Here is a 55,329-nt window from a genome sequence, read left to right as displayed (position 1 = left end):
AAGCGGGCATCGCCGGCGAAATGACACCGTAGCCCAGCGCGACCATGACATTCGCCCAGCTGAGGATCCAAACTTCGCGTGGCAACCGCGCCGAACGCGACGCGCGCTCCCCCGAGCGGGTAAAGCGGAGGGAAATGGTCACCCAATGACTTTATTCACCACTTCGCGCGCGGCTTCTTGCACCTCCGCCAAGTGTTCCGGGCCGTTGAAAGACTCGGCATAAATTTTGTACACGTCCTCGGTCCCCGACGGCCGCGCGGCAAACCACGCGTTCGCGGTCGTCACCTTCAATCCGCCCAGCGCGGCGCCATTGCCGGGCGCGGCGGTGAGTTTCGCGGTGATCGGCTCGCCGGCCAGCTCGGTGGCGGTGACCTGCTCGGCCGACAACTTGGCCAGGCGGGCCTTTCGCTCGCGGTCGGCGGGCGCATCGACGCGAGCGTAGAACGGCGTGCCGTATTCGGCGGTCAGCTCCTGGTAGCGCCGGGACGGACTCAGACCGGTGACGGCCAGGATCTCCGAAGCCAGCAGCGCGAGGATGATGCCGTCCTTGTCCGTGGTCCACACCGAGCCGTCGCGCCGCAAGAACGACGCCCCGGCCGACTCCTCGCCGCCGAATCCGATGGCGCCGCCGATCAAACCGTCGACGAACCATTTGAAGCCGACGGGCACCTCGACGAGCTTGCGGCCGATGCCGGCAACCACCCGGTCGATGATCGACGAACTGACCGCGGTCTTGCCCACGGCGATGCCGTCCGGCCACGACGGCCGGTGCGTGTAGAGGTAGTCGATGGCCACCGCCAGGTAGTGGTTGGGGTTGAGCAGCCCCCCGTCGGGCGTGACGATGCCGTGGCGGTCCGAGTCGGCGTCGTTGCCGGTGGCGATCTGATAAAGGTCCCGGTTGGCGATCAGGGAAGCCATCGCGTCGGGCGAACTGCAGTCCATCCGGATCTTGCCGTCGTGGTCGAGCGTCATGAACCGCCAGGTCGCGTCGACCAGCGGGTTAACCACCGTCAGGTCCAGACCGTGCCGCTGGGCGATCTCACCCCAGTAGTCCACGCTCGCTCCGCCCAGGGGGTCGGCGCCGATCCGGACCCCAGCCGCTCGGATCGCGTCGATGTCCACCACGTTGGGCAGGTCGTCGACGTAGTTGCCCAGGTAGTCGTGGCGCTGGACGGTCTGCAGCGCCCGGGCCAGCGGCACCCGCTTCACCCCCGCGCCGTCGCGCAGAATCTCGTTGGCGCGCTTGGCGATTGCGTTCGTGGCCTCGGTGTCCGCCGGGCCGCCGTTGGGCGGGTTGTACTTGAAGCCGCCGTCCGGCGGCGGATTGTGCGACGGTGTGACGACGATGCCGTCGGCCAGCGCTTCGGTGCGGCCCCGGTTGTAGCCGAGGATGGCGTGGCTGACCGCCGGCGTCGGGGTGTAGCGGTCGCGGGAGTCGATCACCGCGACGACGTCGTTGGCGGCCAGCACCTCCAGCGCCGACACCCACGCCGGCTCGGAGAGGCCGTGCGTGTCACGGCCGATGAACAACGGCCCCGTGGTGCCCTGCGCAGCGCGGTATCCGACGATGGCCTGGGTGATGGCCAGGATGTGGGCCTCGTTGAACGCCCCGTTCAGTGCCGAACCGCGGTGACCCGACGTGCCGAACACCACCTGCTGGGCGACGTCCTCGGGATCGGGCTGAATCGAGTAGTAGGCCGTCACCAGATGAGGCAGGTCGACGAGGTCTTCGGGGTGGGCCGGCTGACCGGCGCGGGGGTGGGCCATGGTTGTCAATTCTGCCCGTAATCAACTGTTCCGACTCCCCAGGCACGTTCCCGACTTCTCAGCTACTTCCTCGGTTCACCCACTGGCCAATCTCCCCCTAGGCTGCTAACGACCGGGCGCACACCGAAGGGATCACGCGTGGCACAGGATTATCGGGAACTGGGAGCGATCTTTGTGGGCGGGAGCCTCGGAACGCTCAGCCGCGTGGCGCTGGACACCGCTATCGTGCGCGACCCGCATCACTGGCCCTGGCCGACGTTCATCGTCAACATCGTGGGCGCGTTCCTGGTGGGCTACTTCACCACCCGATTGCTGGAGCGCCTGCCGCTGTCGAGTTATCGGCGCCCGCTGCTGGGCACCGGATTGTGTGGTGGTTTCACCACGTTCTCGTCGATGCAGGTCGAGACGCTGAGGATGATCGAGCATGGCCATTGGGTGTTGGCCACGAGCTACACCGTCATCAGCGTCGCGGTCGGCCTGCTGGCGGTGCACCTGTCCACCAAGCTGGTTCGGCGGGTCAGGGTGCGCGGATGACGGCTTCCATAGTCACCACGGCCCTCGTCTGGAGCGGTGTCGTTATCCTCGGGGGGCTCGGGTCGGTGCTGCGGTTCACGGTCGACCGTGCGGTGGGTCGCCGGATAGCCCGGTCTTTTCCGTTCGGCACGCTGACCGTAAACGTCAGCGGTGCAGCGCTTCTCGGCTTTCTCGGTGGCCTTGCGCTGAGCAAAGGCGCCGCGTTGCTGGCCGGCACCTCATTCGTCGGCTCCTACACCACATTCTCCACCTGGATGTTGGAGACCCAGCGACTCGGCGAGGAGCGACAGGTCCGCGTGGCGGTCGCCAACCTGATCGTCAGCGTCATGCTCGGTGTAGCCGCGGCGCTTCTCGGACAACAGATCGCCGAACACCTCTGAATCAATTACCGGGAACGTCGCCCGGCGTGCGGGGCAGCACGTACAGCGCCATCCGCCGATTCGTCATGTCGTGCTCGCCGAGGAAGACGCAGCCGCCCCGCTCGCAGAACGTGCGCGCCAGGACGTTGCGGTGGTCGGGATCGAACATGATGCGCCGGCATTGCGGATCAAGGCCCAGGATGCTGCCCACCAGATAGGGCAGCAGGTAACTCACGTGCCCCCGCTTGATGTAGTCCAGATCGGCCACCGCGACATGCAACCCCAGATCGTGGGGATCATGTTCGTATCGAGTAGCGATGGAATCCTTTGCCGCCCGGTATAATTCGATGTAGGCGCGGTCTGTTCCATAGAGCGTGGCGATAAATGGGCGGGAGAAAGTACCCTTGAGTTGCGCCCGCAGATAACGGTGCCAGCGCGCCACCGGCCAGGCGGACTCCCACGCCTCGACCAAGTGCGGCCGGCTCATCCACTCGGCGATCATCTCCGCGTCCGCTTCCGGGTCGGCCAGACGCAACCCGTACGGGTCGGGCAACGCGGGGATCGGCGGCGGTGGGACTGCGCGAATCTCGTCGGAGATGTCATTCAATTCCCGCGGCAGGATCGGATCGGCCTCACTCACGCGAGTGCCGCCTCCATCCACCGCTCGGCCAGCGCCGCAACCCATTCGGCCGCCGCCTCGGGCCGGTCGGGGGGTGATTCGACGAGAACCAGTTCGTCGATACCCAAGTCGGTGAGGGCGCCGACGTCAGCAACGCTCGGATCGCGCAGTGCGACCGACAGCCGCAGCTGGGCACGATCGCGACCCGAGTTGGCGCATAGCCGCTCCAGCTCGGCGACCCGGCCCCGCACGGCCTCCAGCCCGTCGATGTTGAACCCGTACCAGCCGTCGCCCCAGGCCGCCGCGCGGCCCAGTGCCGAATCGCTATTGCCCCCAAGCACGATCGGGATACGACGATCCCGTGCCGGCTTGGGGTTGACCCGGATGGAGTCGAAGCGGACGAAGTCGCCATCGAACGAAGCGACGTCATCGCGCCACACCGTGCGCATCGCGGCCGCGTATTCGGCGGTGCGCGCACCGCGGCGACCGAAGGGCACTGAGAGCGCGGCGAATTCCTCCCGGGACCACCCGACGCCGACACCCAGCGTCAGCCGCCCACCGCTGAGTCGATCCAGGCTGGCGGCCTGCTTGGCCACCACCACCGGATTGTGTTCGGGCAGCAGGAGCACGCCGGTCGCCAGCCCGATCCGGGACGAGGCGGCTGCGGCGAAGCTCAGGGCGATCATCGGGTCAAGCCAATCCGCTTGCGCGGGAACGGCAATGACGCCGTCGTCGGAGTAGGGATAGCGCGAAGCGGGTCGGTCGACCATCACGACGTGTTCGCCCACCCACAGCGTGGCGAAGCCGCAATCATCGGCGGTCGACGCGACGGCATCGATCACCGCGCGGTCGGCGCCGGCACCGATCCCCAGCGCATGCAATCCCAGCCGCATCGCACGATCGTCTCACGGCGTTCAGCGGCTTTTCAGCAACTCCGCAAGGACGGCCGCCTGGCTGATCTCCACGTCGCGAGTCGCGGTGACCAGGGTGACGGCACCGTGCCCGGCCAGTTCGCGGAGTTCGTCCAGCGCGGGGCTGTTCCGCAGCTCGGCCTTATAGCGTTTGGCGAACTCGCCGAACCGTTCGGAGCGGTGTTGATACCACTCCCGGAGTTCCTTCGACGGGGCGACTTCCTTGCACCAGGTCCCCACTCTCGGGTCGTCCTTGCGTACTCCCCGCGGCCAGACGCGGTCGACCAGCACCCGCGGGCCCTCGTCAGCGGTGACGTCGTCGTACACCCGCGCCACCTTGATCCTGCTCTTGGCGCTCATATCGCCAGCGTAGGCGCTTGTCGGTCCGCCGTCGTAGTATTCGAACCTATGTTCGAAGAACTGGCGAACGTCGACCCTGCGGCCGGCGAACCGGCGCTGATCGAGCGCATCGCCGAGCTGGAGACGATCAAGTGCGCGGCCGCCGCGGGCCAGGCCCGGGCCACGGCCGCGCTGGACGCCGCGCGCCGAGCCGGCGAGGCAGCCGCGGGGGTGCCCGCCGCGCGGCGCGGGCGCGGCGTGGCCGGCGAGGTCGCCCTGGCCCGGCGCGACGCACCCGCCCGGGGCGGCCGTCATCTGGGCTTCGCCAAAGCGCTGGTGAACGAGATGCCGCACACGCTGGCGGCGCTGGAATGCGGGGTCCTGTCGGAGTGGCGAGCGACGTTGATCGTGCGCGAGAGCGCCTGCCTGGACGTGGAAGACCGTCGCGCTCTGGACGCGGAGCTGTGCGCCGAGCCGGCCGGCCTGAACGGCATGGGGGACGCGCGAGTTGCGGCCGCGGCCAGAGCGATCGCCTACCGGCTGGATCCGCATGCCGTCGTCGAGCGGGCGGCCAGGGCCGAGAGCGACCGCACGGTCACCATTCGGCCGGCACCGGACACCATGGCGTACCTCACCGCGTTGTTGCCCGTGGCGCAAGGCGTTTCGGTGTACGCGGCGCTGCGCCGCGAAGCGGACACCCGCGGCGACGGGCGCTCACGCGGGCAGGTGATGGCCGACACCCTGGTCGAACGGGTCACCGGCCGTAGCGCCGCGGCCCCCAGCCCCATCGCGGTCAACCTGGTGCTGTCCGACGAGACGCTGCTCGGCGGTCACAACGGGCCGGCCGATCTCGATGGCTACGGGCCCATCCCCGCGGCGGTCGCGCGCGCCATGGTCCGCAGCGCTGTCACCGACCGACGTTCGCGCGCGACCCTGCGCAGGCTGTACGCGCATCCGCGGTCCGGGGCGCTGGTGGCCGTGGAGTCACGGGCGCGCATCTTTCCCCGCGGGCTGGCCGCATTCATCGGACTACGCGATCAGCGTTGCCGCACCCCGTACTGCGACGCCCCGATCAGGCAGCGCGACCACGCGCGACCGTGGGCCGACGGCGGCCCGACCACCGCGGACAACGGTCTGGGGCTGTGCGAGCACTGCAACTACGTCAAGGAGAACGCGGGATGGCGAGTGAGCACCGCGGTCGACGAAAAGCACACTCACACGGCGCTATTCAGGACGCCAACCGGCAAGACCTACCGGTCGACGGCACCGCCGCGCGCCCCCGCGATCACCGTCAGCGAGCTGGAGACCCGGATCGGGGTCTGTCTCGCGCGACACGCGGCCTAGGTCTCCTGGCCGGTGAGGCGCTCGACATCGATGACTTCGCCGCGGTTGATGCTGACCCAGTCACGCCCGTCCAGGTAGGGACGCAGGCTTCGGCCGATGAGCTCGACATCGGCGGGCGATTTGGGCCGCTGCAGCTCGTAGACGTGGTGCAGCTCGGCCATGCCGGTGACGACATTCCACAGCGTCAACGCCTGGGGACCGGTGGGCGGGTCCACCAAGACCGGTCCGAACAGGCACTGCCCCGCCAAGAACAAGGTGGGCACCCCATAGCCGCCGGCATCGACGACCCGTTGATGATCCTGGCGTATCTCGTCGTGAGTGGTCGGGTCGTCCAGCGCCGCGTCGAAAACCGACGTGTCCACGCCGATGTCGCTCAGCAAGCGGCGGGCAACTACCGGGTCGTGCGGTTTGCCGCCCAGCGTGTGCAGTTCGTGGCCGATGGCGCCGTACCACCGATCCAGCAGCGCCATGTCCATTCGGCGCAGCAGCGCCCCGATCCGCATCAACGACCATCCATAGGACCAGTCCCGCTCCCACGGGTGCTTCTGGCCCTCGGACCGGTTGACCTCTTCGAGGCTGAAGAAGCGCCAGTCGACGGTGATGCCGAGTTGCTCGCGCACGTCGCGAATCCACACCGACGTCTGGTAGGCGAACGGGCACATCGGGTCGAAATGGAAATCCACCGCAACGCTCATGCTGGACCCGCTTCGCCGCTCAGTAGTGATAGGTGTCCGACGGCGCGGGCGAATGATCGCGTTCTTCGTCGTCGAAGTCCGACGGTTCGATGCCGTAGGCGCGAGCCAGCTCGAGAATCTTGGTGGCCCGGGCGATGCGCGGCAGGTCGGAACCGTTACGAATCTCTCCCCCGTCACGTTCGAACTCGGCGAAAAACTCCTTCGCCCAGGATATTTCGTCGTGCGATGGCGACAGGCCCTCGTTCACCACCCCGCACTGGTCGGGTGTCAGGCAGATCTTGCCCGTCATCCCGAACTCCACGGACACGGCCGTGGCCTCGATCAGCTTCAACGCGTTCGAGCCGATCGTGGGCCCGTCGATGGCGCTGGGCAGGCTGGCCGCCTTGGCGGCGATCGTGAACCGCGACCGGGCGTAGGCCAGCGTGCCCGGGTCGTCCCCGAAACCGGTGTCGCGGCGGAAGTCTCCGATGCCGAAGGCCAGCCGGAAGGTGCCCTTGGCCGCGGCGATTTCGGTGATGCGCTCGAGCCCGCGGGCCGTTTCCACCAGCGCCACGATCGGCACGTTGGGCAGCCGTTGCGCTGTCTCGGTGACGTGGTCCACCGATTCCACCATCGCCAGCATCACCCCGCCGACCGGCGTTTCCGCCAGCGCCGCGAGGTCGTCCGCCCACCACGGCGTGCCGAAGCCGTTGACGCGCACCCAGTCGGTGTTGCCGGCGCCCAGCCAACTCACCACGTTGTCGCGGGCGGCGTGCTTGTCCTTGGGTGCGACGGCGTCCTCGATGTCGAGAACGACGATGTCAGCCCGGGAGTGCACCGCGGACTGGAACCGGTCGCCGTGCGCGCCGTTGACCAACAGCCAGCTCCGGGCCAAAACGGGATCGATGCGGTAGCCGATGGTGTCGTCGGGCTCCGTCGCGGTGGTCTCGACCTGGTCGTACATTTCGCTGATCTGTCGTCTTTTCGTGGTTATCGGTGGTGGGCGTGCCCCATAACCGTAGCGATATCCGGCAACGGGCGGTCGGGCATGCCCCCATCGGGGGTTCAGCCTTCCGAAACGGCGCGGCCGCCCGGATCGAGACGGGAAGCCTCGTCCGGGCGGCCTTGCTGTCGAGCCCGCGGTTCGACTAGTTGATGCCGACGACCTCCTGCGCGATGGCGGCAACGCGCGTTTGGGCGGCCGACACGACCCGCTGGCGGTTCTTGTTGGCCTCCTCGTAGGCGATGATCGTCCGCACGTCGCTCGGGTTCGCGAGGTCCTTGATCTCGGCGACGGCCTCGTTGACGTTGAGCTCGTCATAGTTGGCGATCGGCAGCTCGTCGGCGTCGAGGACCCCCACGGAGGCGCGGGCCGCATGCAGGGCGTTGGCGGTCTGCCGGGCCCCCTCGTTGCGGGTCACCCGCTCGGCGGCTTCGAGGGCGGCGTTCCGGGACGCGGCGAGCGCCCGGGTCGCCACGTCACCCGCGTGCGCGCCCCTGCTGACCAGTTCGTTGAACGTCGGGCGGGCGGAGCGCAGCGCGTCCGCGGCGCGGTCGACCCCTCGGACCGACCACTCCATGGGCAGGTTGACCAGTTTCACCGCGGTACCGGCCGCCGCCTGCAACGGTGTGCGACGCAGCGCGGCCGGGCCGCCGAGCGCATCCTCGGCAAGCACGGTCGTCAGCCAGTCGACGGTCGCCGAGTGAGCGGTGATCAGCCGCGTGGCCAGGCTTTCGACCTCGCGCAGCTCGGCGGCCACCGCCAGCGCCTTGAGGTAGCGGGCGCGGTCGAGCAGTTGGTCCTCGAGCGCCAGGTCGCCCAGCAGGGCCTCGTCGAACGGTTGCGCCTGTTCGGTGAGCGCCTTGACGGCCGCCGCGGCACGGCCCAGGAAGGGGCCGACGATGTCGGGGACGCCGCCCAGCTCGCGGATCGCCTTCTCGATCGCCTCGGAGCGCTCGCGCGCGTTCGAGGCGTTTTGTGTCAGTTCACGCTCGACGGCCTCGGTACGCGCCTGCGCGATGCGGGTTTCGGCAACCTGGATCTCGGTGTTGGTCAGCTGGTGCAGGGCGCGCAACTGCGCCAATACCGTCGTCTTGTCCGATGAAGTCATTGAAAGACTCGCCTCCTGCGTTGATTGTCTGGATCGGCACGAAAGCGCCTTCGGGTCGGCTACCCGTTTGGGGGGGAGCGGATAACATCGGCGCCCGGCGTGTGACCCAGATCGCTTTCTGGCGCACAACACCCTCGGTGCTGCCGCGAAACACCCTGCGGTGCAAGGCGGCAGTGCGGGCGGACACCGGCACCCCGCCCGCGTCGTTTAGCCGCTTGTACAGGGGGTACGCCTCGACGAACCGCACACAAGCCCACGGTGCGAGCTAACCAATTCCCGAACACTGGAGGTATCGCGATGGCCGACATGATGGTGCAATCGCCCGACGAGGTCGTCGCTTTCCTGAAGGCGCAACACAACCTCATCGAGGACATGTTCGACGAAGTCCTGCACGCCTCCGACCCGCTGGCCCGGGAGAAGCCGTTCGTCGAATTGCGTCAATTGCTGGCCGTCCACGAGACGGCCGAGGAAATGGTGGTGCATCCGCGGGTGCGCCGCGAGACCGACGACGGGGATACCATCGTCGACGCCCGGCTCGAGGAAGAGCACGAAGCCAAGGAGCTGCTGTCGCAGATCGAGGACCTCGACATCGCCTCGCAGCAGTTCGTCGACGCCGTCACCAAGCTGCGCGACGCCGTGCTCGAGCACGCGCGGCACGAGGAGGAAGACGAGTTCCCCGTGCTGCTCCGGGAGGTCGACGAGGGCGATCTCAAGCGCATGGGTGCCGCGGTGCGAGCGGCCGAGGCGATCGCGCCGACCCGCCCGCATCCGGGCGTCGAATCGGCGAAGCTCAATTTCGCCCTGGGCCCGTTCGCGTCGATGCTCGACCGCGCCCGCGACGTGATCAAGCAGGCCATCGGCGTCGGCTAGGCCGGCGACCCCGAACTTTCCGTAGGCTCGACGAGGTGAGTGTCGCTCCGGATATGACGGTTGCTCTGCAAGACCGGTTCTTCCGCGAGCTGCCGGAGATGGCCGTGCGCTGGCAGGCGGAGGCTCCGGCCGAGCTGACGCTACTCGCGTTCAACGAGGCGCTTGCGGCGGAACTCGGCCTGGACGCCGACTGGCTGCGGAACGCCGACGGGCTGCGCTTCCTGGTGGGCGACTTGGTGCCCAGCACCGCCGTTCCGGTGGCGCAGGCCTACGCGGGCCATCAGTTCGGCGGCTTCGTCCCGCGGCTGGGCGACGGGCGGGCCCTGCTGCTCGGCGAGCTCGTCGACGCCGGCGGCGGTCTGCGCGACATCCACCTCAAGGGCTCCGGGCCGACGCCGTTCGCGCGCGGCGGCGACGGGCTGGCGGCGGTGGGTCCCATGCTGCGCGAGTACATCGTCAGCGAAGCGATGCACGCGCTTTCAGTGCCGACGACGCGGTCGCTGGCCGTCGTGGGCACCGGCCGCCCGGTGCTGCGCGAGGCGGAACTGCCCGGGGCGGTGCTGACCCGCGTGGCCAGCAGCCATCTGCGGGTGGGCAGCTTCCAGTACGCCGCGTCCGCCGGCGACATCGAATTGCTGCGCCGACTCGCCGACCACGCGATCGCCCGCCACCATCCCAGCGCCGCACAGGCCGAACGCCCCTACCTCGCGCTGTTCGAAGGCGTGGTCGCCGCGCAGGCGTCGCTCATCGCCCGCTGGATGCTGATCGGATTCGTGCACGGGGTGATGAACACCGACAACATGACGATCTCCGGCGAGACGATCGACTACGGACCGTGCGCCTTCATGGAGGCCTACGACCCCGACACGGTCTTCAGTTCGATCGACTTCTGGGGGCGCTACGCCTACGGCAACCAGCCTCTGGTCGCGGGCTGGAACCTCGCCCGTTTCGCCGAGACCCTGCTGCCGCTGCTCGCCGAGGACGTCGAGGAGGCCGTCGCGCTTGCCGAGGCATCGTTCGGTGTTTTCCAGCGCGAGTACGACGCCGTGTGGTCGTCCGGCATGCGCGCCAAACTCGGTTTGCCCGCCGACATCGAAGCCCGAGACTGCACGGCGCTGGCCGACGAATTGCTTGCCCTGCTGAAGGACAGCCACGTCGACTACACCTCGTTCTTCCGCCACCTCGGCCGAGCGGCCCGTGGCGATGCCGAACCCGCGCGCGGATTGTTCATCGACCTCGCCGGGTTCGACGCCTGGCTGTCGCGCTGGCAGGGCCTGCGCCCCGACGCCGACGTCATGGGCCGGGCCAACCCGGTCTACATTCCGCGCAACCACCTGGTCGAGGAGGCCCTGGCCGCCGCGACGGCCGGCGAGCTGGGACCCGTCGAACGGCTCCTCGCCGCGGTGACGGCGCCGTTCGACGAGCGGCCGGGCCTGGACCGCTATGCCAGCCCGGCCCCGGAGGACTTCGGCAAGTACCAAACATTCTGCGGCACTTAGCCTTACGCGAGCTTTGCGGCTTCGGCCCAGAGCCCGGCCGGACTGTGTGAATGCTCAGCGAGGAACAGCGACTCCAAGCCACGCTGCTCGAGCGCCCGCCCCAGCTCCACCGGATTGATGCCCTCGTCCGTCACCGGCCCGGGTGGTACGCCGCGCCGCGCCCCACAGCCCGACCCCGATGCCGACGACGGCGCCACCGAGCCCGACGATGCGCTGCGAGGGCTTCAGCTGGTCGTGGACGCTGATGCCACCGAGCAGGTCGGCCGCGTCCGCACCGCCGGACGCCAGGAACCAGCCGCGGGTGTTCTTGCCGCGCAGTGCCGCCGCCGCGAGCATGCCGCCGATCAACGCGTCGCGATATCCCATGGAGCGCAACAACAGTCGCGCTGTCGGTGGCGGGTCGCCCGGGTCTCCCCAGAATCGGTTCGCACTCAACGGGTCCACGAGGAACCAGACGCCGGAAGTGAATCGGATGCTGCCCGCCACGAGAGCGGCCCGGTCGATCGACATGGTCTGCCAGCCTAGGAGCAACCCGCGCTCTCGCGCGCCGGTTTGCCCCAAGGGGCGGTCACGGCGCCGGGCACGCGTGCGCGATCGGTATGGCGGCCGGCCACAACGCGGTGGTCAGGCCGAAGGCGACGGCGTCGGCACCCGCGGGCAGCACGGCTTCCACCCGGGCCTGGATTCGCCGGGTCTCGTCACCGTGCAGCACGGTCCACCCGAAACCGACGCACAGATAGGGAATCGCCAGCCACAGCGCCAATTCGATCAGCGCGCCCACCCGGACCCGATGGCGCAGGGTGCGGCGCAGTAGATCCATGACCGCACACTCGCACACGGCCGTCGTCACCGCAAAAGTGCAGCGGCCTTCACTCCAGCGCGGGGTCGGGCAGCCCGCATAGCTTGCACAAGGCGGCAAGCCCTTCGGGTGTGCCGGGCCAGTGCTTGGCGAGCGCGTCGGGTCCCGCCGTGCGGCTGACCCAGCGCAGCACCAGGCCGACGATGATCACGTCGTCGGCGAATCCGATGACCGGGATCGCATCGGGAATCAGGTCGATGGGCGACACGACAAAGCCGATCAGCGCGACCAACGCGATCCGGATCCGGCGCGGCAGTTCGCGGTCGGCGGCGAGGCGCTTCAACAGCCGGAGCACGTCGGGCAGCAAGCGCACCAGGTCCTGCATGTTGGCCTTGGGTTTCATCAGCCAGAAGGTGATCGCGAGGATCACCCAGATCACCGCAAACGCGCACATGAGGCCGATCGGAATCATCCACCAGTCAGACCACATCGTTCGATCTTCCTGGACGCACCCGGTGCCTTACGCGGCACCCGGCGCGGGCCACGGAAACATGGGCCACATGCCCGTCGGCGGCAACGTCGGACCCGGCGGCGGCTCGGTGGTCGGTTCCCCCAGGTGCTGGGGGCAATAGGCGGCGACCGCGCTGACCGTGAACTTGGTTGCGTCGTCCACCGAGAATCCCGGGTTGCTCGCCGACATGCTTTGGATCACGTCGGCCTGCGAGTGGCCCTCGTCCATCAGCTGGCAGGCCTTCTTCGCGACCCCGATCGCGACGGGCCCGCTCTTATAGGGCACCCCCGCCTGATTGAGCGCCGCCAGGAAACTCCCATCGGGGCCCGAGCCGTTGCCAGCGGGATCGGCCTGCGCCGGGGCGGCCACGCCGATGAGGGCGGCGAAGCTCGCCAGCACGAGAAGTATCCGCACCGCTTCATCCTGGTACAGGAAGTCGGTGTTGTCCTGTTGGCCGCGTCGCCCGCGATTCGGTGTGGGTCGAGGGGAACTCGGCTTACTGTGGGTGCGGGATGAAGGACGCGTGCCAATGAACATCGACGACGAGCCCGTCACGACGCTGGAAGACCTGCGGGGCGACCTGGCGCAGCGGTACCGGCGGACGCGCAGCGGCGGGCAGTCGGTGGACACCGCCGTCGTCGACGCGGACATGGCGGCCCTCGACCGCGACGGGTACGTCGTCTGGGAGAACCTGCTCACCGCCGAGCAATGCCGCGAGATCCGCGAGGTGGTGCGCCCGTGGCTCGCCCACACGGGACGCAACTCCTTCGAGGGCCGGCGCACCCAGCGCGTCTACAGCCTGCTGAGCCGGACGCGGCTCTGCGACGGGCTCGTCGACAACCCCCGCGTGCTCGCGGTGCTCGATCGGCTGCTGATGCCCAACTACCTGCTTTCGGCGTTGCAGGCCATCAACATTCAGCCCGGCGAGGCCGCGCAGCTGGCGCATCACGACGACGGGTTCTACCCCGTTCCGCGGCCGCGAGAACCGTTGGCGGCGGCCACGATCTGGGCCATCGACGACTTCACCGCCGACAACGGCGCCACGGTGCTCTACCCGGGCAGCCACCGGTGGGGCAAGCGCCGGCCGGGCCCGGACGATGCGGCCCTGCCCGTGGTGATGCCCGCCGGGTCGTGCGTCTTCTTCGTCGGCACGCTGTGGCACGGCGGGGGCGCCAACAGCACCGACCGCGACCGCCTCGCCGTCACCGCCCAGTACTGCCAGCCGTGGCTGCGGCCGATGGAAGCGTTCACGCTGTCGATCTCGCGCGACATCGCCCGGACGGTGTCCGACGACATTCGCCGCATGCTGGGCTACAGCATCCACCCGCCTTTTGTCGGCGCGGTCGACGGTCTGCACCCGCTGCGACTGCTGGAGACCGCGCAGGACTCGTAGGGCCCACTCCCGGGTGAGGATGGCTCGCGCGCCGGATGACTTTGCACCTCGATCGCCTGGCTGCGACTCAAGGCCGGCGACGTTAACTGCGCGCCCGGGCCGGTCCACGGACACGGCGCGGACCCGCTGGTGTGTGACGCACCGCACATCTATGCTGGTGGTGTATCGCGGGTCACAACCCTAGGAGCTCTCATGGCGGCAACCCACAGCTCGGGCAAACCCGTCGTTGTCGTACGACGTTCCGGCGGGGCGATCCATCCGCACCGGACATTGCTGGCCGTGGCCATCGTCGTGGCCCTGATCGCCGCGATCACGGCCACCGTCGTCGCCGCATCGACGGGACACACCACCACCGCGCTCATCATCGCCGTCGCGGCGGGCGCGTGGTTCTCCGCCGCCCTCTGCTGCTAGCGGCCTGCTAGCTGGCGACAGCGCCGGGGCAGTACTTGATCCGGCCCAGGTCGACCCACATGTTGGCGGTCTTGGCGGCCTGCTGCGGGTTCAGCCCGGTCACGCTCTGATTGTTGGCTTGTTGCATCGCACCGACGATCTGGGCGCGTGACCAGCCCTGTGCCATGGCCCTGCACATCGTCTGTTCGGTTTGCATCTCGTAGAAGGGCCAATCCGGCGGAAAGCCGATCGGGTCGGCATGGGCCACAGCGAGTGTGGGCGGCAGCGAGGCCGAAGCAACGAACGCGATCACGAACGACACGGCGGTGAACAGCCTTCTCGTGACGGACAGGGGTGCGAGCGACAGTTGCACGGACACTTCTCCTCGATTCAGCGCCTCGATGACCCGGAGGCTCGGCAAACGACAGCCCCCGCTCGTCAATCGTAGGGCTTGGGCGCTCCTTGCGTGGCCCCCTCCGAGGAGGTCGGTAGTGGGCGACGTTTCCGCTGTGCGCCGTGCGGTGCGGGGAAGCAATGGCCCACGCGACCCACTCGGTGCCTTTGGTCCTTCGGCTTACATCTCTTCGGCCCTGACACTGGCGCCCGCCCCGGGCGATCCTTCGCGGTGAGCACACGGCAGACGGAGCGAGCTGAGATGTGGCAACCACCACCTGGCGCGATCTTGGTGGGCGTTGACGGCTCCGCCGCGGCGCTGGGCGCCGTCCGCTGGGCGGCGCGGGATGCGGCGCTGCGGAAGGCGCCGCTGACCCTCGTCCATGTCGTCGACGCCGTCTTACCGGAGTGGTTCGAGGTCGCCGCGCCGGCGGGATTCAGCCAATGGCAGCAACACCGGGCACGCGAGGTCATCTCCGCGGCGGTCAAGGTGGCCGAGGCGAACACCGGTGACTGCGATCCGGTGCGGATCGATGGCAAGGTGTTGCATTCGGCCACCGTCCCGACGCTCGTCGGCCTCTCGCAAGCGGCGGACATGGTCGTCGTCGGCCACCGCGGAAACGGCGGCGCCTTGGCCGGCAGCTTCCTGGGCTCGGTGAGCTCGAAGTTGGTTTACCACGCGCATTGCCCCATCGCCGTGATCCGCGAAAAAGAGATGACCGGCGATGGCGCGCGGGCCCCGGTCCTGGTCGGCATCGACGGCTCACCGGCATCGGAAACGGCCACCGTCCTCGCGTTCGAGGAAGCCTCCCGGCGTGGTGTCGGCCTGACGGCCTTGCACGCCTGGACCGATCCGCGGGTTGCCGGCTCCAAGGCGTTGTTCCAAGACGCCAAATGGGACGCTCAGCTATCGCAGGAGGAGGCGGTGCTCGCGGAGCGGCTGGCGGGTTGGCACGAACGCTATCCCGACGTGGCGATCGATCGCAGGATCGAGATCGGCGACCCGGCGCGTTGGCTGATTGAGGCGTCCGAACGGGCGCAACTGGTCGTGGTCGGCAGCCACGGCTGCGGCTGGTTCAGGGGCAGGCTGCTGGGCTCGGTCGGGGCGGCGGTGGTCAACAGGGCCAAGGTCCCGGTGATCGTGGCCCGCTCGCCCTGACTGCGGCCGAGTAGCGTGTCCCGGGGCGCGTCGGCCTGACGGCTTATCACGGCGGTGGGGATGCAAGAAGCAAGCGGCGAGGACTCATCCCCGTTGACACCTTTCGACCGGCGACGTCCAGCGGCGGCCGGAGCGATCGCCGCATGTCTCATGCTGGTGGCGTGCACCGCCGGGCAGCGGGCACCATCGCCCTCTCCCACGCCGTCCCCGCCGGCCGTCGCGTCGTCGGCCGGTGTGCCGCCGGCGCCCGCCGGCGCGGCGGTGGAGCCAGTCACCGAGGTCGAGCTGGGCGCGAGCTGGCGGCCGGGTTGCCCCGTCGAGCCGGGGCGGCTGCGACGGGTCACCGTCGACCACATCGGCTTCGACGGCCAGGCGCATCGAGGCGAGCTGATCGTGCACGAGGACTTGGTGCAGGACGTCATCGCGATCTTCGAAAGGCTTTACCGGCTGCGCTATCCGGTCGAGAGGATCCGAACGGTCGACCACTATTCGGACGCGGATGACGAATTGTCCATGGAGGACGACAACACTTCGGCGTTCAACTGCCGGCGCATCCCCGGAACCGACGAATGGTCTCCGCACGCGTACGGCCGGGCCATCGATGTCAATCCGCTGGTGAATCCCTGCCTCTACGCGAGCGGGTATTTCGAACCGCGCAACGCGGCGCCCTACCTGGACCGCAGCCGCACCGATCCGGGGCTCCTACACGATGGCGACGCGGCGGTGCGGGTCTTCACGGATCGAGGCTGGATGTGGGGCGGCGCGTGGACGCGTCCCCTCGACTATCAACACTTCGAGCGACCCTAGAGGCCCAGGGCGCGTGCGGTCGCTGTGGCAATCTCACCTCGCAGATTGGATATCGGTGGGCTGCCTCGGGTGTGAATCGAATTCGACAGCACAACGACGTAGGTATCCGATCGCGGGTCCAGCCAGACGGAGGTTCCGGTGAATCCGGTGTGGCCAAAGCTACCGATGGGGAAGAGCAGGCCCCGCGGCGCGGACTGGCCCGTGTCGATATCCCAGCCGAAGCCGCGCAGGTTCTGCCCCGCGATCGCCGGATAGCGCGGGGCGAGCAGCGGATCTGTCCTGTTCGGCCTCGTTGCGAGGGCGGCCCGCGCGGCCGCGTTGGCCGCCGTGAGTTGCTCGGGCGAATGTCCCGGCTGCTGCGGAGTCGTCATCAACTCGAGAGTTGTTTGCGCCAAGGGGAATTCGCTCGGACGGCCCGCGAGCCTATCGAGCAGTGCCTGCGCAAAGATGCCGACATCGTGGGCCGTCGAGAACACGCCCGCGTGCCCGGCCACCCCGCCCATGCGCCGCGCCGTCGTGTCCTGCACGGTCCCACGAAGCAGGCGATCGAGATCCGGATTCTTGCCCGGATCGGCTCGGCCCTCTTCGTCTCGCGCCGTCGGTGCGATGCGCGGCAGCAGACCGGTGCTCCACGTTCCCGCGGGGCAGGCGTCCGGCGCCCGGCGTTGCGGCGCGGGAGCCCAGGCGATCGCGGCTCCCAGCGTCGTGTGGGGACCGCACGCTTGTGCGGGCGGGAGGTAGCGCGTGTCTGTCATGCCCAGTGGCTCGAACACGTGTTGCTGAACGTAGACATCCAGGGCCTCGCCGGTGGCCTTCTCGATCAGCGCGCCGAGCAGGATGTAGTTGATGTCCGAGTAGCGGAAAGCCTGCCCCGGCGCCGATTCCAGTGGGGTGGTGAGCGCGCGGTGAAGGCCCTCGTCTTTGTCGGCTCTGTCCAGTCCCCACGGGTCGCCGAGATTGACGTCCCCCGTTTCGCCGGAGGTGTGGGTCAGGAGCATGCGGACGGTCACTTGCGCTCGGCGCGAATCGTTGCCGGTGTTGAAGTCGGGTAGGTATTGCTGCAGCGGGTCGTCGACGGCCACCTTGCCGCGCTCGTAGAGCTGCATGACGGCGGTCGCCGTCGCGAGGCTCTTGGTCAGCGACGCCAGGTCGAAGATGGTGTCCTCGGTCATCGGCTCGGCGGGCGCCGGCGACCCGTCCAGCCCGGGTTCGCCCGCAAGTTTGCGCATGCCGTAGGCCTGGTGGAAGGCGACCTTGCCGCCGTGACCGATGACCACCACTGCGCCCGGCAGCTTGTTCGCCGCGATCGCGTCGTTGATCAGCTGGGAGACTTTTGAGAATTCAACCGCGGTCGCGGCATCGGGCGGCGTAGCCGGTGTCGGGGGGTTGGGCGTCAGGGCCGGAGGCAACGGCCCTATCGTCGGGGTCCCGCGCAATCCCGGGTGCACCGAATCCCCCCGCGAGCACCCAGCAAGCAGGACAAGAAAGACAGCTCCACCGGCAATGGCCCTGCGCAGTGGCCTGCCGAATGCAAGGCCCGCAGGCGAGCTGTCGTCGTTCACGTGATTCCCCGCCGCGTCGATGGAATGCCATCAGTGGCCATCCGCCACGATGTTGGGTCCGCCGCTGCGGCCTGTCAAGCATTCGTTCGGCCCCGCAGATTGGGGGCCGGTCTTTCGTCGCAGTGCTACCACGATGTCGAACCGACCCACAGGGGCCGACGGAGCCGATGCCCCCTCCGTAGGGGCCGCCGGACCTTGTCTGCACCGCCTGGCGATTACTACGGCGCCGCCTGTCTTAGCCTGATTGGGTGAACGGTCACGTGCTCGGGCTGGACGGGCTGCCCCGACCAGTTGGGTACGTGCTTGGCGGAGGGGGCAGCCTTGGCGCGATCCAAGTGGGCATGCTTCAGGCGCTCAGCGAGTGCGAGGTCACGCCCGATCTCGTCGCCGGCACCTCGGTTGGGTCGCTCAACGGCGCGGTCATCGCCGCGGACCCGAAAGGTGCGGTGAACCGGCTCTCGCACGTGTGGGCACGAATGACGCGAGATCAGGTGTTCCCGGGCGGTTTGCTCGCCCAAGCCGTGCTGCTGCAGAGGGTCAAGACGCACCTGTTCCCCAACACCGGACTGGCCGCGGTGATCACCGACTTTATCGGGCAGGCAACGACATTCGCCGACCTGACACTGCCGTTCGCCGCAGTCACGACAGATATCGCCACCGCGCGGCCACACGTCGTGCGTAACGGTCCGCTGCTGCCCGCTCTGCTGGCCAGCGCGGCGATCCCGGGCATCTTCCCATCCGTCGACCTCGACGGGTATCAACTCTACGACGGCGGTCTGGTGGCCAACGTCCCGATGCGCCACGCGGTCGAGATGGGGGCACGCTCGTTGGTGGTGCTCGACTGCAACTTTCCAGGCCAACTGCCGGGTTCGCCTGACACGATCGCCGACATTCTGCTCTACACCGCGATGGTCGCGATGCGCGCACAGTCCGTGCTCGAGGCTCCCGTCATGGCCGCCGGGATCCCGGTCGTGTACATTCCCGGGCCCGCGCCCAGACTGGTGTCGCCACTTGACTTCACACACACTGCCGCCTTGATCGAGGCCGCGTATGTGTCCGCTCGCTCGTTCCTGGAGCAACTGCGCATCACAGGTCCGGGCTTGTACGGAACCCCGTCCCCCTGATCGTCTCGCTGCGCGTGCAAGGCATCAGCGCGGCGAGATGGCAGCACACCCGCCGCGCTGGTCGAGGCCCTACCGGGCAATTCGATTGCTCAACCGCCTTTTCGTTCCATTTCGGTCCAACTCGGTACCACTCGTTATCTGCGGTTCCGTTTTAGGGTCTTGCGGCGTCAATGCTCACGGTCTACTGCCCGGGCTCGCTGGACTGGTAGGGCTGGTCGGGCTCGTCGGAGTCGTCGGGCTCGCAGAAGTCGTCGGGCTCCCGGGAGTCGTCGGGCTCGCGGGACTCGTTGGGCTCCCGGGAGTCGTCGGGCTCGCGGGACTCGTTGGACTGGCGGGACTTGTCGGGCTCGTAGGACTCGTGGGCGTGGGACTCGCAAGGCCTGGGCCTTCGCCACACCAGTCCGCCACATCTTTCGGGTATTGCTCGAGCGGTAGTGGACAACGCTGCCCCGGCGGGAAATTGGCGCCGGCGTTGAGCAGATCGCAGGGCACGTAAACCTGCTTGCCCTTAGGAGTGTTGGTCAGACACTTCGTCGGCGGATCGGCATGGCCCTGGGCGGGGACGATGATCGCCACCGCCAAAGTGACGAGCACCCCGATAGCAAGGCGATAGATCATCAGCACTCCTCCATCCTGAGCCCCGGGCAGGATTGAACTCTGATGGAAGATAGTCAGCCAAAGCCGACGAAAAAGAAAACTGGTCAGACGTTGTTGCTCTGACCAGCTATTTCTCAGTGGAGCTGCCGGGAATCGAACCCGGGTCCTACGGCATTCCCTCAAGGCTTCTCCGTGCGCAGTCCGCTATGCCTCTGCTCGGATCTCCTGGTCACACGGACTAGCCAGGATGACGATCCCAGTCGCTGTTGGTGTCCCGACGAGTCCCGCGACCGGACTCATCGGTGGATCCCTCTAGCTGACGCCAGGCTCCGGGTCGAGGGCTTTCCCGGTCTGACGGACTAGCTGTCGCTTAGGCAGCGAGAGCGTAGTCGCGCTGATGTGAATCGGCGCTTATCTGGTTGCAACGACGCTTACGGTGGTCTCTTGCCTGCACCGGCACGCTTCCCTTGATTCGATGCGCGAAGTCGAAACCGTTCAGCCCCTCGCATCCCCGCCGATTTTCGGCAGGACAATCAATGGTACGCCGCTATCAACGCGGGGCAACCGAGTTATCTTCCCGGCCGGTACGGCGGTCAGATCACGAAATTGAGATGCTCGATGACCTGGGCGGCGACCTCCTTGTCGCCGTCCACCTCGATGTCCTGCGAGCGTGCGGAGCACATCGGGCGCCCGCCGGCGAGCCGGGTGAACTGCAGCCCGTCCAGCCGGATCGACACTGTCGGCTCTCGACCGCCGAAGTCGTCGACCACCTGGGCCCGGCCGTCGACGGCGACGCGGATGCTGCGGGAAAGCGGCCCGGTGAGCTCGAGCAGGACACGCGAACCCTCGGGGGCTTTGGCCCGCTTGCCCACCACGTAGCCCATCGTCGCGGCGATCTCGTCGAGGGACAGCTCCGACGCGGGCCCGCCTAGCTGATCACCGGAGGAGGGCCGCCCCAGCGCCTGGCGAATGTCCTGCTCATGCATCCAGCAGTCGAACACGCGGACCCGCATGAACCGCCCGTAGCTCTCCGGGCCCACCGGCGCCAGCGTCACCGCGTCCCACTCCCCGGCGGGCATGCCCGTCAGTGCCTTGCGCCGCTCGTCGGTGATGTCCTTGAACCGGTTGAGCACGTCGGCACCGGGTTCCGCGCTGAGGTGGCGGACCCAGCACTCGTTCATCACGCCGATGTCGTTGCGGACGTGGTCGAGTGCCGAGACGTCGATGTCGGGCTGGGGCGCGGGGACGCCGGCGAGGAAGCATTCGGTGCCGATCATGTGCGCCACCAGCGCCTTGACGTCCCAGCCGGGCAGCGGACTGGCCGCCTGCCAGTCCGCTTCCGCCAGCCCGCCCAGCAGCGCGGTGATGTCGTCCCACACCGCGAACAGACCAGCGAGCACATCGGACTTGTCCAGCTTGGTGACGGGGCGATCGGCCATGCTCGGATACTAGGCCGGTGGGCCGGTCAGTCGACAGGCGCAGCCGTCAGCTGGCGGCGATCATGGCCACCGACCCCATGGCCATCACCATGCCGAAGCCCTGCCAGCGGGTCAGCCGCTCGCGCAGCACCACCATCGCCAGCACGACGGTCGCCGCCGGGTAGAGCGAGATCAGGATGCTGGCCAGCGACAGGAGCCAGGTGTGCAGGGCCAGCAGCATGGTGACGTTGGCGCAGATGTCCAGCAGCGCCACCGCCCAGGCGAGCTTCATGGGCTTCCCGCGCGGCGCCCGGAAGTTGTTGCTGGCTGCGGCCATCACGAAGATCACCACGGTGGCCGAGAGCCGGGCGAAGACCAGCGGCCACAGCTTGCATGCGTGCGGCGCCTGATGAAGAAACACCAGGTTCAACCCCATCGCCGAGCCGGCCAGCAGCGTGAGCCACGCCACCTTCGGGGTGAATCGATACGGTGTGACCTCCTGTGCGGTGGCCTCCCGGCTCACCAGCATGACCGCGATGAGGGCCAGTACGACGCCCACCGAAGCCCCCGGCCCCGGACGCTCCCCCAGCGCCACGCCGACCGCCACCGGCACGGCGGCGTTGAGGACCGCCGCCAACGGCGAGACGACGGAGATCGGCCCGGCGCCCAGCGCCGCGAAGAACGCCCACATGCCGACCGCCATGCCGACGCCGTAGAGGCCGCCCCAGAAGATGGCGCCACGCGTGATCGGCCCGCCCACGACGACGGCGAGCACGCCCAGCAGAAGGGTCTCGATCGGGTAGACCACCAGCATCACGCGCAGCGCGGCCACCCGTCGAGCGGCTACACCGCCCACAAAATCGCTGACGCCGTACGTGACGGCCGACAGCTGGGCGTAAGCGGCCCCGATCAGTTCATGCCCTTGGCTCGGCGACCCAATTCACGGACCACTTCGCGCTGGGCATCGCGGCGGGCCATGTCCTGGCGTTTGTCGTGCGCTCGCTTGCCGCGCGCCAGCGCGAGCTCGACCTTGACCTTTCCTTCGGAGAAATACAGAGACATCGGCACGAGGGCGAGGTTACCATCTCGTATCTTTCCGATCAGCCGGTCAATTTGTTGCCTATGTAACAACAACTTTCGATTGCGGCGGGGTTCATGGTTGGTCCAGCTACCGTGCTGATACTCCGGAATGTACAAGTTGCGCAACCACACTTCGCCGTCGTCGACGGTTGCGAACGCGTCGGCCAGCGACGCGTGGCCCTCGCGCAGGCTCTTCACCTCGGTACCCTGCAAAGCCACTCCCGCCTCGAATTCCTCGAGGATCGAATAGTTGTGCCGCGCTTTGCGATTGGTGGCCACGATCTGTTTGCTGCCGCGCTTGCCGCCCGCCGCCTTGGCCCGGCCGGGATCTTTGGCCATAGCTACCGCCGTATGTAGAGGCGCAATGTCGCGTAGGCGGTCAGCCCGGCCATCGACACGCCGAGCAGGAACAACCACGGCGAGATGTAGAGGATGTCGGCATAGTCGACCTTCGCGATCAAATGAGCTTGGTAGAACTGGCTGAGCGCGTTGTCCAGGAACCACGCCCGCACCAGGACCAGGCCGGCGATCGCGATGGCCACACCGATGGACGCGGCCAGCATCGCCTCCACCAAGAAGGGCAACTGCGTGTACCAGCGACTGGCGCCGACCGAGCGCATGATCCCGATCTCCGTGCGTCGCGTGTAGGCCGCGACCTGGACCATGTTGGCGATCAGCAGGATCGCCCCGACGGCCTGCACCAGGGCGACGGCGAACGCGGCGTCGCGCAAACCGTCCAGAACGGCGAATAACCGGTCGATCAAATCCTTTTCGTTGAGGATGCTGCGCACCCCGGGCTGACCCTGCATCGCGGCGTCGAACTCCGCGTGCTGTTCGGGGTTGTTCAGCTTGACGATGAACGACGCGGGAAACGATTCCTTGCCGGCCACGTCCTTGAACTCGGGAAACTTCTTGATCGCGTCGTTGTAGGCGTCCTGCCGGTTGACGAAGCGCACCGATTTGACGTCTTGTCGCGCATCGATCTTGTCCCGCAGCGCTTTACACGGAGGGGACGCACACGTCGCGTCGTTCGCGGAGATGTCGTCGGTGAGGAACACCTGCGTCTCGACGCGGTCGAGATAGATCTCCCGCGAGTTGTCGGCCAACCGGACCACCAGCAGACCGCCACCGAACAGGCCGATGGAGATGGCCGTGGTGAGGATCATCGCGGCGGTCATCGTGACGTTGCGACGAAGGCCGGTCAGGACCTCGTTGAACAGGAAGCCAAAGCGCACTTAGCGGTCCATCCCATAGATGCCCCGCTGCTCGTCGCGAACCAGCCGCCCCAGAGACAACTCCACGACGCGCTGACGCATCGAGTCGACGATGTGGTGGTCGTGCGTCGCCATCACCACCGTCGTGCCCGTGCGGTTGATCCGCTCCAACAAATCCATGATGTCCTTACTGGTGTCCGGGTCGAGATTGCCAGTCGGCTCGTCGGCCAGCAGAACCAGGGGCCGGTTGACGTACGCGCGTGCGATCGCGACCCGTTGCTGCTCGCCGCCGGACAACTCGTGGGGCAGCCGGTTGGCTTTGCCGGACAGGCCGACGGTTTCCAGCACCTCGGGCACCACCCGGTTGATCGCGTCGGTCCGTCTGCCGATCACCTCCAGCGCGAAGGCGACGTTCTCGTAGACGGTCTTCTGTTGCAGCAGGCGGAAGTCCTGGAAGACGGTCCCGATCACCTGGCGCAGCTTCGGGATGTGACGCCCGCGCAGCTTGTTGACGTGGAACTTCGACACCCGGATGTCACCGGACGTCGGGTTCTCCTCGCCGAGCAGCAGCCGCATGAACGTCGACTTGCCGGAGCCCGACGGGCCGATCAGGAAGACGAATTCACCCTTGTCGATCTTGACGTTGACGTCCTCCAGCGCCGGGCGGGCCGACGTTTTGTACTTCTTGCTGACATGGTCCAGGGTGATCATCACGGCACGCCAGTGTAGCCGTGAATTTCGCTGGCAAGCCAAGTCAAGGGGCCGGTGGCGGTGAACTGGGCGCCGGACCGGGCTCCGGCTGCGGTAGCTGGGGCGGAGGCGTGGTGGGGCTGGTACTGGACGGGCAGAAGGGCGGCGGCAACAGACAGGGCAGCTGCGGAAGTTGCACCGGCGGCGTCGTGGTGGTCGTGGTCACCGGCGGCGGTGGCGGAGGTGGCGGCGGCGTGCTCGTCGGGGTCGGCGTGTACGTGTTGGTGGCCGGCGGCTGCTGCAACCGGCTGCGCGGCACCCACGTGTAATTCGGATCGGGAACGAAGCCGGGCGGCACCACCTGCTGCGCCGGTGGCTTGGGCGCGGGTACCGGACGGTAGGTGTCGTAGACCCACCAGACGGCGAAGAAGGCGATGATCAACACGATGGTCGACGTGCGGACTCGGCCGCCGAACATGTAGCGCGGCCAGTGGCGATCCGCATCCGAGTCGGCGCTGCGCTTCTCGAAGATGCTCAGGGTGAACTTCAACGCTTCTGCACCGCACCTTGCACGTCATCGCCGGCCCGGTCTTCGGCGGCCTGGGCGGCCGGGACGGAGGGGTCTTCCACCAGGCCCACCGTCGCGTCCGCCGCGGTCACGATGCCGACGCGGGCCAACGCGCGAATCACCAGGACTCGCAGCTGGCGGCCCGCCTCGAACTGCTTGCCGGGCAGGGTACGGGCCACCAGACGCAGGGTGACGGTGTCGAGCTCGATGCTTTCCACGCCCATCACGGTGGGCGCATCCAGCAGCAGTTCGCCCAGCACGGGGTTGTCCATGGCGTGGTCGCATTCCTGGTGCAAGACCTCGTTCACCCGATTCAGGTCGGCGGTGGTCGACACCGGGATGTCCACCACAGCACGCGCCCAATCCTTGGACAGGTTCACCACTTTGACGATCTGCCCGTTGGGAATGGTCACCACCTCGCCGTCGGGTGACCGCAACCGGGTCACCCGCAGCGTCACGTTCTCGACCGTGCCGCTGGCCTCCGTGGACGCCACGACGGTCAGGGTGACCAGGTCCCCGAAGCCGTACTGCCGTTCCGCCAGGATGAAGAAACCGGACAGCAAATCCCTGACCAACTGCTGCGCGCCGAAACCGAGCGCGGCACCGACCACGGTCGCCGGCGCGACCAGCCCACCGACCGAGAACTGCAGCACGTCGGCGATCTGCATGACCACCCAGATGCTGATGAGAACCACCGATACCCAGGAGATCACCGACGCCAGGGCCTGGCGGTGCTTGGACGCCTCCGAGCGCACCAACGCGTCGCTTTCGGCGAACCCCAGGTTGAGCTGACGGGTCACCTGCTGCGCCACCCAGTTGACGAACCGGGCCGCCAGCACCGCCACGATCAGCACCATGACGATCCGCAGACCGCGGGTGATGATCCACTGCCCGACGTCGCCGCGCCAGAATTCGTGCCAGCCGAGCGCCTTGGCCAAGGCGGGCGAGGCGAGAAGAGTTGTGTTAGTCGTCATCTTTTCGGTTGCGCCACCGGATTCCCGCTTCCAGGAACCCGTCGATGTCTCCATCCAGGACGGCCGCCGGGTTGCCGACCTCGTACTCGGTCCGCAGATCCTTGACCATCTGATACGGGTGCAGGACGTAGGAGCGCATCTGGTTGCCCCACGAACTGCCGCCTTCGCCTTTCAACGCGTCCAGCTCAGCGCGCTCTTCGGAACGCTTGCGCTCCAACAACTTTGCCTGAAGCACTCGCATCGCCGAAACCTTGTTCTGCAGTTGCGATTTTTCGTTCTGGCAAGTCACGACGATACCCGTTGGGATGTGGGTTAAACGAACAGCCGAGTCGGTGGTGTTCACCGATTGGCCACCGGGACCGCTGGAGCGGTAAACATCAACGCGCACATCGCCTTCCGGAATGTCGATGTGATCGGTGGTGTCGACCACCGGAAGAACCTCGACTTCGGCGAACGACGTCTGACGTCGATTCTGGTTGTCGAAGGGGCTGATCCGCACCAACCGATGGGTGCCCTGCTCGACGGACAACGTGCCATAGGCGAACGGGGCGTGCACCGCGAACGTCGCGCTCTTGATGCCCGCCTCCTCGGCATAGGACGTGTCGAACACCTCGACGGGATACTTGTGCTGTTCGGCCCACCGTATGTACATCCGCATCAGCATCTCGGCCCAGTCGGCGGCGTCCACCCCGCCCGCGCCCGAGCGGATGGTCACCAGCGCCTCACGTTCGTCGTACTCACCGGAGAGCAGCGTGCGCACCTCGGTGGCTTCGATGTCGGCACGCAGCGCCTTGAGCTCGGCGTCCGCCTCGGCGAGCGCTTCTGTTTTGCTGGCGGCACCTTCCGCTTCTTCGGCCGCCAGCTCGTAGAGCACAGGCAGGTCGTCGAGGCGCCGGCGCAACTCCTCGATCCGGCGCAGCTCCCCCTGAGCGTGCGACAGTTCGCTGGTCACCCGCTGCGCGCGGGCCTGGTCGTCCCACAGCTGGGGATCGGACGCCTCGTGTTCGAGCTTCTCGATGCGGCTGCGCAGACCGTCCACGTCGAGCACCCGCTCCACCGTGGTCAGGGTGGAGTCAAGGGCGGCGATATCGGCTTGACGGTCGGGTTCCACAGCCGACAACGTTACCGGGGCCCGCCGGGCACCTCGTCTCCCGCCGAGTGCCCGGGCCACGACCAGCGGTCATGCGTTTAGCATCGAATCACGATCATGCGCACCCCGCGCTGCGCGCCGACAGCCCCCCGCGCGCTGACCGGGCACGAATAGAAGGTCGAGTATGCGCCCCTACCACGTTGCAATCGTCGGCTCCGGACCGTCGGGATTCTTCGCCGCGTCCTCCCTGCTCAAGGCGGCCGACGCGGCCGAGGGCTTCGACATGGCCGTCGACATGCTGGAGATGCTGCCCACCCCGTGGGGGCTGGTGCGCTCCGGCGTCGCGCCCGACCACCCGAAGATCAAGTCGATCAGCAAGCAGTTCGAAAAGACCGCGGAGGATCCGCGCTTCCGGTTCTTCGGCAACGTCGTGGTCGGTGAGCACGTGCTGCCCAGGGAACTCGCCGAACGCTACGACGCCGTCGTCTACGCCGTCGGGGCGCAGTCCGACCGCGCGCTCAACATCCCCGGTGAGGACCTGCCCGGCAGTGTCGCCGCCGTCGACTTCGTCGGCTGGTACAACGCGCACCCCAACTTCGAGCAGGCCACGCCCGACCTCTCGGGCGCCCGGGCCGTGGTGGTCGGCAACGGCAACGTGGCGCTCGACGTGGCACGCATCCTGGTCACCGATCCCGACGTGCTGGCCGCCACCGATATCGCCGACCACGCGCTCGAATCGCTGCGGCCGTGCGGCGTCGAGGAAGTGGTGATCCTCGGCCGGCGCGGCCCGCTGCAAACCGCCTTCACCACGCTCGAGCTGCGTGAGCTGGGCGAGCTCGAAGGCGTCGACGTGATCGTCGACCCGGCGCAGCTGGAGGGCGTCACCGACGAGGACGAGGCCGCCGCGGACAAGACCACGAAGCTGAACGTCAAGGTGTTGCGCGATTACGCCGGGCGCGCGCCGCGGCCCGGCCATCGTCGCATCGTGTTCCGGTTCATGACCTCGCCGATTGAGATCAAGGGCGAAGGCAAGGTGGAGAGCATCGTGCTGGGCCGCAACGAACTGGTCACCGACCAGAACGGGCGGGTGTCCGCCAAGGACACCGGCGAGCGCGAGGAGCTGCCGGTTCAGCTGGTGGTGCGGTCGGTCGGCTACCGCGGTGTGCCCACCCCGGGGCTGCCGTTCGACGACAAGTCCGCGACGATCCCCAACATCGTCGGCCGGGTCGAGGGCAGCCGCAACGAATACGTCGTCGGCTGGATCAAGCGCGGACCGACCGGTGTCATCGGCACCAACAAGAAGGACTCCCAGGAGACCGTCGACACCCTGCTGGCCGACCTGGACCGCGCGAAAGGCGGCGATCTGGCGGACTTCCCCGACGACCACGCCGAGAAGCTGGCCGATTGGCTCGCCTCACGCCAGCCGAAGCTGGTCACCTCGGCGCACTGGGAGATCATCGACCGTCACGAGCGCGCCGCCGGTGAGCCGCACGGGCGTCCGCGCGTCAAGCTGCCCAACCTGACGGAGCTGCTGCGCATCGGCCACGGCTGATCACGAAGCGGCGTCATCCCATTCCCGCCGTCACAGGTTGCCGGACCGTATCGCCAGCACGGAATGGGTCCCGTCGCAAAGCCGCTCGGCGGTATGACCTTCGGTGACCAACAACTGCCCCGCTTCCGGGTTGGCGCGCAGGTACTGCTCCACACTGCCGCGCGCGATCGCGGACTCCGCCCGCACGTCGGGGTACAGCCGCGTCCAACGCGCGAGGCGTCGAGTCAATTGCGCCCGCGCCGAGCGCGTTCCGTCGCCGGTGCCCCCGGCGTCCTCGCCGCGGCACACCCAGAGCGCGCGCAGCGTGGCTCCGCGCAGCCTCGCCTCGTCGAACGCATGCCGCAGCACCACGCCGTTGCCGGCCTCGGCCAGCACGGTGTTGACTTTCGGCGCCGCCGACCGTTTTGCCGGCTGCCGGATCACGGCGACCGGGCACCGGGCGGAGCGGGCCAACACCTTCGCGACGGAGGTTGCGCCTTGGCGGGCATGGTCGAGTCCGATGGAACCGATGCACAGCATGGCCGCCGAACTCGACGCCTCCAGCAGCTTGGCGAGCGGTCGTCCGCACAGGATCTCGGTTTCGACCTTGACCGGGGCGCCGGTGGCTTCCACGGACCGATGGGCGTCGGCCAGCGCCGTCCTCGCGGCGGCGAGGCTCGCCTCGCAGGCGTTCGCGGTGGTGGCCTCGCGCGGGTCGACGACGTAGACCAATCGCATCGGGATGTCGCGGCTGACCGCCTCGTCGATCGCCCACAGGACGGCCTGCTCGGCCGCCCTCGAGCCGTCCACACCGACGACGACTTCCGGAGCCGGGAAGCTATTGCCCATCGCGGTCTCCTCTGCTGAGGTGTAAGCGGGAAACTTTCGCGTCGCTCAGCCACACGTTATGGGCGGGAAACCACTCTCTCCCAGGGGCATTGGTCCCGAAAACAATGCCATTGGCCCCCTGGGACGTGCGACGGCGAACATGCGTTCCCCGCGACGACAACCGAATACAAGCTGTTTGCGCAGACGGACAGCGGGGCACCACCACCCATCACCGGAGACGGGAGACTCGCCCATGGCCGCTCAACAGACCGCCCGACCGGCTTCTTCGCAGCCCCTGGTGGGCAAAGGCTGGATCCAGGGCGTCGCCCTGGTGATGATCTTCGGCTTCCTGGTCATGGGCGTCCTGGCCTACCGCACGTACTCGGCATCGATGCCGATGCCGGACAAGGTTGTCGACGAGTCGGGCCAGCTGCTCTTCACGGGCGACGACATCACCCGGGGTCAGGAGCTCTACCAGGCTCGCGGCCTGATGGAATACGGTTCGGTGCTGGGGCATGGCGCATATCTGGGGCCCGACTACACCGCGGAATACCTGCGCATGGCGACGCAGGACGTCGCCGACCAGCTGCGGGGTCAGGGGGTGGCCGACCCGCGCGACCGCGTGGTCACCGAGTTCCGCACCAACCGCTACAACCCCACCACCAAGACGCTGGTGTTCACCAACCGGCAGGCCGCGGCGTTCGACCACATCCAAAGCCACTACGCCGCCTACTTCGGCGAGAACTCGACGAAATACGGCCTCTTGCCGCAGATGATCACGGACAAGGCACAGATTCGCGACCTGACGGCGTTCTTCGCATGGACCGCCTGGGCGGGCGCGGCCGAACGCCCGGGCCACAACTACACCTACACCAACAACTGGCCGGCCGAACCGCGCGTCGACAACGGCCCCACCGCGCCGGTGATCGTATGGTCGGCGCTGTCGCTGATCGCGCTGCTGGGTGGCATCGGCGTCATGTTCGCGGTGTACGGACGGTGGAGCCAGAAGGTGGGCTGGCACAGCGCCGAGTCGTCCACGCTGTCCTTCCGCCAGCCCGGCGAGGTGAGCCTGACGCCGGCGCAGCGGGCCACGATCTGGTTCTTCGCGATCGTGTCGGTGCTGTTCCTGGCGCAGACGCTGCTGGGCGCGGCGGCCGAGCATTACCGGGCCGACTTGTCGACGTTCTTCGGGCTGGATCTGGCCCGGGTGCTGCCATACAACCTGGCCCGGACCTGGCACGTGCAGCTGGCGCTGTTCTGGACCGCGGCGGCCTTCCTGGCCGGTGGCATCTTCCTGGTGCCGTTCATCGCCCGCCGGGAGCCGCGCCGCCAGGGCCTGCTGGCCTATGTGCTGCTCGGAGCGGTCGCGGTGGTGGTGTTCGGTTCGCTGATCTGCGAGGCGCTCTCCATCTACGGAGTGATCCCGCATGGGCTGCTGTCTCAGCAGTGGGAGTATCTCGACCTGCCGCGGCTGTTCCAGATCCTGCTGATCATCGGCATGTTCGTGTGGATCGCGATCATCTTCCGGGGCATGCGCGCCCGGCTCAGAGGCGAATCGAAGATGAACATGCCGTGGTTGTTCTTCTTCTCCGGACTGGCGATCCCCGCCTTCTACACCGTCGGGCTGTTGGCCAGCAGCGGCACGCATTACACGGTCGCCGAATTCTGGCGGTTCTGGGTGGTGCACCTGTGGGTCGAGGACTTCCTCGAACTCTTCACCACCGTGATGGTGGCCTACATGTTCGTGTTGCTGGGAGTGGTGCGCGAGCGGATCGCGCTGGGCGTGATCTTCCTCGACGTCATCCTGTACTCCGCCGGCGGCGTCATCGGCACCATGCACCACCTGTACTTCTCGGGCACCCCGGTGGAACACATGGCGCTGGGCGCGTTCTTCTCGGCGGCCGAGGTCATTCCGTTGACCTTCCTCACCGTCGAGGCGTGGGCGTTCCTGCAACTGGGTTCGCGACAGCAGTCCGGCGACGCCAACCCGTTCCCGCACCGGTGGGCCGTCATGTTCCTGGTCGCCGTGGGCTTCTGGAACTTCTTGGGCGCGGGCATTTTCGGGTTCCTGATCAACCTGCCGATCGTGTCCTACTACCAGATCGGCACCGCGCTCACGGCCAACCATGCGCACGGCGCGATGATGGGGGTCTACGGCATGCTCGCCGTAGGCCTGGCGATGTTCGCTTTCCGCTACGTGATCCCGGCCGACAAATGGCCGGAGAAGTTGGCGCGAACCTCGTTCTGGTGCATGAACATCGGCCTGGCCTGGATGGTGTTCGTCACCCTGCTGCCGCTGGGCGTCCTGCAGCTTTACCACTCGGTCAACGACGGCTACTTCGAGGCGCGCTCGCTGGGCTACATCACCAGACCCGGCAACGCGGTGATCGAATGGCTGCGGATGCCCGGCGATCTCATCCTCATCGTCGGCGGCGTCCTGCCGTTCGTGTGGATCGCCTGGATCGCGCTGCGCAACTTCCGCACGGGCTCGACAGTTCAAGAGCTGCCTGAACATCCGCTGTACGTCGAGGCGCCGACCGAGCCGGAGGCCGGCGCCACGGTGTCGGCGAAGGGCTGAGCGGTGACTCAACCGGCCGCCTCGGTATGGCTGATCGCCGGGTATTCCCTCGCCCTGCTGGCCATCGGCTGGAGCTTCGACTCGATGGCCCGACGGGCGTCGGCGCGCGCCGCGCGTTGGCGCACGGGACACTTCACCTACCGGCCGGATCACGACGCCTGGGTGTGTCCACGGGACCACTGGCTGTGGCCGACGTCGTTCGATCCACGGCACCGGGTCATGCGATATCGCGCCCAGCCGGTGGTGTGCAACAGCTGTCCCATCAAGTCCAGCTGCACGACGTCCGACCACGGCCGGGAGATCAGCCGCGAGGTGGACCCGTGGCCGCATTCCGACGCGGGGCGATTCCACCGCGGGATCGCTTGTTGCGTAGCGGGATTCGGGATCGTGCTGCCCCTGGCGACGATGGTCGCCAACCACTCGGGCGCTGACGTGCTGGTCCTGGCGGGCACCATCTCGATCGTCGCGCTGCTCGGCCTGCCGCTGATCCGCCACCTGTGGAACACCCCGTCCAACGCACCCGAGCACCTGCCGCATCGCACCGCGCTCGAGGACCGGGCGGCCGCGGCGATCGACAGGTATTCCACCCGCTGGGGCAGCTGGGAAGGCAAGGAGGGCAACGCAACATGACCGCCGTGGTGATCGTCGCCGTCATCGCCGGGGTTGTCGGGCTCGCCGTGCTCGCGGTGTGGTCGCTGGCCGTGCTGCGCGAGTACGAGCGCGGAGTCGTCTTCCGGATGGGGCACGTGCGCCCGCTGTACGGTCCCGGTCTTCGCTTCCTGATCCCCTTTCTGGACAGGATGATCCGCGTGGATCAGCGACTGGTGACGCTGACCATTCCCCCGCAGGAGGTGATCACCCGCGACAACGTGCCGGCCAGGGTCAACGCCGTCGTGATGTTCCAGGTGATGGAACCGCTCAAAGCGATTCTGGCGGTGGAGAATTACGCGGTTGCCACTTCGCAGATCGCCCAGACGACACTGCGTTCGCTGCTGGGACGGGCCGACTTGGACACCCTGCTGGCCCACCGCGAGGACCTCAACAGCGACCTGCGCACGATCATCGAAAAGCAGACCGAACCGTGGGGCGTGCAGGTCCGCGTCGTGGAGATCAAAGACGTCGAGATTCCCGAATCGATGCAGCGGGCGATGGCCCGCGAGGCCGAAGCAGAACGCGAGCGCCGCGCGAAGGTCATCAACGCGCGGGGCGAACTGCAGGCGTCCGAGGAGTTGCGCGAAGCCGCCGAGACGCTGTCCAAGAGCCCGGCTTCTCTACAGTTGCGCTATCTGCAGACGCTGTTGGAGCTGGGGGCGGACCAGAACTCGACGGTCGTCTTCCCACTGCCCGTGGACATCATCACACCGTTCTTGCGGCATCCGGAGGTGCTGCAGGGCGTGGTCGACAACCTCAATCACCGAGGCTGAGAAAGCCCCCGGTAGAGCTCTGGAGTTCATTCAGACCTGTCAGGAATTCACCTGATCCCACGCGGCACGCGTAGATCTCTGCCAGTTTTGAGGCACCCAAGACAGAGGTCTGCTAAAGATGCCCGGTGCGCGTGCCGTAAGGCCACCTCGATCGGAGATCAAGTCCTTCACGCGATCTCGCGACCCGGCAGACCGAATTAACGTCGCCCGTCCACGAAGTAAATCTCCGGTTAACTCTGCACGCCCTACCGCCACGAATTCAGCGGAAAATCCACGTTTTGCCGCCGCGCCTGCGAGTTTGAACACGTCAGAGAACCGAAGGTCGCTTGAGATGTTCCGTGCACACGCCCCACCGACAATGTGCGCGAGGCTGCCCGGCCAGACGTAGACGGCGACCGTCCGCCGTCATCGCCGTCCGCCCGCATCACCAGACTCCCCGCGCTTTTCCCGTCCGCAAGCGGCCACCGCCGAAGCGGCGGCCATCCGACATCGCGCCGTATGCCGCGCGACCTAACACTCAATCTACCCAAGGAGCTGTGACACAATGGATTTCGCCTTCTTACCCCCAGAGATCAACTCTACCCGGATGTACGGTGGCCCCGGGTCTGGCTCGCTGCTCGCCGCCGCGGGCAGCTGGGACTCGCTGTCGGCCGAATTGGCCACCACGGCCGAGTACTACGAATCGGTGCTCTCGACCCTGAGCTTGCAGTGGGGCGGCGCGGCTTCGGAGGCGATGGCGGCCGCCGCCGCCCACTATGTGGGTTGGCTGCAGACGGCCGCCGAGCAGACGAAGCAGACGGCCATGCAGGTCCGGGCGGCCGCGGCGGCCTATGACCAAGCGCACGCGATGACGGTCCCCCCACCAGCGGTCACGGCCAACCGCACCCAATTGTCATCGCTGGTGGCGACCAACGTGTTGGGCCAGAACACCGCGGCGATCGCGGCCACCGAGGCGCAGTACGCCGAGTATTGGTCCCAGGACGCCTCCGCGATGGCCGGGTACGCGAGCTCCTCGGCGGCGGCCACACAGTTGCCACGGTTCGCCTCCCCGAGCAACTCCACCAACGAAGCGGGGCTGACCGCTCAGAAGGCCTCGGTCACCCAGGCCGTCAACACCGCCGCGACCACCGCCCCGGTGTCACAGGTCATCGCCGCGGCGCCGAATCTGCAGGCGACCGCCACCCTGCCGACGAACCCCATCGTCCCGGAGGACTTCACCGTGCTCGACGGCATCCTGGCCAGCTACTCGACGATCAACGCCACCTACTACATAGAGGCATTCGCCTCCGGCATCATCGGGGCCGAGAAAAACCTGGGCATCTTGCCCAAACTGGCGACGGCATCCGATGTGGCCCCGGCGTTGACCGCGGCACCGCAGATCACCGGAGCCGCATCGACCCTCGGCGGTGGTGCGGGGCTGGGCAACATCACCGCAACCCTTGCCCGCGCCAACAACATCGGGCCGATGTCCGTACCGGCGAGCTGGTCCGCACCGGCAACCACCCATATCGCAGAGCTGGAACCCGCCGGCCTGACGACACTTCCCGGCACCGACGAGGTCGTCGCGTCCGGTTATCCGGGTTATCCCGGAATGCCCGGGGGCGCGCTGTCGCGCTCCACCGGCGTGGGTGTCCCGCCCCGGTACGGCGTCCGGCTCACGGTGATGCCACGCCCGCCCGCGGCCGGGTGACACACCGCTAGGCCGATGACGGGTCGCTCGGCACGAATGTCGAGTCGACCCATCGCACTCGCGTTCCGGTGTCTCGCCGCATACCCAGCCAAGGAAAGTGACGCATGATGGATTTCGCTTTCGTGCCGCCGGAGATCAACTCTGGGCGGATGTACAGCGGGCCCGGCGCCGGCCCGCTGTTGGCCGCCGCGGGGAGTTGGGACTCGCTGTCGGCCGAGTTGGATATCACCGCCGCGACCTATGAATCGGTGTTGTCGGGCCTGGCCCGTCTGCACTGGCGCGGCCACGCCGCCGAATCGATGTCGGCTGCGGCCGCCCCTTACCTGGATTGGCTGTATGCGACCGCTGATCTGACGAAGCAGACGGCCATGCGGGCCCGGGCCGCCGCGGCGGCCTATGAACAGGCTTTCGCGATGACGGTGCCGCCGGTAGCCGTCACGGCCAACCGCACCCAGCTGGCGATGCTGGTGGCGACCAACTTCTTCGGCCAGAATGCCGCGGCGATCGCCGCCGCCGAGGCCCAGTACGCCGAGTATTGGGCGCAGGACGCCGCCGCGATGTCCGGCTACGCCGTCTCCTCCGCGGCGGCCACCCAGTTGCCGGCGTTCCCCTCCCCCCGCCAGAGCACCACCCCGACCGCGATGACCGCCCAGAGCGCCGCGGTCACCAAAGCGGTCAACAGCGCCGTCGCCCCGGTGTCGCAGTCGGTTTCGGCGACATCGACCCTGCCGACGAACCCGATCCTCCCCGAGGACTTCACCGCGCTCGACGCCATCCTCACTTTTATCTTCACCATGAAAGCCGTCGACTACGAGCAGGCACTCGTCACCGGCATCATCGGCGCCGAGGGCGATTTGGGCGTGCTGCCCAACCTCGGAGCGGCCGCGGCGCCCGCGCTCGTCCCGGTGCTCGCCGCGGCCCCCCAGTTGGGCGGTGCCGCCTCGGGGCTCGGGGCGGCGAGCCTGGGCGACGTCACCGCGACTCTTGCCCGCGCCGGAACCATCGGCTCGATGTCGGTGCCCGCGAGCTGGACCGCACCCGGCAGCCCCATCACGGCGCTACCCGGCGCCGGCTATCCGGCACTTTTCGGGATCGACCAGCCAGTCGCTTCCGCAACCGGCATGCCGGGAATCCCCGGGATACCAGGCGGGACGGCCTCGCGAGCCACGATGGTCGTCCCGCGGTACGGCGCCCGCATCACGGTGATGGCGCGGCCGCCGGCCGCCGGATAGCGGACGCTACACCGGGGGCGGCTCGGCCGGCGCCATCCTCCAGTTGTCCGGATTCTTCGGCGAATACACCACCGGGAACAACTGGCCCATGGTCGGCCAGTGGTCGACGTCGACCGCCATGCGCTGATACACCGCATGCTCGCTGACGGTGGGTCCGTTGATCACCCCGGCGATGGTGACGAACTGTTCACCGGTGGCCTCCGGCCGCGGGCTCACCCCGGTCACCAGCAGCGTGCCGTTGAGCAGTTCACCGCGGGGACCGCGAGGGAGGAACCGCTGGGCCAGGAACACCGCCAGGACGGCCACCAGCAGGATCAGCACACCGAATTCCCACACGCCGCCATGGTAGGGCCGTGATAGGACTGCGTCATGAGCCGGGACGATTTGACGTTGGCACTAACGCTGGCCGACCGCGCGGACGCGCTGACCTCCGCCCGGTTCGGGGCGCTCGACCTGCGTGTTGACACCAAACCCGACCTGACGCCGGTCACCGACGCGGACCGCGCGGTCGAGATCGGGCTGCGCGAGGTGCTGGGACGCGAACGACCGCACGACAGCATCGTCGGCGAGGAGTTCGGCGGAACCACCTCCTTCACCGGAAGGCAGTGGATCGTCGACCCCATCGACGGCACCAAGAACTTCGTACGGGGGGTGCCGGTCTGGGCCAGCCTGATCGCGCTGCTCGAAGACGGGCTGCCCACGGTCGGCGTCGTCAGCGCACCCGCGCTGCAGCGGCGCTGGTGGGCGGCGCGGGGCCAGGGCGCCTTCGTCTCGGTCGACGGCGCACCGCCCCGCCAGCTGGCGGTTTCCACTGTGGCACAACTGGATTCGGCCAGCCTCTCATTCTCCAGCCTGTCCGGCTGGGCGCAGCGCGGACTGCGCGAGCGCTTCCTCGCGCTGACCGACGCGGTGTGGCGGGTGCGCGCCTTCGGCGACTTCCTCTCCTACTGCCTGCTGGCCGAGGGCGCCGTCGACATCGCCGCCGAGCCCGAGGTGTCGGTGTGGGACCTCGCCGCCCTCGACATCCTGGTGCGCGAGGCGGGCGGGAACCTGACCGGGCTCGACGGCATCGCCGGGCCGCACCGCGGCAGCGCCGTGGCGACGAACGGGCCGCTGCACGCGCCGGTGCTCGGCATCCTCGCCGGTGCTGTGAATTAGTTAACAGGTGTTCTCGGTGATCTTACTCCGGAGTAAGATAGGGTTATCCGCATCGCCCCAACAGCAGAGGCTGCCGACATGACCGACACTCGTTCCGGTTCACCACAAACGCCCAAATCCGCCCGCTCACGCAAGCGCAAAGACCGGCAGAGCGGGATCGGGCTGCAACCGCACAAGCGCACGGGCGTTGACATCGCCATCGCGCTGCTCACCCCGCTGATGGGGCAGGAGTTCCTGGACAAATACCAACTGCGCGACCCCGTCAACCGCGGCCTGCAGTACGGCACGAAGACGATCTTCTCCACGGCCGCCGCGGCGTCCCGGCAGTTCAACAGGCTGCAGAACCTGCGCGGGGGGCCGACCCGGCTCAAGTCGAGCGGCAAGGACTACTTCGACCTGACACCAGACGACGACCAGAAGATGATCGTCGAGACGCTCACCGAATTCGCCGAGGAGGTGCTGCGGCCCGCGGCTCACGACGCCGACGAGGCGGCGACCTACCCGCCCGATCTGATCGCCAAGGCCGCCGAGTTGGGCATCACCGCGATCAACATCCCCGAGGACTTCGACGGCATCGCCGCCCACCGCTCCAGCGTCACCAACGTGCTGGTGGCCGAGGCGCTGGCCTACGGCGACATGGGTCTCGCGCTGCCGATCCTGGCCCCCGGCGGCGTGGCCGCCGCGCTGACCCACTGGGGCAGCGCGGACCAGCAGGCCACCTACCTGCACGAGTTCGCCGGCGAGAACGTGCCCCAGGCCTGCGTCGCGATCGCCGAGCCGCAGCCGCTGTTCGACCCCACCCGCCTGGCGACCACCGCGGTGCGCACCCCGAGCGGCTACCGCCTCGACGGTGTGAAGTCGTTGGTCCCGGCGGCGGCCGACGCCGAGCTGTTCATCGTCGGGGCGCAACTCGACGGCAAGCCGGCGCTGTTCATCGTCGAGTCGTCGACGAAAGGCCTTACCGTCAAGGCGGATCCGAGCATGGGCTTGCGCGCGGCGGCCCTGGGCCACCTGGAGCTGTCCGGCGTGACGGTACCGCTGACCGCGCGGCTCGGCGAGCACGAGGCAACCGATGACGACTACTCGGAGGCGATCGCGCTGGCCCGGCTGGGCTGGGCGGCGCTGGCGGTGGGCACCTCGCACGCGGTGCTCGACTACGTCGTCCCCTACGTCAAGGAGCGCGAAGCCTTCGGCGAGCCGATCGCCCACCGCCAGGCCGTCGCCTTCATGTGCGCCAACATCGCCATCGAGCTCGACGGGCTGCGGCTGATCACCTGGCGCGGCGCGGCCCGCGCCGAGCAGGGCCTGCCCTTCGTTCGCGAGGCGGCGCTGGCCAAGCGGCTCGGCACCGACAAGGGCATGCAGATCGGCCTCGACGGCGTCCAGCTGCTCGGCGGCCACGGCTTCACCAAGGAACACCCGGTCGAGCGCTGGTACCGCGACCTGCGGGCCATCGGCGTGGCCGAGGGTGTCGTCGTCATCTAAGTCGTTTCGTCAACTCAAGCCGAAAGATCAATCATGGCAATCAATCTCGAACTGCCCCGCAAGCTGCAAGCGGTGGCCGTCAAGACCCACCAGGGTGCCGCCGAGCTGATGCGGCCGATCGCCCGCAAGTACGACCTCTCCGAGCACGCTTACCCCGTCGAGCTCGACACGCTGTACAACCTGTTCGCGGGCGCGTCGGAATCGCTCGAATTCGCCGGGGCCGACAAGCTGGGCGACGAAAACCAGGACCGGGACCAAAACCACAACGGCGCCAACATGGCCGCGCTGCTGCAGACCTTGGAGGCCTGCTGGGGCGACGTCGCGATGATGCTCTCGGTGCCCTATCAGGGCCTGGGCAACGCGGCCATCTCCGCCGTCGCCACCCCGGAGCAGCTGGAGCGCCTGGGCAAGGTCTGGGCGGCGATGGCGATCACCGAACCCGGCTTCGGCTCCGACTCGGCGGCGGTGTCGACCACCGCCAAGCTGGACGGCGACGAGTACGTGATCAACGGCGAAAAGATCTATGTCACCGCCGGCTCGCGCGCCACCCACATCGTGGTGTGGGCCACGCTGGACAAGTCACAGGGGCGGGCGGCGATCAAGTCGTTCATCGTTCCCCGCGAGCACCCCGGGGTCACCGTCGAACGGCTCGAGCGCAAGCTCGGCATCAAGGGCTCCGACACCGCGGCGATCCGGTTCGACAACGTCCGCATCCCCAGGGAGAACCTGCTCGGGAACCCGGAAATCGAAGTCGGCAAGGGCTTTTCCGGCGTCATGGAGACCTTCGACAACACCCGTCCCATCGTGGCCGCCATGGCGATCGGGGTGGCCCGCGCCGCCCTGGAGGAAATCCGCAAGATCCTCACCGAGGCCGGGGTGGAGATCTCCTACGACAAACCGTCGCACGCCCAGAGCGCCCCGGCCGCCGAGTTCCTGCGGATGGAGGCCGACTGGGAGGCCGCCTACCTGCTGGCGCTGCGGGCGGCCTGGCAGGCCGACAACAAGATCCCCAACTCCAAAGAGGCCTCGATGAGCAAGGCCAAGGCCGGCCGCATGGCCAGCGACGTCACCCTCAAGTCCGTCGAATTGGCCGGCACCGCAGGCTATTCCGAGCAATCGATGCTGGAAAAGTGGGCCCGCGACTCCAAGATCCTCGACATCTTCGAGGGCACCCAGCAGATTCAGCAGCTGGTGGTCGCCCGGCGCCTGCTGGGCCTGTCGTCGGCCGAGCTCAAGTAGCGATCGCGTCCAGCCGCTCGCGGGTGTCGTCGTCGAGCTGGATGGAGGCGACGTCGAGGTTCTCCTCCAGGTGGCGCACCGACGAGGTGCCGGGGATCAGCAGCACGTTGGGCGCCACGCTCAGCGTCCACGCCAGCGCGACCTGCGCCGGCGTCCGCCCGAGCCGCTCGGCGGCCTCGACCACCAGTTCGTGGGTGAGCACGGGATTCGGCTGGATGAAGGCCGCCCCCAGCGGGAAGAACGGAACGAACGCGATACCCCGCGCCGCGCACTCGTCCAGGACGGGCCGCGATGACCGGTCGACGAGATTGAAAGCGTTTTGTACACAGGCGATTTCGGTGCAGTCCAGGGCGTGCAGCAGGTGTTCGCGGTTGACGTTGCTCAGCCCGACGCCGCCGATCAGCCCGTCGTCGCGCGCTTGGATCATGACCGAAAGCTGGTCGTCGAAGAGCTGATCCGGGCCGTCGCTTTCGAACACGCGCAGGTTGACCGCGGCCAACTGGTCGACGCCGAGCGCGCGCAGGTTGGTCTCAATGTCGCGGCGCAGGTCGGCGGGGTCGTCGACCGGCAGCCAGCCGCCGCGGTCGTCGCGGCGCCCGCCGACCTTGCTCACCAGGGCCAGGTTCTCCGGGTACGGATGCAGCGCCTCGCGGATCAGCTCGTTGGCCACGTCGGGGCCGTAGAACTGGGCGGTGTCGATGTGGTCGACGCCGAGTTCGACCGCCCGCCGCAGCACCGCCAGCGCCTCGTCGCGGTCCCGCGGCGGGCCGAACACGTTCGGGCCCGGCAACTGCATGGCGCCGAAGCCCACCCGGGAGACCGAAAAGCGACCGAGTGGAAAGGAATCCATACGGTGAGGTTAGCGTCGAGGGATGGACACGTTTCAAGCGCTCGTCGCTCGGGAAGATGGTGACCGGATCACCGCGTCGGTCGAGACGCTGAGCCACTCGGACCTGCCGCCCGGCGAGGTGACGATCCGGGTCCTGTATTCGAGCGTCAACTACAAGGACGCGCTGGCGCTGACCCCGCGCGGCGGCGTGGTGCGCAGCTACCCGGTGGTGCCCGGCATCGACCTGACCGGCGAGGTCGTCGAGTCCGGGTCACCCGACTTCACCGTCGGCGAGCAGGTGCTGGCCCACGGATACCAGATCGGCACCGGCCACCACGGCGGCTACGCCGAATACGCGCGGCTGCCGGCCGACCAGGTCGTCGCGCTCGGGGCGTTGAGCCCACGGGAGGGCGCCGCGATCGGCACCGCCGGCTTCACCGCCGCGATGAGCGTGCAGGCGCTGATCGACTGGGGCGTCCAGCCCGGCGCCGGGCCGGTGGTGGTCACCGGGGCCTCCGGCGGCGTCGGCTCGGTCAGCGTGGACCTGCTGGCCGCCGCGGGCTATCGGGTGGTCGCCTCGACCGGCAAGGAGTCGGCGGCCGGGCTGCTGAAAGAGCTTGGCGCCGCGGACGTTATCGGCCGGCTGCCGGAGGACCCCGACGCCAAGCCGCGGCCGTTGGCCAAGGCGCGCTGGGCGGCCGCGGTGGATTGCGTGGGCGGCGCGACGCTGGCCGACGTGCTGAGCGCCGTCGACTACGGCGGGGCGGTGGCCTGCAGCGGCCTGACGGGTGGTCCGGCTTTGCACACCACGGTGATGCCGTTCATCCTGCGCGGCATCGCGCTGTTGGGGATGGACTCGGTGCAGATGCCGATCGACCGGCGTCGCAAACTGTGGGCGCTGCTGGGCGATTCGCTGCGGCCCCGCCATCTGGACTCGCTCACCAGCGACGTCGACGTCAGGGACGTGGTCGATGTGCTGGACCAGGTGCGCGCCGGCAAGTTCACCGGGCGTGCGGTGGTGCGGGTGGCCGGCGGATTTTGAGCCGGCAGTAGGCTGTCCGACCATGCGAGCTGCACGGGTGACCCGGCTGGACGGGCCGGACGCGATAGAGGTGGCCGAGGTCGACGAACCGTCGGGTGACGGCGTGGTCGTCGACGTGTACGCCGCCGGCGCCGCCTTCCCCGACGCGCTGCTGACCCGCGGCCTCTATCAATACCGCCCCGAACCGCCGTTCGTGCTGGGAGCCGAGATCGCCGGCGTGGTGCGCTCGGCGCCCGACGGCGCGCACGTTTCGGCCGGCGACCGGGTCGTCGGGCTGACGATGCTGTCCGGGGGCATGGCCGAGGTCGCGATCGTGGCGCCCGACCGGGTGTTCAAGCTGCCCGACAACGTGAGCTTCGAGGCGGGCGCCGGCCTGCTGTTCAACGACCTGACCGTGTACTTCGCCCTGACGGTGCGCGGCCGGCTGGCCCGGGGCGAGACGGTGCTGGTGCACGGCGCCGCCGGCGGCATCGGGACGTCGACGCTGCGGCTGGCGGGGCTGCTCGGGGCGTCGCGCACCATCGCGGTCGTCAGCACCGGAGCCAAGGCGGACGTCGCGAGCGCCGCCGGGGCCACCGATGTGGTGCTGGCCGACGGGTTCAAGGACGCGGTCAAGGAGCTGACCGGCGGGCGCGGCGTCGACATCGTGCTCGACCCGGTCGGCGGCGACCGGTTCACCGATTCGCTACGCTCGCTCGCCCCGGGGGGCCGGCTGCTGGTCGTCGGCTTCACCGGCGGTGACATCCCGACGGTCAAGGTGAACCGGTTGCTGCTCAACAACATCGACGTGGTGGGCGTGGGCTGGGGCGCGTGGACCGCGACGCATCCGAACGCGTTGGCCGAGCAGTGGGCGGGCCTCGAGGAGCTGCTCAGCTCGGGCCGGCTGGCGGCCCCCAACCCGGAGGTCTACCCCTTGGCGGAGGCCGCCGCCGCGGTGGCGTCGCTGGAGAACCGCACCGCCAGAGGCAAGGTCGTGGTGCGCGTCCGCGACTGACGCGATGGGCCGCGCCGGCGGCTCCTGGTCATGTGGCCTTCGCAGGATTTGATAGCGCGGGCGATATCAAATCCGGTAAGCCGGGCCTGGTCGGCGGATCCGCCCACCCTTGTGCGCGCCCGAAACAAAAAGTAATGTCACTTTCAGTTTTGTCCGTCGCCCGAACCGGGGGTCAGCCATGGAATCCTTCGTCCACCTGCGAAGAGGCCGGACACCGCGACGCCTGCACGCCGATCTCGACGGCCTCAAGGACGACGAGCTGGGCCGGGGCGGGTTCACCGGCCGCACCGCCAACCTCTACCGCCGCCATGACCCGACCGCCTACCGGTCGGCCGGACCGCTGCGCCCGATCGACGTGCTGGCCGGCGAGCTCAAGCCCGGCGACGCCACCGACGCCCGCGGCGGTCCCCTGCTGATGTTCGACAACGCCGACTGCCGAATCCTGTTGAGCCGCCGACACGAGCCGATGCCGTTCTACACCCGCCATGTCGACGGCGACCTGCTGTGCTTCGTCCACCGGGGCGCGGGCCTGCTGGAAACCGAGTTCGGCCCGCTGCGCTATTCCGACGGCGACTGGGTCTACCTGCCGAAGGCGTGCACCTGGCGTCAGCTGCCGGACAGCGAGACGACCCTGCTCATGGTCGAGGCGGCCGACGAGTTCCGGGTGCCGCCGCCCGGACCGCTGGGCCGCCACTTCCCCTTCGACCCGTCGCAGGCCATCATCCCCGAGCCAGCGCCGATCGACGACGACGGCCGCGACGAGTACGAGGTCCGGCTCGTCCACCGGCCCATTCACGATGAGGGCACGACAACGCTCTTCTACCAACACAATCCGCTCGACGTCGAGGGCTGGCGCGGCGACAACTTCGCGTTCACCTTCAACATCGCCGACTACAACGTCGTCACCTCCGACAGCGTCCACCTGCCTCCGACGGTGCACTTGTTCATGCAGGCCACCGGCGTCTACGTGATGAACTTTCTGCCCAAGCCGGCCGAAGGCGTGCAGGGCACCGAGCGCACGCCGTGGTATCACCGCAATGTCGACTATGACGAGATCGCCTTCTTCCACGGCGGCTCGCTCTACGGCATCCCGATGCCGCCCGGACTGATTTCCCATGCGCCGCAAGGCGTTCACCACGGCGCACCGGAGAAGGCGCGGGAACGGGCGCGCCGCAAGTTCGACGAGTACACCCGCGTCGATTGGCAAGTGATCGCCGTCGACACCCGCCGGCGACTGAACCCGTCGGCCGAGGTGCTGGCGCACGACCTAGGACAACACTGACCATGACGAAACGCCACGAATACGAGCGAATCCCCTATCTTGTTGCCTTCCAGAACAATTCCGGCGTCCGCGACGTGTACGGCGGCCTGGCCGAGATCACCGTGCTGGAGAGCTACCTGCTCAAGCCGAACGACAAGCCGTCGGACACCGTGCTGGTGTTCATGCACCCGATCGGCGGCGGCGCCTACCTGCCCATGATCAACGCGCTGGCCCGGGCCGGCCACCACGTCATCTACTGCAACAGCCGCTTCCGCGGCACCGACTCCGCGCTGCTGATGGAGAAGGTGGTCGAGGACCTCGGCGAGTGCATCAAGGACGCCAAGAAGCGGCTGGGCTATCAGAAGGTGGTCCTGGCGGGGTGGAGCGGTGGCGGCTCGCTGTCGATGTTCTACCAGCAGCAGGCCCAGCACCCGACCATCACGTCGAGCCCGTCCGGCGACGGCCCCGACCTGACCGCCCTGGACCTGATCCCCGCCGACGGCATCATGCTGCTGGCGGCGCACATCAGCCGGCACGGCACGCTGACCGAATGGCTCGACGCGTCGATCCTCGACGAAGCCGACCCCACCCAACGCGATCCCGAGCTGGACCTGTACAACCCGGACAACCCGAACCAGCCGCCCTACAACCAGGAGTTCCTGGCCCGCTACCGCAGCGCCCAGGTGGAACGCAACCGGCGCATCACCGCGTGGGTCAAGGACAAGCTCGCCGAGCTGAAGGCCGCCGGACGTCCGGACGACGAGTTCTGTTTCGTGGTGCACGGCACGATGGCCGACCCGCGATGGCTGGACCCCACCGTCGATCCCAACGAACGCACCCCCGGAACCTGCTACCTGGGGGATCCTCAGGTGGTGAACATGAGCCCGGTCGGGCTGGCGCGCTTCTCCACGTTGCGGGGCTGGCTCTCGCAATGGAGCTACGACGACGCCCGGGGCGACGGGGTCGCCTGCGGGGCCGACATCGCGGTCCCGGCGCTGGTGATCGGTAATCTGGCGGACGACGCCTGCACGCCCAGCCACACCCGGCGGCTCTTCGACGCGATCGGGCGCGATGACTCTCATGACAAGGAGATGCACGAAATCCCCGGCGCCACCCACTATTACGCGGGCCCCGACCAGCGCGACAAGCTGCGCGCGGCCGTCGACATCGTCACCGACTGGCTGGTCCGCCACGACTTCGCGGGCAAAGAGTGACGCCCGCCGGCCCGCTGGACGGGATCCGGGTGCTCGAACTCGGCACCCTGATCGCCGGGCCGTTCGCGGGCCGGCTGCTGGGCGACATGGGCGCCGACGTCATCAAGATCGAACCCCCCGGCGCCCCCGACCCGCTGCGCACCTGGGGCCAGGCGGAGGTCGACGGGGAGCACGTCTTCTGGACGGTGCACGCGCGCAACAAGAGGGCCATCACCCTCGACCTGCGCCGCCCGCGCGGCCGCGAGCTGTTCTGCGACCTCGTCGAGAAGTCCGACATCATCGTGGAGAACTTCCGCCCGGGGACGCTGGAGAAATGGGACCTGGGTTACGACCTGCTCAGCGCCCGCAATCCGGGCATCATCCTGGTTCGGGTGTCCGGCTATGGACAGACCGGGCCGGACGCCCACAAGGCCGGCTACGCCTCGGTGGCCGAGGCGGCCAGCGGGCTGCGACACCTCAACGGCTTCCCCGGCGGCCCGCCGCCCCGCCTGGCGCTCTCGCTCGGCGACACCCTGGCCGGGATGTTCGGCGCCCAGGGCGCGCTGGCCGCGCTGCACCGCCGCGGCGTCACCGGGCGCGGCCAGGTGGTGGACGTCGCGCTGACCGAATCCTGTTTGGCCGTCCAGGAATCCACCATCCCCGACTATGACGTCGGCGGCGTGGTGCGCGGACCGTCCGGCACCCGGCTCGAGGGCATCGCGCCGTCGAACATCTACCGCAGCGCCGACGGCTCGTGGGTGGTGATCGCCGCCAACCAGGACACCGTCTTCGCCCGGCTGTGCAAGGCGATGGGGCGCCCGGAACTCGCCACCGACGACCGGTTCGCCACGCACGTCGCGCGCGGGCGCAACCAGGACGAACTCGACAAGATCATCGGCGCGTGGGCCGCCGAGCGCCAGCCCGGTGACATCATCGAAACCCTCAGCGCCGCAGGGGTGATCGCCGGGCCCATCAACACGGTCGCCGAGGTGGTCAACGACCCGCAGTTGCGGGCCCGCGGCATGCTGGTCGAGCATTACGACGAGCGGGTGCGGCGCAACGTGCTGGGCCCCGGCGTCGTGCCCGTGCTCTCGGAATCCCCCGGCCGGGTCCGCGCGGCCGGGCCCGCCCGTCCCGGCCAGCACAACGACGAGGTCTACCTCGGGTTGCTGGGCAAGACCGGCGAGGAGCTCGAGGCGCTGCGGGCCGAGGGGGTGGTGTGAACACACACGTGACCATCCGTGAGGTGGCGCTGCGCGACGGGCTGCAGATCGAAGCGCCGATCCCGTTGTCGGCCAAGCTCGAGCTGCTGGCGGCGATCGCCGCCACCGGGGTGCGCGAGGTGGAGGCCACCGCATTCGTCTCGCCATCCAAGGTGCCGTCGATGGCCGACGCCGCCGAGCTCGCCGCCCACCTGCACGACTATCCCGACATCGAGTTCTCCGCCCTGGTGGCCAGCCCGAACGGGGCCAAGCGGGCCGTCGCGGCGGGGCTGCGCTCGGTCGAGTATGTGGTGGCCGCCGACGACACGTTCAGCAAGGCCAACGTCGGCCGGACCAGCGCCGAGGCCACCGGCCAGATCGACGAGATCGTCGCCATCGCGCACGGCAGCAACGTCACCGTCGAGGTGGTCATCGCCACCGCATGGGACTCCCCGTTCGAAGGCCCCACCCCGCCGCAGCGGGTGCTCGACATCGCCGCGGCCGCCCGCGACCGCGGCGTCGACCGCCTCTCGATCGCCGACACGATCGGCACCACCACCCCGGGACGCGTGAGTTCGCTGATCGCGCAATTGCGCCCGGTGATCGGCGACCTGCCGCTGGGCGGCCACTTCCACAACACCCGCGGCTCGGGGCTGGCCAGCGCCTACGCCGCGGTCAGCGCCGGGGTGACCCGGCTGGACGCGTCGGTCGGCGGCCTGGGCGGTTGCCCGTTCGCGCCGGGAGCCACCGGCAACATCGCCACCGAGGACCTGGTGTACCTGTTGGGCGACAGCGGCATCGGGGTCGACGTCGACCTGCAGGCCGCCATCGCCGCGGCCGGGGTGGCGAAGTCCGTCGTCGGGCACGACCTGCCGAGCGCGCTGCTGCGCGCCGGCGACCGGATGCGCAGCTGATGCCCGCTTCGGAGGCGCCGACCGCCAAGGGCCGCCAGACCAGGCAGGCCATCGAGCAGGCGGCCCGTAAGCTGTTCGCGGAGCGCGGTTTCCACGGCACGACCCTGGCCGACATCACCTCGGCGGCGGGCAAGTCGCCCGCGGTGTTCTACCGGTATTTCGCCGACAAGGAGGACCTGCTCGCCGCCCTCGCGGAGTCGTTCCTGCACGACGTCGTGACACCGTCGGGGCTGAGCCTGGAGCTACCCGACTCGCCGGACGACGACGCCTTCTTCACCGCGGTGGTCACCGGGTATTGGAACATGTTCAAACAGAACATCGGCATCATGATCGCGGTGGCGCAGCTGGCCGCCACCCAGCGCCGATTCGCGGCCGTGCAGAACGAATTCCGCCGCTTCGGCATGGACATCGTGGCCGCCTCGGTGCGCCGAGCCCAGGAGCAGGGCTACGGGACCGAGCTCGACCCGCAGCACACGGCGGCGGCCATCGCCCTGCTGTTCGAGAACTTCACCACCGTGTTCGTCGGCCCCTCCAACCTGGGCATCAAGATCAGCGACACCGACGCCATCGCCACCCTGTCGACGATCTGGAAGAAAACTCTCTACGGCAGCGGCAAGCAGACATAGGAGACAAACTGTGGATTTCACGCTCCCCGAACACCTTCCGGGCCTGCTCGCCGAGATGGACGAGTTCATCGAGGCGGAGATCAAACCCCTGGAGCGCGACCACATCCAGTTCTTCGACAAGCGCCGCGAACACGCCCGCACCGACTGGGACAACGACGGCATCCCCACGCGCGAGTGGGAAGACCTGCTCGCCGAGATGCGCAGGCGCGCCGACAGGGCGGGCTGGCTGCGCTACGGGCTGCCGTCGTCGCTGGGCGGCCGGGACGGCACCAACGTCGACATGGCCGTGATCCGGGAACACCTGGCGCACAAGGGTCTCGGCCTGCACAACGATCTGCAGAACGAGTCCTCGATCGTCGGAAACTTCCCGCAGGTGATCATGATGGAGCGGTTCGGCACCTCCGAGCAGCGCCGGTTGTGGTCCGAAGCGCTGATCACCGGGGAACGCTCGATGGCGTTCGGCCTGACCGAGCCGCAGCACGGCTCGGACGCCACGTGGCTGGAGACGCGCGCGCAGGCCGACGGCTCGGGCTCTGGGGGCTGGGTGATCAACGGCGCCAAGCGGTTCAACACCGGGGTGCACCGCGCGACCCACGACCTGGTCTTCGCCCGCACGTCCGGTGAGCCGGGCCAGGCGCGGGGCATCACGGCCTTTTTGGTGCCGACGGATGCGCCCGGCTTCGACGTCCCCTACTACTGGTGGACGTTCAACATGCCGACCGATCACGGCGAAGTCCTGCTGACCGACGTCCGGGTGCCCGCCGACGCGGTGCTCGGCGAGGTGGACCGCGGCCTGGAGGTCGCGCAGACGTTCTTGCACGAGAACAGGATTCGGCAGGCAGCCAGCAGCCTGGGCGCGGCGCAGTACTGCATCGACCGGGCCGCCGAATACGCCGGTCAGCGGACCGTCTTCGGCAAGCCGCTGTCGGTCAACCAGGCCGTGCAATGGCCGCTGGCCGAATTGCAGACCGAAGCCCAGATGGTGCGGCTGCTGGTGGCCTACGCCGCCTGGCACCTGGACCGGGACCACCACATGGAGGTCTCGGACAAGGTGTCGATGGCCAACTATCGTGCCAACCGGCTCGTCTGCGACGCCGCGGACCGGGCCATGCAGATCTTCGGCGGCCTGGGCTACAGCCGGCACGAGCCGTTCGAGCACATCTATCGGCACCACCGCCGCTACCGGATCACCGAGGGCGCCGAGGAGATCCAGATTCGCCGGGTGGCCCAGCGGCTGTTTAAGTTTGGCAAGTGACGTCGACCGAGGAGCTGGCCTCTCGACTCGCCGCCGAACTGGCGCCCGTCCTGGGCGCCGGGGTCGCGGTGGAGAACCTGCGCGCCCTGACCGGCGGCGCGAGCCGTTCCACGTGGGCGTTCGACGGCGTCACCGGCGACCGGCGCCGAGCGCTGATCCTGCGCATCGGCGCGCCCGACGACATGCACGCCGGCATGGAACTGGAGGCGAACGCCCAGGCCGCCGCGGCCGCCGCCGGCGCACCGGTCCCCCACGTCCTGATCGCCGATGATTCGCCTGCGGCCCTGGGCAATCCGTTTCTGATCTGCGACGAGGTGGCCGGCGAGACCATCGTCCGGCGCATTCAGCGTCAGCTCGACGCGGCGGGCGGCCAGCCGGCCCGCGCGGGGCTGCTGCGGCAGTGCGCGGACGCCCTGGCGGCCATCCACCGCGCCGACCCGCGCATCCCCGGCCTGGCCCACGAGGACCCGCTCACGCAGTGGCGCGAGCGGCTCGACGCCATGGGCGACACCACCGCCACCTTTGAATGGGCGTTTCGCTGGCTCGAGGCCCGCCGCCCGGAGCCTTCGGCCGACGTCCTGGTGCACGGCGACTACCGGATGGGCAACCTCATCGTCGACGGCGCCCGCCTCGCCGCGGTCCTCGACTGGGAGCTGGTGCACCGCGGCGACCCGTACGACGACCTCGCCTGGTTCTGCATCCGGGCCTGGCGCTCCGGCGCCCCGGCCAGCCTCGGCGCCGGCGGCCTCGGCAGCATCGAGAGCTTCCTTCGCGCCTACGAGCAGGCCGGCGGGACTAGCGTCGACCGGGTGGCGTTTCACTGGTGGCTGGTGCTGGCCACGCTGCGTTGGGGCGTCATCTGCCGCTACCAGGCGGAGCGGCATTTGACCGGCCAGTTCCGCTCGGTGGAGCTGGCCGCGATCGGTCGCCGGGTATGCGAGACGGAGTGGGACCTGCTCGACCTGCTCGACGAGGTGCCGGAGTGATCGGCCCGTACGGCCGTCCGCTCGCGGCCGAGCTGGTGGCCGCGGTGGCCGAATTCCTGGAGACCGACGTGCGGGCGGCGACCAGTGGGCAGGTCAACTTCCACGCCCGGGTGGCCGCCAACGCGTTGCGCATCGTCGAACGCGAACTGCTCGACGAGAGCGAGGCCGAGTCCGTCGCCGCGCTGGCCGACCTGGGGTTCGCCGACGAGGAAGAGCTGGCCACCGCGATACGGGCGGGTGAGCTGGACGGACGGGCCCGGGAGGTCATCGCCTGCCTGCGCACGCTGGTGCGGCGCCGGCTGGCGGCCGCCCACCCCGGATACGAAGCGGACGACGGCGAATAGCTCGGCGACGATGCGGGCCGTGCAGCGGCCCGAGGAGGAGCCGGGCCACCAGGAGAGGAGCGAGATCATGCCCGCTGCGAGCAAGGAAATCGTCGCCGACTCCGCCGATCGCCTGTTCACCGCGATCGAACAGGGTGACTTCGCGGCGGTCGAGCGGATGTGGAGCGACGACATCGCGGTCTGGCGCGTCGGCGCCCGCCGCGACCCCTCCAAGCCCGATGGCAAGGCCCGCGCGCTGCGGGTCATCGGCTGGTTCATCTCCGCGACCACCGAACGCCACTACGAGGTTCTCGATCGGCGGTTCTTCGACGGCGGCTTCGTCCAGCAGCACGTCCTGCACGCGACCGGCCATGCCGGCCAATCGATCTCGATGCGGGTCTGCATCGTGATCAGGGTGGGCGGCGACGGCCGGCTCGAGCGGATCGACGAGTACTTCGACCCCGCCGAGATCGCGCCACTGCTGGACACGAGAGATGGGGTGACGATGACGACTCTGGAAACACTGCTGAACGATCCCGACGTGGCCGGCGTGTGGAACCTCGTCCCGGACCGCTCGGCCATCACCTTCAAGATCCCGAACATGTGGGGCCTGCTGCGCGTCAAGGGCCGGTTCACCGAGTTCAGCGGCGACGGCCAACTGACGGGCAAGGGCGCGGTTTTCGGCCGCCTGGACATCCGCGCCGCATCCCTGGACACCGGGATCGGCCGCCGCGACAAGCACCTGCGCTCGGCGGACTTCTTCGACGTCGAGCGCTTCGGTGAGATCAGCGTCGTCGTCACCGGCGTGCAGCCGACCAAAGGCAACACCGGCGAACTGCGGGCCGCCTTCACCATCAAGGGCATCACCGCGCCGCTGCCCCTGACGGCCACGATCACCGAGCTCGACGACGGCTCGATCCGGATCGCGGCGGGAGCCAAGATCGAGCGCACCCAGTTCGACCTGGGCTGGAACCGGTTGGGCATGATCGGCTCGACGGCCACCGCGGGGGCCGAAGCCGTCTTCGCGCGGGCTGCCCAGTGAAGCCGGGGCGACACCAGTAGCATCTGCACCGTGTCGGACTCCAGCCCCGAATCCAGCGTCGCCCTGCGGATCCTGGTCTACAGCGATAACGCCAGAACCCGCGAACAAGTGATACGGGCATTGGGCAAGCATCTGCATCCGGATCTGCCCGAGCTGACCTACCTCGAGGTGGCGACCGCCCCGATGGTGGTCCGGCAGATGGACGAGGGCGGCATCGACTTGGCCATCCTGGACGGCGAGGCCACGCCCACCGGCGGCATGGGAATCGCCAAGCAACTCAAGGACGAACTCGCGACGTGCCCACCGATCGTGGTGCTCACCGGCCGCCCCGACGACGCGTGGCTGGCGAACTGGTCGCGCGCCGAGGCCGCCGTGCCGCATCCCCTCGATCCCATCGTGCTGGGCCGCACGGTGCTCGGACTGCTCCGCACCCCCACCCGCTAGGCCCTTCACCTGCGTTGATACCGCGACCGCCGGCCCACCGGCGACCGCGAAGCGTGCGCGCGTGCGCCGCGGGCCGCGCCCGGCGGCGAACCGCCCGGTTGCGGCCACCCAAAAACGAGGCGAATACCCCCACCCCGACAAAACACACCCGCCTTCGCGACGCTATGTTGTGAAGGTCACTGTGATCGCCCGCCGCCCGGGTACGTCACAGCAGCCCGGCCCCCCGCCCGGCCGCCGCACCGGCGACCCGTACGAGGAGATCTTGGAGCGAGTTGAACGTCTACATACCCATCCTGGTGCTCGGAGCGATCGCCGCGGCCTTCGCCGTGGGTTCGGTGGTGATCGCGAGCCTGGCCGGCCCATCGCGCTACAACAAGTCGAAGATGGCCCCCTACGAATGCGGCATCGAGCCCACCGAAACGGCGGTGAGTGGCCCGCATGCGACGCCCGGCCAGCGGTTCCCGGTGAAGTATTACCTGACCGCAATGCTTTTTATCGTCTTCGACATCGAAATCGTGTTCTTGTATCCCTGGGCGGTCAGTTACGACGCGCTGGGAACGTTCGCGTTGGTCGAGATGGTGGTGTTCATGCTCACGGTTTTCGTGGCGTACGCCTATGTGTGGCGCCGCGGCGGCCTGACGTGGGATTGAGGTAGACGTGGGTCTCGAAGAACAGCTGCCCGGTGGGATTCTGCTGTCGACGGTCGAGAAGGTGGCCGGCTATGTCCGCAAGAACTCCTTGTGGCCGGCGACGTTCGGGCTGGCGTGCTGCGCCATCGAGATGATGGCAACCGCCGGGCCGAGATTCGACATCGCGCGGTTCGGCATGGAGCGGTTCTCGGCGACGCCGCGGCAGGCCGACCTGATGATCGTTGCCGGGCGGGTGAGCCAGAAGATGGCGCCGGTGCTGCGGCAGATCTACGACCAGATGGCCGAACCGAAGTGGGTGCTGGCCATGGGCGTCTGCGCCTCGTCCGGCGGCATGTTCAACAACTACGCGATCGTGCAGGGCGTGGACCATGTCGTTCCGGTGGACATCTACCTGCCCGGGTGCCCGCCCCGGCCGGAGATGCTGCTGTACGCAATCCTCAAGCTGCACGAGAAGATTCAACAGATGCCGCTGGGCGTCAACCGGGAGACCGCCATCGCCGAAGCCGAGCAGGCGGCGCTGTCGGCCCGGCCCACCATCGAGATGCGCGGGCTGCTGCGATGAGCTCACCGGACCACGACCCCAAGGAAGCGGCGACCGAAGGCGGGGGGCCGCCCCGCGCCGACGGCGAGGTGATCGGCGTGCGGCGCGGCATGTTCGGCATCTCCGATTCCGGCGACACCACCGGCTACGGACGGCTCGTGCGGCAGATCGCCCTGCCGGGCGGCAGCCCCCGGCCCTACGGCGGCTACTTCGACGACGTGGTGGACCGGTTGGCCGGGGCGCTGGAGGCCGACGGTATCCAATTCTTTGACGCGATAGAGAAAGTCGTGGTTTATCGCGACGAACTGACGCTGGACGTGCGCCGCGAGAAGCTGGTGGCCGTCGCGCAGCGCCTCCGAGACGAGCCGGAGCTGCGTTTCGAGATGTGCCTGGGCGTCAGCGGGGTGCACTACCCCAACGAGACCGGCCGCGAACTGCACGCGGTGTACCCGCTGCAGTCGATCACGCACAATCGCCGCGTCCGCCTGGAAGTGGCTGTGCCGGATGGTGATCCGCACATCCCGTCGCTGTACGGGGTGTATCCGACATGCGACTGGCACGAACGCGAGACCTACGACTTCTTCGGCATCATCTTCGACGGACACCCATCGCTGACCCGCATCGAGATGCCCGACGACTGGCATGGCCACCCGCAGCGCAAGGACTATCCCCTCGGCGGCATCCCGGTGGAGTACAAGGGAGCGCAGATACCCCCGCCCGACGAGCGGAGAGCGTACAACTGATGAGCACAATCACTGACTCGACGCACGAGGGCGGCGCCTCGGAAGGCCCCGAGACCGTGTTGGTCGCGGGCGGCCAGGACTGGGACCAGATCGTCGACGCCGCCCGCAACGCGGACCCCGGTGAGCGGATCGTCGTCAACATGGGTCCCCAGCACCCGTCCACCCACGGGGTGCTTCGGCTGATCCTCGAGATCGAGGGCGAAACGGTCACCGAGGTGCGCTGCGGAATCGGCTACCTGCACACCGGGATCGAGAAGAACCTCGAATATCGGTACTGGGCCCAGGGGGTCACCTTCGTCACCCGAATGGATTACCTGTCACCGTTTTTCAACGAGACCGCGTACTGCCTGGGCGTGGAGAAACTGCTCGGCATCACCGACCAGATACCGGAGCGGGTCAACGTCATCCGGGTGATGATGATGGAGCTCAACCGGATCTCCTCGCATCTGGTCGCGCTGGCGACCGGCGGCATGGAACTGGGCGCCATGACCCCGATGTTCGTCGGTTTCCGCGGCCGCGAGATCGTCCTGACCCTGTTCGAGAAGATCTCCGGGTTGCGGATGAACAGCGCCTACATCCGGCCGGGGGGCGTCGCGCAGGACCTGCCGCCGGGCGCGGAGACCGACATCGCCGAAGCCCTCAAGCCGCTGCGCCAGGTGCTGCGCGAAATGGGCGATCTGCTCAACGAAAACGCCATCTGGAAGGCCCGCACCCAGGACATCGGCTACCTCGACCTGACGGGCTGCATGGCGCTGGGCATCACCGGCCCCATCCTGCGCGCCACCGGGTTGCCCCACGATCTGCGCAAGAGCGAACCGTACTGCGGATATGAAAACTACGAATTCGACGTGATGACCGCCGACACGTGTGATGCTTACGGGCGCTACATGATTCGCGTCAACGAGATGTGGGAGTCGATCAAGATCGTCGAGCAGTGTCTGGACAAGCTGAAGCCGGGCCCGATCATGGTCGAGGACCGCAAGATCGCGTGGCCGGCCGACCTGAAGGTGGGGCCGGACGGCATGGGCAACTCAGAAGAGCACATCGCCAAGATCATGGGCGGCTCGATGGAGGCCTTGATCCACCACTTCAAGCTGGTCACCGAGGGCATCAGGGTCCCCGCGGGCCAGGTGTACACCGCGGTGGAGTCGCCGCGCGGTGAGCTGGGCGTGCACATGGTGAGCGACGGCGGCACCCGGCCGTACCGGGTGCACTACCGGGACCCGTCGTTCACCAACCTGCAGTCGGTGGCCGCGATGTGCGAGGGCGGGATGGTGGCCGACCTGATCACCGCGGTCGCCAGCATCGACCCGGTCATGGGCG

The 55,329-nt window shown here is 68.3% G+C and carries 60 protein-coding genes, 1 other RNA gene and 3 pseudogenes (2 of these 64 cut by a window edge); 36 read left to right on the top strand and 28 right to left on the bottom strand.

Going from position 1 to position 55,329, the window contains the following annotated elements; translation table 11 throughout:
* Positions 1-67: the 5' end (the start) of an MFS transporter gene (locus AWC03_RS25670; RefSeq protein WP_276328786.1), read on the bottom strand. Its footprint begins 1,124 nt before the window's first position; 67 of the gene's 1,191 nt are visible here — the first part of the coding sequence; it begins with the start codon at positions 65-67; its stop codon lies beyond the left edge, outside the window.
* Between the two features lie 71 nt (positions 68-138).
* Complete coding sequence (pgm, locus tag AWC03_RS25665; protein WP_085243496.1) at positions 139-1,767, bottom strand: phosphoglucomutase (alpha-D-glucose-1,6-bisphosphate-dependent); 1,629 nt, start codon at positions 1,765-1,767, stop codon at positions 139-141.
* 138 nt (positions 1,768-1,905) lie between these two features.
* Here pgm and crcB (AWC03_RS25660) point away from each other — a divergent pair, with 138 nt between their 5' ends.
* Both crcB (AWC03_RS25660) and crcB (AWC03_RS25655) read left to right on the top strand, forming a co-directional pair.
* Positions 1,906-2,301 (top strand): fluoride efflux transporter CrcB, encoded by a 396-nt coding sequence (gene crcB, locus AWC03_RS25660; RefSeq protein WP_085243495.1) that lies wholly within the window; start codon positions 1,906-1,908, stop codon positions 2,299-2,301.
* Entirely contained in the window at positions 2,298-2,681 is a 384-nt protein-coding gene (gene crcB, locus AWC03_RS25655; RefSeq protein WP_085243494.1) for a fluoride efflux transporter CrcB, read from the top strand. The genes crcB (AWC03_RS25660) and crcB (AWC03_RS25655) overlap by 4 nt, the downstream gene beginning before the upstream one ends.
* Position 2,682: 1 nt before the next feature.
* Here the strand turns inward: crcB (AWC03_RS25655) and AWC03_RS25650 are convergent, their stop codons facing one another.
* Genes AWC03_RS25650 through AWC03_RS25640 form a run of 3 tightly spaced genes read right to left on the bottom strand, consistent with a single transcriptional unit; the run spans position 2,683 to position 4,550 of the window.
* Positions 2,683-3,300, bottom strand: a complete 618-nt coding sequence (locus AWC03_RS25650) for a GNAT family N-acetyltransferase (RefSeq protein WP_085243493.1) — start codon at positions 3,298-3,300, stop codon at positions 2,683-2,685.
* Positions 3,297-4,172 (bottom strand): LLM class F420-dependent oxidoreductase, encoded by an 876-nt coding sequence (locus tag AWC03_RS25645; RefSeq protein WP_085243492.1) that lies wholly within the window; start codon positions 4,170-4,172, stop codon positions 3,297-3,299. Before AWC03_RS25645 ends, AWC03_RS25650 begins: the two co-directional genes overlap by 4 nt.
* A 21-nt stretch (positions 4,173-4,193) precedes the next feature.
* Positions 4,194-4,550, bottom strand: a complete 357-nt coding sequence (locus AWC03_RS25640; RefSeq protein ID WP_085243491.1) for a DUF488 domain-containing protein — start codon at positions 4,548-4,550, stop codon at positions 4,194-4,196.
* 48 nt (positions 4,551-4,598) lie between these two features.
* On the opposite strand from AWC03_RS25640, the gene AWC03_RS25635 reads away from it, so the two are divergent.
* The gene (locus AWC03_RS25635; RefSeq protein ID WP_085243490.1) at positions 4,599-5,873 is read left to right on the top strand and encodes an HNH endonuclease; all 1,275 of its coding nucleotides are present in this window, start codon (positions 4,599-4,601) and stop codon (positions 5,871-5,873) included.
* On the opposite strand, the gene AWC03_RS25630 is transcribed toward AWC03_RS25635, so the two are convergent.
* The 3 genes from AWC03_RS25630 to AWC03_RS25620 all read right to left on the bottom strand — a co-directional run bounded on the left by AWC03_RS25630 (position 5,870) and on the right by AWC03_RS25620 (position 8,658).
* Positions 5,870-6,568: a mycothiol-dependent nitroreductase Rv2466c family protein gene (locus AWC03_RS25630; protein WP_085243489.1), complete on the bottom strand. Its 699-nt coding sequence runs from the start codon at positions 6,566-6,568 to the stop codon at positions 5,870-5,872. The genes AWC03_RS25635 and AWC03_RS25630 overlap by 4 nt on opposite strands.
* Before the next feature lie 19 nt (positions 6,569-6,587).
* Positions 6,588-7,511: an HpcH/HpaI aldolase/citrate lyase family protein gene (locus AWC03_RS25625; RefSeq protein ID WP_085243488.1), complete on the bottom strand. Its 924-nt coding sequence runs from the start codon at positions 7,509-7,511 to the stop codon at positions 6,588-6,590.
* A 184-nt stretch (positions 7,512-7,695) separates the two neighbouring features.
* On the bottom strand, positions 7,696-8,658 hold the full coding sequence (locus tag AWC03_RS25620) for a hypothetical protein (protein WP_085243487.1): 963 nt from the start codon (positions 8,656-8,658) through the stop codon (positions 7,696-7,698).
* 297 nt (positions 8,659-8,955) lie between these two features.
* Between AWC03_RS25620 and AWC03_RS25615 the strand changes: the two genes are divergently transcribed.
* Positions 8,956-9,528 (top strand): hemerythrin domain-containing protein, encoded by a 573-nt coding sequence (locus tag AWC03_RS25615; protein WP_085243486.1) that lies wholly within the window; start codon positions 8,956-8,958, stop codon positions 9,526-9,528.
* Between the two features lie 53 nt (positions 9,529-9,581).
* On the top strand, positions 9,582-11,027 hold the full coding sequence (locus AWC03_RS25610) for a protein adenylyltransferase SelO (RefSeq protein ID WP_439098199.1): 1,446 nt from the start codon (positions 9,582-9,584) through the stop codon (positions 11,025-11,027).
* Positions 11,028-11,065: 38 nt separating this feature from the next.
* Here the strand turns inward: AWC03_RS25610 and AWC03_RS27180 are convergent.
* From AWC03_RS27180 to AWC03_RS25590, 5 genes and pseudogenes are all read right to left on the bottom strand, one after another.
* A pseudogene (locus tag AWC03_RS27180) lies at positions 11,066-11,161 on the bottom strand (LLM class F420-dependent oxidoreductase); the annotation flags it as partial.
* Positions 11,157-11,537, bottom strand: a pseudogene (locus AWC03_RS28250) (DUF4267 domain-containing protein); the annotation flags it as partial. The pseudogenes AWC03_RS28250 and AWC03_RS27180, both read right to left, overlap by 5 nt.
* 58 nt (positions 11,538-11,595) lie before the next feature.
* Positions 11,596-11,847, bottom strand: coding sequence for a hypothetical protein (locus tag AWC03_RS25600; protein ID WP_085243484.1), 252 nt, complete (start codon positions 11,845-11,847; stop codon positions 11,596-11,598).
* A 49-nt stretch (positions 11,848-11,896) separates the two neighbouring features.
* Positions 11,897-12,316: a YkvA family protein gene (locus AWC03_RS25595; RefSeq protein ID WP_085243483.1), complete on the bottom strand. Its 420-nt coding sequence runs from the start codon at positions 12,314-12,316 to the stop codon at positions 11,897-11,899.
* A 30-nt stretch (positions 12,317-12,346) separates the two neighbouring features.
* Positions 12,347-12,751 (bottom strand): DUF732 domain-containing protein, encoded by a 405-nt coding sequence (locus tag AWC03_RS25590; RefSeq protein WP_208859442.1) that lies wholly within the window; start codon positions 12,749-12,751, stop codon positions 12,347-12,349.
* Between the two features lie 115 nt (positions 12,752-12,866).
* On the opposite strand from AWC03_RS25590, the gene AWC03_RS25585 reads away from it, so the two are divergent.
* Both AWC03_RS25585 and AWC03_RS27175 read left to right on the top strand, forming a co-directional pair.
* Positions 12,867-13,730: a phytanoyl-CoA dioxygenase family protein gene (locus tag AWC03_RS25585; RefSeq protein ID WP_085243482.1), complete on the top strand. Its 864-nt coding sequence runs from the start codon at positions 12,867-12,869 to the stop codon at positions 13,728-13,730.
* Between the two features lie 192 nt (positions 13,731-13,922).
* Positions 13,923-14,141, top strand: a complete 219-nt coding sequence (locus AWC03_RS27175) for a hypothetical protein (RefSeq protein ID WP_141659281.1) — start codon at positions 13,923-13,925, stop codon at positions 14,139-14,141.
* Positions 14,142-14,148: 7 nt separating this feature from the next.
* On the opposite strand, the gene AWC03_RS25580 is transcribed toward AWC03_RS27175, so the two are convergent.
* On the bottom strand, positions 14,149-14,493 hold the full coding sequence (locus AWC03_RS25580; RefSeq protein ID WP_141659280.1) for a hypothetical protein: 345 nt from the start codon (positions 14,491-14,493) through the stop codon (positions 14,149-14,151).
* Positions 14,494-14,775: 282 nt separating this feature from the next.
* Here AWC03_RS25580 and AWC03_RS25575 point away from each other — a divergent pair, with 282 nt between their 5' ends.
* Positions 14,776-15,672 (top strand): universal stress protein, encoded by an 897-nt coding sequence (locus tag AWC03_RS25575; RefSeq protein ID WP_085243480.1) that lies wholly within the window; start codon positions 14,776-14,778, stop codon positions 15,670-15,672.
* A gap of 150 nt (positions 15,673-15,822) precedes the next feature.
* Entirely contained in the window at positions 15,823-16,479 is a 657-nt protein-coding gene (locus AWC03_RS25570) for a M15 family metallopeptidase (protein WP_085243479.1), read from the top strand.
* Here AWC03_RS25570 and AWC03_RS25565 read toward each other — a convergent pair.
* On the bottom strand, positions 16,476-17,996 hold the full coding sequence (locus AWC03_RS25565; RefSeq protein ID WP_085243518.1) for a serine hydrolase domain-containing protein: 1,521 nt from the start codon (positions 17,994-17,996) through the stop codon (positions 16,476-16,478). The two genes, AWC03_RS25570 and AWC03_RS25565, sit on opposite strands and share 4 nt — an antisense overlap.
* Before the next feature lie 293 nt (positions 17,997-18,289).
* On the opposite strand from AWC03_RS25565, the gene AWC03_RS25560 reads away from it, so the two are divergent.
* Positions 18,290-19,165, top strand: coding sequence for a patatin-like phospholipase family protein (locus tag AWC03_RS25560; protein WP_244275395.1), 876 nt, complete (start codon positions 18,290-18,292; stop codon positions 19,163-19,165).
* A gap of 181 nt (positions 19,166-19,346) precedes the next feature.
* Here AWC03_RS25560 and AWC03_RS25555 read toward each other — a convergent pair whose 3' ends face one another.
* The 10 genes from AWC03_RS25555 to prfB form a co-directional block, all read right to left on the bottom strand.
* Complete coding sequence (locus AWC03_RS25555; RefSeq protein WP_158090005.1) at positions 19,347-19,562, bottom strand: hypothetical protein; 216 nt, start codon at positions 19,560-19,562, stop codon at positions 19,347-19,349.
* Positions 19,563-19,897: 335 nt separating this feature from the next.
* Positions 19,898-20,265: a transfer-messenger RNA gene (gene ssrA, locus AWC03_RS25550) on the bottom strand.
* Between the two features lie 90 nt (positions 20,266-20,355).
* Positions 20,356-21,201, bottom strand: coding sequence for a maleylpyruvate isomerase family mycothiol-dependent enzyme (locus AWC03_RS25545; protein WP_085243478.1), 846 nt, complete (start codon positions 21,199-21,201; stop codon positions 20,356-20,358).
* Positions 21,202-21,247: 46 nt separating this feature from the next.
* Positions 21,248-21,997, bottom strand: a complete 750-nt coding sequence (locus AWC03_RS25540) for an EamA family transporter (protein ID WP_439098197.1) — start codon at positions 21,995-21,997, stop codon at positions 21,248-21,250.
* Positions 21,998-22,089: 92 nt separating this feature from the next.
* Positions 22,090-22,599 carry an SsrA-binding protein SmpB gene (gene smpB / locus AWC03_RS25535; protein ID WP_085243476.1) on the bottom strand — a complete coding sequence of 170 codons (510 nt, stop codon included), beginning with the start codon at positions 22,597-22,599 and terminating at the stop codon, positions 22,090-22,092.
* A gap of 2 nt (positions 22,600-22,601) precedes the next feature.
* The gene (ftsX, locus tag AWC03_RS25530; RefSeq protein ID WP_085243475.1) at positions 22,602-23,495 is read right to left on the bottom strand and encodes a permease-like cell division protein FtsX; all 894 of its coding nucleotides are present in this window, start codon (positions 23,493-23,495) and stop codon (positions 22,602-22,604) included.
* The gene (gene ftsE, locus AWC03_RS25525; RefSeq protein ID WP_085243474.1) at positions 23,496-24,185 is read right to left on the bottom strand and encodes a cell division ATP-binding protein FtsE; all 690 of its coding nucleotides are present in this window, start codon (positions 24,183-24,185) and stop codon (positions 23,496-23,498) included.
* Positions 24,186-24,228: 43 nt separating this feature from the next.
* Positions 24,229-24,714 carry an Rv3103c family proline-rich protein gene (locus tag AWC03_RS25520; RefSeq protein WP_085243473.1) on the bottom strand — a complete coding sequence of 162 codons (486 nt, stop codon included), beginning with the start codon at positions 24,712-24,714 and terminating at the stop codon, positions 24,229-24,231.
* A complete protein-coding gene (locus tag AWC03_RS25515) occupies positions 24,711-25,706 on the bottom strand; it encodes a mechanosensitive ion channel family protein (RefSeq protein WP_085243472.1) in 996 nt (331 codons plus the stop codon). The genes AWC03_RS25520 and AWC03_RS25515 overlap by 4 nt, the downstream gene beginning before the upstream one ends.
* Positions 25,696-26,817, bottom strand: coding sequence for a peptide chain release factor 2 (prfB, locus tag AWC03_RS25510; RefSeq protein ID WP_085243471.1), 1,122 nt, complete (start codon positions 26,815-26,817; stop codon positions 25,696-25,698). The genes AWC03_RS25515 and prfB overlap by 11 nt, the downstream gene beginning before the upstream one ends.
* Before the next feature lie 163 nt (positions 26,818-26,980).
* On the opposite strand from prfB, the gene AWC03_RS25505 reads away from it, so the two are divergent.
* Positions 26,981-28,348 carry an FAD-dependent oxidoreductase gene (locus tag AWC03_RS25505; protein ID WP_085243470.1) on the top strand — a complete coding sequence of 456 codons (1,368 nt, stop codon included), beginning with the start codon at positions 26,981-26,983 and terminating at the stop codon, positions 28,346-28,348.
* A gap of 30 nt (positions 28,349-28,378) precedes the next feature.
* On the opposite strand, the gene AWC03_RS25500 is transcribed toward AWC03_RS25505, so the two are convergent.
* The gene (locus AWC03_RS25500; RefSeq protein WP_085243469.1) at positions 28,379-29,176 is read right to left on the bottom strand and encodes a universal stress protein; all 798 of its coding nucleotides are present in this window, start codon (positions 29,174-29,176) and stop codon (positions 28,379-28,381) included.
* A 232-nt stretch (positions 29,177-29,408) separates the two neighbouring features.
* Between AWC03_RS25500 and AWC03_RS25495 the strand changes: the two genes are divergently transcribed.
* The 5 genes from AWC03_RS25495 (at position 29,409) to AWC03_RS25475 (ending at position 36,079) form a co-directional block, all read left to right on the top strand.
* On the top strand, positions 29,409-31,733 hold the full coding sequence (locus AWC03_RS25495) for a nitric-oxide reductase large subunit (protein WP_085243468.1): 2,325 nt from the start codon (positions 29,409-29,411) through the stop codon (positions 31,731-31,733).
* Between the two features lie 3 nt (positions 31,734-31,736).
* A complete protein-coding gene (locus AWC03_RS25490; RefSeq protein ID WP_085243467.1) occupies positions 31,737-32,363 on the top strand; it encodes a hypothetical protein in 627 nt (208 codons plus the stop codon).
* Positions 32,360-33,157 carry a slipin family protein gene (locus tag AWC03_RS25485; protein WP_085243466.1) on the top strand — a complete coding sequence of 266 codons (798 nt, stop codon included), beginning with the start codon at positions 32,360-32,362 and terminating at the stop codon, positions 33,155-33,157. Before AWC03_RS25490 ends, AWC03_RS25485 begins: the two co-directional genes overlap by 4 nt.
* A gap of 544 nt (positions 33,158-33,701) precedes the next feature.
* Positions 33,702-34,847 (top strand): PPE family protein, encoded by a 1,146-nt coding sequence (locus AWC03_RS25480; protein WP_085243465.1) that lies wholly within the window; start codon positions 33,702-33,704, stop codon positions 34,845-34,847.
* Positions 34,848-34,954: 107 nt separating this feature from the next.
* Positions 34,955-36,079, top strand: a complete 1,125-nt coding sequence (locus tag AWC03_RS25475; protein WP_085243516.1) for a PPE family protein — start codon at positions 34,955-34,957, stop codon at positions 36,077-36,079.
* A gap of 6 nt (positions 36,080-36,085) precedes the next feature.
* Here the strand turns inward: AWC03_RS25475 and AWC03_RS25470 are convergent, their stop codons facing one another.
* A complete protein-coding gene (locus AWC03_RS25470) occupies positions 36,086-36,415 on the bottom strand; it encodes a hypothetical protein (RefSeq protein WP_085243464.1) in 330 nt (109 codons plus the stop codon).
* 33 nt (positions 36,416-36,448) lie between these two features.
* On the opposite strand from AWC03_RS25470, the gene hisN reads away from it, so the two are divergent.
* The 3 genes from hisN (at position 36,449) to AWC03_RS25455 (ending at position 39,961) form a co-directional block, all read left to right on the top strand.
* Positions 36,449-37,237: a histidinol-phosphatase gene (gene hisN / locus AWC03_RS25465; RefSeq protein ID WP_085243463.1), complete on the top strand. Its 789-nt coding sequence runs from the start codon at positions 36,449-36,451 to the stop codon at positions 37,235-37,237.
* Between the two features lie 78 nt (positions 37,238-37,315).
* Positions 37,316-38,722: an acyl-CoA dehydrogenase family protein gene (locus tag AWC03_RS25460; protein WP_085243462.1), complete on the top strand. Its 1,407-nt coding sequence runs from the start codon at positions 37,316-37,318 to the stop codon at positions 38,720-38,722.
* 33 nt (positions 38,723-38,755) lie between these two features.
* Positions 38,756-39,961, top strand: a complete 1,206-nt coding sequence (locus AWC03_RS25455; protein WP_085243461.1) for an acyl-CoA dehydrogenase family protein — start codon at positions 38,756-38,758, stop codon at positions 39,959-39,961.
* Here AWC03_RS25455 and AWC03_RS25450 read toward each other — a convergent pair.
* Positions 39,954-40,811 carry an oxidoreductase gene (locus AWC03_RS25450; RefSeq protein ID WP_085243460.1) on the bottom strand — a complete coding sequence of 286 codons (858 nt, stop codon included), beginning with the start codon at positions 40,809-40,811 and terminating at the stop codon, positions 39,954-39,956. The genes AWC03_RS25455 and AWC03_RS25450 overlap by 8 nt on opposite strands.
* 22 nt (positions 40,812-40,833) lie before the next feature.
* Between AWC03_RS25450 and AWC03_RS25445 the strand changes: the two genes are divergently transcribed.
* The 17 genes and pseudogenes from AWC03_RS25445 to nuoD form a co-directional block, all read left to right on the top strand.
* Positions 40,834-41,832 (top strand): acrylyl-CoA reductase family protein, encoded by a 999-nt coding sequence (locus AWC03_RS25445; RefSeq protein WP_085243459.1) that lies wholly within the window; start codon positions 40,834-40,836, stop codon positions 41,830-41,832.
* Positions 41,833-41,854: 22 nt separating this feature from the next.
* On the top strand, positions 41,855-42,826 hold the full coding sequence (locus AWC03_RS25440) for an NADPH:quinone oxidoreductase family protein (protein ID WP_085243458.1): 972 nt from the start codon (positions 41,855-41,857) through the stop codon (positions 42,824-42,826).
* Positions 42,827-43,004: 178 nt separating this feature from the next.
* Entirely contained in the window at positions 43,005-44,108 is a 1,104-nt protein-coding gene (locus AWC03_RS25435) for a homogentisate 1,2-dioxygenase (RefSeq protein ID WP_085243457.1), read from the top strand.
* A 2-nt stretch (positions 44,109-44,110) separates the two neighbouring features.
* On the top strand, positions 44,111-45,301 hold the full coding sequence (locus AWC03_RS25430) for an alpha/beta hydrolase family protein (protein ID WP_085243456.1): 1,191 nt from the start codon (positions 44,111-44,113) through the stop codon (positions 45,299-45,301).
* Entirely contained in the window at positions 45,298-46,503 is a 1,206-nt protein-coding gene (locus AWC03_RS25425; RefSeq protein ID WP_085243455.1) for a CaiB/BaiF CoA transferase family protein, read from the top strand. Before AWC03_RS25430 ends, AWC03_RS25425 begins: the two co-directional genes overlap by 4 nt.
* On the top strand, positions 46,500-47,396 hold the full coding sequence (locus AWC03_RS25420) for a hydroxymethylglutaryl-CoA lyase (protein ID WP_085243454.1): 897 nt from the start codon (positions 46,500-46,502) through the stop codon (positions 47,394-47,396). The genes AWC03_RS25425 and AWC03_RS25420 overlap by 4 nt, the downstream gene beginning before the upstream one ends.
* A complete protein-coding gene (locus AWC03_RS25415; protein ID WP_085243453.1) occupies positions 47,396-48,022 on the top strand; it encodes a TetR/AcrR family transcriptional regulator in 627 nt (208 codons plus the stop codon). The genes AWC03_RS25420 and AWC03_RS25415 overlap by 1 nt, the downstream gene beginning before the upstream one ends.
* 10 nt (positions 48,023-48,032) lie before the next feature.
* On the top strand, positions 48,033-49,277 hold the full coding sequence (locus AWC03_RS25410) for an acyl-CoA dehydrogenase family protein (protein ID WP_085243452.1): 1,245 nt from the start codon (positions 48,033-48,035) through the stop codon (positions 49,275-49,277).
* Complete coding sequence (locus AWC03_RS25405; protein ID WP_085243451.1) at positions 49,274-50,263, top strand: phosphotransferase family protein; 990 nt, start codon at positions 49,274-49,276, stop codon at positions 50,261-50,263. Before AWC03_RS25410 ends, AWC03_RS25405 begins: the two co-directional genes overlap by 4 nt.
* On the top strand, positions 50,260-50,607 hold the full coding sequence (locus AWC03_RS25400; RefSeq protein WP_085243450.1) for a DUF6285 domain-containing protein: 348 nt from the start codon (positions 50,260-50,262) through the stop codon (positions 50,605-50,607). The genes AWC03_RS25405 and AWC03_RS25400 overlap by 4 nt, the downstream gene beginning before the upstream one ends.
* A 67-nt stretch (positions 50,608-50,674) precedes the next feature.
* Positions 50,675-51,070, top strand: a pseudogene (locus tag AWC03_RS27690) (nuclear transport factor 2 family protein); the annotation flags it as partial.
* Between the two features lie 21 nt (positions 51,071-51,091).
* A complete protein-coding gene (locus AWC03_RS27685; RefSeq protein ID WP_211279288.1) occupies positions 51,092-51,628 on the top strand; it encodes a YceI family protein in 537 nt (178 codons plus the stop codon).
* 30 nt (positions 51,629-51,658) lie between these two features.
* Positions 51,659-52,072, top strand: coding sequence for an Rv3143 family two-component system response regulator (locus AWC03_RS25390; protein ID WP_085243449.1), 414 nt, complete (start codon positions 51,659-51,661; stop codon positions 52,070-52,072).
* A gap of 272 nt (positions 52,073-52,344) precedes the next feature.
* Positions 52,345-52,722: an NADH-quinone oxidoreductase subunit A gene (locus AWC03_RS25385; protein ID WP_085243448.1), complete on the top strand. Its 378-nt coding sequence runs from the start codon at positions 52,345-52,347 to the stop codon at positions 52,720-52,722.
* A gap of 7 nt (positions 52,723-52,729) precedes the next feature.
* The gene (locus AWC03_RS25380) at positions 52,730-53,284 is read left to right on the top strand and encodes a NuoB/complex I 20 kDa subunit family protein (RefSeq protein ID WP_003874821.1); all 555 of its coding nucleotides are present in this window, start codon (positions 52,730-52,732) and stop codon (positions 53,282-53,284) included.
* A complete protein-coding gene (locus AWC03_RS25375) occupies positions 53,281-54,006 on the top strand; it encodes an NADH-quinone oxidoreductase subunit C (RefSeq protein WP_085243447.1) in 726 nt (241 codons plus the stop codon). Before AWC03_RS25380 ends, AWC03_RS25375 begins: the two co-directional genes overlap by 4 nt.
* Positions 54,006-55,329, top strand: the 5' portion of a protein-coding gene (gene nuoD, locus AWC03_RS25370; protein ID WP_085243446.1) for an NADH dehydrogenase (quinone) subunit D. Its footprint extends 14 nt past the window's final position; the window shows 1,324 of its 1,338 coding nt (coding positions 1-1,324); the start codon lies at positions 54,006-54,008; its stop codon lies beyond the right edge, outside the window. Before AWC03_RS25375 ends, nuoD begins: the two co-directional genes overlap by 1 nt.

It is taken from the genome of Mycobacterium europaeum, assembly GCF_002102155.1.
Taxonomy (GTDB): domain Bacteria; phylum Actinomycetota; class Actinomycetes; order Mycobacteriales; family Mycobacteriaceae; genus Mycobacterium; species Mycobacterium europaeum.
Note: the sequence above shows the minus strand (reverse complement) of the source record. Positions and strands in the feature narration are given on the sequence as shown.

Coding starts and splice junctions, on each gene's coding strand:
- AWC03_RS25625 (WP_085243488.1), bottom strand. CDS start 7,511: ATGTACGACCAGGTCGAGACCACCGCGACGGAGCCCGACGACACCATC.
- AWC03_RS25640 (WP_085243491.1), bottom strand. CDS start 4,550: ATGAGCGCCAAGAGCAGGATCAAGGTGGCGCGGGTGTACGACGACGTC.
- AWC03_RS25495 (WP_085243468.1), top strand. CDS start 29,409: ATGGCCGCTCAACAGACCGCCCGACCGGCTTCTTCGCAGCCCCTGGTG.
- AWC03_RS25450 (WP_085243460.1), bottom strand. CDS start 40,811: ATGGATTCCTTTCCACTCGGTCGCTTTTCGGTCTCCCGGGTGGGCTTC.
- AWC03_RS25620 (WP_085243487.1), bottom strand. CDS start 8,658: ATGACTTCATCGGACAAGACGACGGTATTGGCGCAGTTGCGCGCCCTG.
- AWC03_RS25430 (WP_085243456.1), top strand. CDS start 44,111: ATGACGAAACGCCACGAATACGAGCGAATCCCCTATCTTGTTGCCTTC.
- AWC03_RS25445 (WP_085243459.1), top strand. CDS start 40,834: ATGGACACGTTTCAAGCGCTCGTCGCTCGGGAAGATGGTGACCGGATC.
- AWC03_RS25585 (WP_085243482.1), top strand. CDS start 12,867: ATGAACATCGACGACGAGCCCGTCACGACGCTGGAAGACCTGCGGGGC.
- AWC03_RS25610 (WP_439098199.1), top strand. CDS start 9,582: ATGACGGTTGCTCTGCAAGACCGGTTCTTCCGCGAGCTGCCGGAGATG.
- crcB (WP_085243494.1), top strand. CDS start 2,298: ATGACGGCTTCCATAGTCACCACGGCCCTCGTCTGGAGCGGTGTCGTT.
- AWC03_RS25615 (WP_085243486.1), top strand. CDS start 8,956: ATGGCCGACATGATGGTGCAATCGCCCGACGAGGTCGTCGCTTTCCTG.
- AWC03_RS25440 (WP_085243458.1), top strand. CDS start 41,855: ATGCGAGCTGCACGGGTGACCCGGCTGGACGGGCCGGACGCGATAGAG.
- AWC03_RS25570 (WP_085243479.1), top strand. CDS start 15,823: ATGCTGGTGGCGTGCACCGCCGGGCAGCGGGCACCATCGCCCTCTCCC.
- AWC03_RS25475 (WP_085243516.1), top strand. CDS start 34,955: ATGGATTTCGCTTTCGTGCCGCCGGAGATCAACTCTGGGCGGATGTAC.
- AWC03_RS25575 (WP_085243480.1), top strand. CDS start 14,776: ATGTGGCAACCACCACCTGGCGCGATCTTGGTGGGCGTTGACGGCTCC.
- AWC03_RS25415 (WP_085243453.1), top strand. CDS start 47,396: ATGCCCGCTTCGGAGGCGCCGACCGCCAAGGGCCGCCAGACCAGGCAG.
- ftsE (WP_085243474.1), bottom strand. CDS start 24,185: ATGATCACCCTGGACCATGTCAGCAAGAAGTACAAAACGTCGGCCCGC.
- AWC03_RS25600 (WP_085243484.1), bottom strand. CDS start 11,847: ATGGATCTACTGCGCCGCACCCTGCGCCATCGGGTCCGGGTGGGCGCG.
- AWC03_RS25505 (WP_085243470.1), top strand. CDS start 26,981: ATGCGCCCCTACCACGTTGCAATCGTCGGCTCCGGACCGTCGGGATTC.
- AWC03_RS25635 (WP_085243490.1), top strand. CDS start 4,599: ATGTTCGAAGAACTGGCGAACGTCGACCCTGCGGCCGGCGAACCGGCG.
- AWC03_RS27175 (WP_141659281.1), top strand. CDS start 13,923: ATGGCGGCAACCCACAGCTCGGGCAAACCCGTCGTTGTCGTACGACGT.
- AWC03_RS25515 (WP_085243472.1), bottom strand. CDS start 25,706: ATGACGACTAACACAACTCTTCTCGCCTCGCCCGCCTTGGCCAAGGCG.
- AWC03_RS25460 (WP_085243462.1), top strand. CDS start 37,316: ATGACCGACACTCGTTCCGGTTCACCACAAACGCCCAAATCCGCCCGC.
- AWC03_RS25375 (WP_085243447.1), top strand. CDS start 53,281: ATGAGCTCACCGGACCACGACCCCAAGGAAGCGGCGACCGAAGGCGGG.
- smpB (WP_085243476.1), bottom strand. CDS start 22,599: ATGGCCAAAGATCCCGGCCGGGCCAAGGCGGCGGGCGGCAAGCGCGGC.
- AWC03_RS25455 (WP_085243461.1), top strand. CDS start 38,756: ATGGCAATCAATCTCGAACTGCCCCGCAAGCTGCAAGCGGTGGCCGTC.
- hisN (WP_085243463.1), top strand. CDS start 36,449: ATGAGCCGGGACGATTTGACGTTGGCACTAACGCTGGCCGACCGCGCG.
- AWC03_RS25630 (WP_085243489.1), bottom strand. CDS start 6,568: ATGAGCGTTGCGGTGGATTTCCATTTCGACCCGATGTGCCCGTTCGCC.
- AWC03_RS25480 (WP_085243465.1), top strand. CDS start 33,702: ATGGATTTCGCCTTCTTACCCCCAGAGATCAACTCTACCCGGATGTAC.
- pgm (WP_085243496.1), bottom strand. CDS start 1,767: ATGGCCCACCCCCGCGCCGGTCAGCCGGCCCACCCCGAAGACCTCGTC.
- AWC03_RS25435 (WP_085243457.1), top strand. CDS start 43,005: ATGGAATCCTTCGTCCACCTGCGAAGAGGCCGGACACCGCGACGCCTG.
- AWC03_RS25545 (WP_085243478.1), bottom strand. CDS start 21,201: ATGGCCGATCGCCCCGTCACCAAGCTGGACAAGTCCGATGTGCTCGCT.
- AWC03_RS25645 (WP_085243492.1), bottom strand. CDS start 4,172: ATGCGGCTGGGATTGCATGCGCTGGGGATCGGTGCCGGCGCCGACCGC.
- AWC03_RS25500 (WP_085243469.1), bottom strand. CDS start 29,176: ATGGGCAATAGCTTCCCGGCTCCGGAAGTCGTCGTCGGTGTGGACGGC.
- AWC03_RS25485 (WP_085243466.1), top strand. CDS start 32,360: ATGACCGCCGTGGTGATCGTCGCCGTCATCGCCGGGGTTGTCGGGCTC.
- AWC03_RS27685 (WP_211279288.1), top strand. CDS start 51,092: ATGACGACTCTGGAAACACTGCTGAACGATCCCGACGTGGCCGGCGTG.
- AWC03_RS25595 (WP_085243483.1), bottom strand. CDS start 12,316: ATGTGGTCTGACTGGTGGATGATTCCGATCGGCCTCATGTGCGCGTTT.